A 55368-nucleotide genomic window follows, 5' to 3' on the forward strand; every position below is an offset into this window, starting at 1 on the left:
GCCGAGCGCCTTCAGATGGCCCATCGCGTAGTCATAGGTGTTCTCGCCCTGCTCGCGGCTGGTGATGTAGAACACCTCGACGCCGTTCTCGGCGCAGAAGTCGAGGAATTCGCGGGCGCCTGGGGCGGCGACGATCCCGTTGGTCGGGATCCACGAATCCCAGATCGGATCGTCGAAGAAATCGATCCCCTGCGCGACCAGATGGCCCCAGTATTCGAGCGGCTGCAGGATGGTGTCGTCCATGTCGGTGACCACGGCGAGCGGTCGGTCGCCCTCCTTGCGCGCGGCGAGCGCGGCTTCGACATGCATGCGCGCGACGTTGAAGCCCTGATGATAGAGCGCGCGGTACTCGGCGGCGGTCTGCTTCCAGGCGACGGCGTAGAGCAGCGGGTTGGCGAAGGTCGGGTCGGCCTGTTCCTGCGCTGCGGCGGGCAGGGCGAGAGCGGCGGCGAGAAGCGGGGCGGCGAGAATGCGCATGGAGGCCTCCGGCGGCGGTTTGCGGGACGTCCCGGGTAGCCGCAGGGGGCGACGTTATCGCGACCGGACGGCGACGATGGCGTGACGCTTTCGGGTTCCGCAGCGGCGGGCGCGCGCGGGGCGAAACGGAAGGCCGAGCGCCGCGCCTCAGCTCTTCGACGGCTTCGGCGCCGTCTCCGGCCCCGACGCCTCGGCCGCGTCCGACAGCATGTCGAGCGCCTGACCGACGCTCGCCTCGCGGACCCTGGCCCGGCCCAGCGCGCCGAACTCGCGCCGCGTCTCGACCGTGTCGGCGCCGCGGCGCGCGCAGGCGAAATGCACCAACCCCTCGGGCTTGCGGTCCGAGCCGCCGGGGCCGGCGACGCCGGTCACCGCCACCGCCACATCGGCGCGCGAGGCGGCGAGCGCGCCTTCGGCCATCGCGCGGGCCACCGCTTCGGACACCGCGCCGAAGCGCGCGATCAGATCGGGCGGTACGCCGAGCAGGTCGGATTTCGCCTCGTTGGAATAGGTGACGAAGCCGCGCTCGACCACTGCGGAGGAACCGGGAATGTCGGTCAGCGCCGCAGACACCAGCCCGCCGGTGCAGCTTTCGGCCAGCGCGACTTTCAGCCCGCGCGCCTTCAGCGCGGTCAGCGCGGCGCGGGCCTTCGCCTCGTGGAGCCGCGTCACAGCAGCGCCCCATGCGCGACGATGGCGGCGGCGGAGGCTACGAGGGCGGCCATGACGCCGGCGGCGACGTCGTCGAGCATGATCCCCCAGCCGCCGGGCAGGCGCTCGATCCGCCGGATCGGCGGCGGCTTGAGGATGTCGAAGAAGCGGAAGGCGGCGAAGCCCAGAACCCAGCCCGGCCAAGGAAATAGCGAACTCGGCTGGTCCATCAGCCACAGTCCCAGCGACAGCGGCCAGAGCGCGATCAGCATCCCGACCACTTCGTCGATCACGACTTCGCCGGGATCGGCGACGCCCGCCTGCGCCGCATAGGCCGCGCTCGCCCAGACGCCGAGCGCGAAGAGCGCCGCCGTGGCGCCGGCCATCAGCGGGAATCCCCCCGCCGCGTGCAGGCCCCAGGCCAGCGGGATGGCGGCGAGCGAGCCCCATGTGCCCGGCGCTTCGGGCAGGCGGCCGATGCCGAACACCGTCGCGGCGAGCGCGATCCCGTTCATTCGACATGCCCGGCGACTGGCCCCACCAGCGCGGCGGCGGCTTGCGCGGCGATGCCTTCCGCGCGCCCGGTGAAGCCGAGGCGTTCGGTCGTGGTGGCCTTGACGTTGACGCGCTCCGGCGCGCAGCAGGCGATCTCGGCGATGCGGGCGCGCATCGCATCGGCGTGCGGGCCGATCTTCGGGCGCTCGCAGATGACCGTGACGTCGAGATTGCCGACGCGATAGCCGCGCGCCTGCGCCAGATCGAGCGCATGACGCAGGAACTGGTCCGACGCCGCGCCCTTCCATTGCGGGTCCGACGGCGGGAACCAGCGCCCGATGTCGCCGAGCGCGAGCGCCCCGAGCACGGCGTCGGTCAGCGCGTGCAGCGCCACGTCGCCGTCCGAATGGGCGAGAAAGCCCCGGTCGTGCGGCACTTTCACGCCGCAGAGCATCAGATGGTCGCCGGGACCGAAGGCGTGCACGTCGAAGCCCGAGCCGATCCGCGTCTCCATCGCTCTCTCCGCTGCGATCAGCCGCTCGGCGCGGGCGAAGTCGCCGGGCCGGGTGATCTTGAAATTGTCCGCCTCGCTCTCGACCAGCGCGACGCGCAGCCCGGCGCGGCGGGCGATTTCGGCGTCGTCCGGCGCGATGGGGTCGGCGTTGGCGCGGTGGGCGGCGAGGATCGGGGCGAAGCGGAAGCCCTGCGGCGTCTGCGCGCGCCATGCGCCCTCGCGAGGGATCAGATCGCCGCAGGCCCCGTCCTCCTCGCGGCGCAGCGCGTCCACGATGGGGATGGCGGCGCAGGCGCCGGGGGCGTCGGCCAGCGCGTCGATCACCGAGTCGATCACGCGCAGAGAGACGAAGGGGCGGGCGGCGTCGTGGATAAGCACGGCGTCCGGCGGGTCCCCCGCCAGCGCCTCGAGCGCGCGCAGCACGCTGTCGGCGCGCTCGGCGCCGCCTTCGACCACGCGGATCGGCTTGGCGGCGGGCAGGGCGCGGGTGGCGGCGTCGTAGAAGGCGCGGTGCTCGGGGCGGATCGCGACGCAGAGATCGCTCACGCGCGGCGCGTCGAGAAACCGCGCCATGCTGCGGGCGAGGATGGCCGCGCCTCCGACTTCGCGATACTGCTTCGGCGGGCCGTCGCCGGCGCGCACGCCCTTGCCCGCCGCCACGATCACCGCACTCACCCGCATGCGCGTTTTCCGCCCCGCTCTGCCGACTTTCGCGCCGCGACGCTAATCGCGGCGCTTGCCGGGGGCAAGGCGGCGCGGTATTGCCTTAATTGATGCACAAGGATTAGGCGCGATGCCCTTCTCTGTCGGAAACCTCGCCATCCGCTCGCCCGTTCTGCTCGCGCCGATGGCGGGGATCACGGACGCGCCCTTCCGCCGGCTGGTCGCGCGCTTCGGCGCGGGGCTCGTCGTCTCGGAGATGGTGGCGAGTCGCGAGATCGTGGAAGCGCACAAGGGCGCGCGCGCGCGGGCCGAGATCGGCGGGACCGGCGGCGTGCCCACCTCCGTCCAGATCGCCGGGCGGGAGGCGCGCTGGATGGCAGAGGCCGCCCGCATCGCCGAGGCGCGCGGCGCCGATCTCATCGACATCAACATGGGCTGCCCGGCCAAGAAGGTCACTGGCGGCTGGTCGGGCGCGGCGCTGATGCGCGCGCCCGACCACGCGCTATCGCTGATCGAGGCGGTCGTGAAGGCGGTGCGCGTTCCGGTGACGCTGAAGATGCGCCTGGGCTGGGACGCGGACGAGATCACCGCGCCCGACCTCGCGCGGCGCGCGGAGGAGGCGGGCGTCGCGATGATCGCGGTGCATGGGCGCACGCGAGCGCAGTTCTACAAGGGGCGCGCCGACTGGGCTGCGATCGCGCAGGTGCGGCGGGCCGTCTCGGTTCCCCTCGTCGCCAATGGCGACGTGACCGACGCGGCGAGCGCGCAGGCGGCGCTGGCGGCGTCCGGTGCGGATGCGGTGATGGTCGGGCGGGGCGCGCAGGGCGCGCCGTGGGTTCCGGCGCGGATCGCGGCTGCGCTGGAGGGGAGGGCTTTCGCCGAACCCGGTCTCGCGGCGCGGCGCGACCTGATCCTCGAGCATCGCGAGGCGATGCTCGGCTTCTACGGGCGGGAGTTAGGGGTGCGGGTCGCGCGCAAGCATCTGGTCTGGGCGCTGGAGCGCATCCCGGGAATGCAGGCGACGGCGCGCGCCGTCGTGCGGCTCGACGCGCCCGAGGCAGTGGCGGGGGCGCTGCGCGATGGGTTCGCTGCGGCGATGGACGAAAGGGCGGCGGCGTGAACTCGGTCGATTTCGAAGCGGTCTGGAATGCGCTGCCGCAGCCTGCGCTGCTGTTCGGCCTCGACGACGCGGTGATCGCGGCGAACGCCGCCGCCGAGGCGTTTTTCTCGTCCTCGGTCGCGCACCTCATGCGCCGCAGGCTCGGCGACTTCGCCTCCGAAGCGAGCCGGCTGGCCGATCTGGCGGCGCGCGCGCGCTCGGGCGCGGTGTCGCTTGCGGACCGCGGGATCGAGCTGATCGCGCCCGACGGCAAGCCGCGCACGGTGGACGTGCAGCTCGCGGCGCTCGACTCCGAGGGCGGGGGGCTCCTGCTCCTGATCCAGCCGCGCTCGATCGCCGAGCAGATGGACCGCTCGCTGACCCACCGCGCCGCCGCCCGCTCGGTGACCGGCATGGCGGCGATGCTCGCGCACGAGATCAAGAACCCGCTCGCCGGCATCTCGGGGGCGGCGCAGCTGCTGGAGATGTCGCTCGGCGACCCGGAGCGCGAGCTGACGACGCTGATCCGCGAGGAGAGCAAGCGGGTGGAGAAGCTGCTGGAGCGCGTCGAGGCCTTCGGCGACACCCGGCCCCGTCCCAAGGCGCCGCTCAACATTCATGACGTGATCGACCGCGCCCAGCGCGCCGCCGAGGCCGGGTTCGCGCGGCATGTGCGCTTCTTCACCGAATTCGACCCGTCGCTGCCGCCGATCCCCGGCGACCCCGACACGCTGATGCAGGTGTTCCAGAACCTGTTGAAGAACGCCGCCGAGGCGACGCCGCAAGTCGGCGGCGTGATCATGATCCGCACCGCCTACAGCCCTGGCGTCGCCATCGCGGGTCTGGGCGGCGGGCGCGAGAGCGTGCCGTTGCTCGTCAGCATCCAGGACAACGGCTCGGGCGTGCCGCCCGAGATCAAGCCCGACATCTTCGAGCCTTTCGTCACGTCCAAGGCGGCGGGCTCCGGGCTCGGCCTCGCGCTCGTGTCGAAGGTCATGGCCGATCATGGCGGCGTCGTCGAATGCGACAGCGAACCTGGCTGGACCGTGATGCGTCTGCGCTTTCCCGTCTGGCGCGAGGCGCGCAGCAAGGTGAAGGAGACGGCCCGATGACCCTGCCGAGCCTGGGGACGGTCCTGCTGGCCGACGACGACCGCGCGATCCGCACGGTGCTGACGCAGGCGATCACGCGGGCGGGGTGCCGGGTGCGCGCCACCGGCTCGGCCAATACGCTGTGGCGCTGGGTCGAGGACGGGGAGGGCGACCTCATCGTCACCGACGTGGTGATGCCCGACGGCGACGGGCTCGACCTGTTGCCCGCGATCAAGCGCAAGCGGCCCGACTTGCCGGTGATCGTGATGAGCGCGCAGAACACGGTGATGACCGCCATCCGCGCCGCCGAGGCCGGGGCCTACGAATACCTCCCCAAGCCCTTCGACCTGAAGGAAGTCCTCGCCCATATCCGCAAGGCGTTGAGCGCCAAGGGCGCCCGCGGCGCCGGCGAGGCGGCCGAGCCCGCACGCGACGAGGCGATGCCGCTGATCGGCCGCAGCCCCGCCATGCAGGACGTCTACCGCATCATGGCGCGGCTGATGAACACCGACCTCACCGTGATGATCAACGGCGAGAGCGGCACCGGCAAGGAGCTGGTGGCGCGCGCGCTGCACAATTTCGGGCGGCGCAAGACCGGGCCGTTCGTCGCGATCAACATGGCGGCGATCCCGCGCGATCTGGTCGAGTCGGAGCTTTTCGGTCATGAGCGCGGCGCCTTCACCGGCGCGACCGAACGAATGAAGGGCAAGTTCGAGCAGGCGCAGGGCGGGACCCTCTTTCTCGACGAGATCGGCGACATGCCGCCCGAAGCGCAGACGCGGCTGCTGCGGGTGCTGCAGGACGGCGAGTTCACCACGGTCGGCGGACGCACGCCGATCAAGGCCGATCTGCGCATCGTCGCCGCCACCCATCAGGATCTGCGCGAGCTGATCGCCGAAGGGCGCTTCCGCGAGGACCTGTTCTACCGCCTCAACGTCGTGCCGATCCGCCTGCCGCCGCTGCGCGAGCGCGTCGAGGACGTGCCCGACCTCGCGCGCGCTTTCCTGCGCCGGGCGGAGGCCGAAGGCCTGCCGCGCAAGTCGATCTCGCAAGCCGCGCTCGACCTGTTGCGCGGCCAGAGCTGGCCCGGTAACGTCCGCGAGCTTGAGAACCTGATGCGGCGGCTCGCCGCGCTCTGCGCCGACGACATGATCGACGCGGCGATGGTCGAGCAGGAACTCGCCGCGCGGCCCTCCTCGGCGAGCGAGGTGGGGCCGGAGGGCGGCGACACGCTGTCCTCGGCGGTGGAGGTCCATCTTCGGCGCTATTTCGCCCTGCATGGCGACCAGTTGCCGCCGCCGGGCCTCTACGACCGGGTGCTGCGCGAAGTCGAATTGCCGCTGATCGCGCTGACCTTGTCGGCGACCCGGGGCAACCAGCTGAAGGCCGCCGACCTGCTCGGGCTCAACCGCAACACGCTGCGCAAGCGCATCCGCGAACTTGACATCCCAGTCACGCGGGGCAAGAAACTGATGTAGCCGGGCAACACTTCGTCCGGTTGGGCGGGGGCGAATGGCGCGCGCAGGCACAGCAGACGGCGAGTTCGCGTCCTCCGACGCCGGAGCGCCGGCGGGCGAAGCGTTGGGCGACGCGACGCGCGAGCCGCCCCGCCTCGCCACTCGCACGCGGGCGCGGCTGACGCTCGCTCTGGCGCTCCTCGGGCCTGTCTTCGGGCTGGCGACGGCGCTGGTGCTGCGCGACGCGCGCGAAGGGATCGCCGACAGCGCGCTGGTGCGCACCGTGCTGCTCGCCGATCTGGCCTACATCCTCGTGCTGATCGGTTTGATCGCCTGGACGATCTCGCGCGCGGTGGCGGCGCGGCGGCAGCGTTCGGCGGGCGCGAAGCTGCATCTCCGGCTGACGGGGCTGTTCTCGCTGGTCGCGCTCGCGCCGACGATCATGGTGGCCCTGTTCGCGACGCTGACGGTCAATTTCGGCATGGAGAGCTGGTTCTCGGCGCAGGTCGGAAGCGTCGTGCGCAATGCGCTGCAGGTCGCGCAGGCCTATGAGCAGGAGCATCGCGGCTCGATCCGGGGCGACGCGCTGGCGATGGCGAACGATCTCAACCGCGCCGCTGGCCTCGGCATCGACGACGCCGCGCTGGTCGAGCTGGTGCGCCAGCAATCGATCCTGCGCGAGCTGCCCTCGGCCTATGTGCTCGACGGCGACGGCGACATCCTCGCGCGCGGCGAGTTCAGCTATCTGTTCACCCTCACCCGCCCGACGCCGGAGCAGTTCGCGCAGGCGCGCGCGGGCGAGCTGGTGCTGATCGACGACACCGAGAACAACGAGCTGCGGGCGCTCGTGCATCTGACCTCCTTCATCGACAGCTATCTGTTCATCACCCGCCGAATCGAAGGCGACGTGCTGCTGCTGCTCGACGAGACGCGGGAGACCGTGGCGCTCTACGAGCGGCTCGAGCGCGAGCGCGGGCGGGTTCTGTTCGACTTCGCGCTGCTCTATCTGGGGTTCGCGGCGCTGGTGGTGCTGGCCGCGGTGTGGATGGGGATGTGGCTCGCCGAACGGCTTGCGCGCCCGATCGGGCGGCTGGCGGGCGCCGCCGAACGGGTCGGCGCCGGCGATCTCGATTTGCGCGTCAAGGAGGAGAAGGGCGACGACGAGGTGGCGATCCTCAGCCGCGCCTTCAACCGCATGACCGGACAGCTCAAGGGCCAGCGCGACGCGCTGATCGACGCCCACCGCGAGACCGAGCGTCGCCGCCGCTTCACCGAAGCCGTGCTGTCGGGGGTCAGCGCCGGGGTGGTCGGGCTCGACGCGCAGGGCAAGGTCGAGCTGATCAATGGCGCGGCCGCAGCGATGCTCAGCCTCGACTCCGAGGCCGCGCGTGGACGGCGGCTCTGCGAGCTCGCCCCGGCGCTGGGCGAGCTCTTGCGCCGGGCGGCCCGGACGCCGGGCGGGGCGGCGCAGGACCAGACGCATGTGGTGGGGCCGTCCGGCCCGCGCGAGCTGCTCGCCCGCGTCACGCCGCGCCCCGACGAGGAGGGCGGGGCAGTGCTGACCATCGACGACATGACCGAGCTCGTCGCCGCGCAGCGCATGGCGGCGTGGGGCGACGTCGCGCGCCGCGTCGCGCACGAGATCAAGAACCCGCTGACGCCGATCCAGCTCTCCGCCGACCGCCTGCGCAGCAAGTTCCGCAAGCTCGCCCCGGAGGATCGCATGGCGCTCGACCAGTACGCCGAAGTGATCATGCGCCAGGCCGCCGACATCCGCCGCATGGTGGACGAGTTCTCGCGCTTCGCCCGCATGCCGGAGCCCGACCAGAAGCCCGAAGAACTCGGCGCGATCCTGCGCGAGGCTGCGCTTCTGCTGCGCTCCGCCGAGACGGGCGTGCGATACGTCCTCGATCTGCCCGAGGTCGCGCTGACCGCGCCCTGCGACCGCGGGCTGATCGGACAGGCGATCGGCAATCTGCTCAAGAACGCGACGGAAGCCGTGCAGGCGCGACTGGCCGAAGAGGCGGGAGTGGCGGACGCGGCGGTCGGCGAAGTGCGCGTCAGCCTCGCGCGCGTCGGCGGCGGCGCGGTGATCGAGATCGCCGACAACGGGGTGGGCCTGCCCGAGACCGGGGTCGAACGGCTGACCGAACCTTACGTGACGACCCGCGCCAAGGGCACGGGTCTGGGGCTCGCGATCGTCAAGAAGATCGTCGAGCAGCATGGCGGCGCGCTGACGCTGGCGCCGGCGCCGCCTTTCGCCGAGGGGGCCCGGCGTGGCGCTCTCGCGCGCGTCTTTCTGCCGATGGGCGGCGCCGACGCGTCGCCCCAACAACACGGGCATGTGACTGCATGAGCGACATTCTGATCGTCGACGACGAGGCGGACATCCGCGACCTGATCGCGGACATCCTGCAGGACGAAGGCCACGCGACCCGCGAGGCGAGCGACGCCGACGGCGCGCTGGGCCAGGTGACGCGCCGGGCGCCGGCGCTGATCATCCTGGACATCTGGCTGCAGGGCAGCCGGATGGACGGGATCGAGGTGCTGAAATCGGTCAAGCGCGACAATCCCGAGATTCCGGTCGTCATCATCTCCGGACATGGCAACATCGAGATCGCGGTCGCCGCGATCCAGCAAGGGGCCTACGACTTCATAGAAAAACCTTTTACCGCCAATCAGTTGCTGGTCGTCGTGACGCGCGCGCTCGAAGCGCACAGGTTGCGGCGCGACATCGCGGCGCTGCGCGCGCGCGAGAGCGCGGACGCGGTGATGATCGGCGCGTCGCCGGCGATGGCAGGGCTCGCCGCGAAGCTTCAGCGGGTCGCCCGGACCCAGAGCCGGGTGATGCTGTCGGGCCCGCCCGGCTCCGGCAAGGAAGTCGCCGCGCGCAGGCTGCATGCGCTCTCGGATCGCGCGCAGGCGCCCTTCGTCGTGGTCAACGCCGCCTCCATCGAGCCGCAGCGCATGGAGGCGGTGCTGTTCGGGCAGGTCCATGAGGACGGACGTGTCGAGCCGGGGCTGTTCGAGCGCGCCCATCGCGGCCTGCTCTTCATCGACGAAGTCGCCGAGATGCCCGCCGCGACGCAGGCCAAGATCCTGCGCGTGCTGACCGATCAGTCTTTTCAGCGCCTTGGCGGCGGCGACGTCGTGCGGGTCGACGTGCGGGTGATCTCCGCCACCAACCGCGATCTGGAGGCGGAGATCGCGGCGGGGCGGTTCCGCGAGGATCTGTTCCACCGCCTCGCCGTCGTGCCGATCGAAGTGCCGGGGCTCGACGCCCGCCGCGAGGACATTCCCGCGCTGGTGGAGCATTTCAGCGGGCGGCTGACCCAGACCGAGGGTCTGCCGCGGAAGCCCTTCACGCCCGAGGCCCTCGCCTTTCTGCAAACCCGCGGCTGGCCCGGAAATGTACGCCAACTCAAAAACCTCGTCGAACGCCTTCTCATCGTGTGCGAAGGCGACGAGATCGGGATCGAGGACGTCTGCGGCGGCGGCGGCGACGGCGAGGGCGAGGGCGGCGGGGGGCTGAACGGGGTCATCGCCACGCTGCCTCTGCGCGAAGCGCGCGAGCTGTTCGAGCGGGAGTATCTGATCGCGCAGATCAACCGCTTCGGCGGCAACATATCGCGCACGGCGCATTTCATCGGCATGGAGCGCTCGGCGCTGCACCGCAAGCTGAAGTCGCTCGGGGTGACGACGGCGACGCGGGGCAGGGCGCGCATCGCCTGTTTCGAGGAAGACGAACTGTGAGCGCGGCGCAGGTGCGGCGATGAAGGTCATCGTCTGCGGCGCGGGCCGGGTCGGGGCCCAGATCGCGCGGCGGCTCTCCCAGGAGGGCAACGAGGTCACGGTGATCGACCAGGACCCGGCGCTGGTCAAGCGCCTGTCCGACGCCGACGACGTCGCCGGCGTCGTCGGCCACGCCAGCCATCCCGACGTGCTCGAGCGCGCCGGGGCCGCCGACGCCGAGATGCTGATCGCAGCCACCCAGATGGACGAGATCAACATGGTCGCCTGCCAGGTGGCGCATTCGGTGTTCAGCGTGCCGCGCAAGATCGCGCGAGTCCGCGCCCAGGCCTATCGCGAGGACCGCTGGTCGGACCTGTTCCGCCGCGAGCATATGCCGATCGACGTGGTGATCTCGCCCGAGGCGGAGGTGGCGCGGGTGGCGCTCGCGCGGCTCGCCTCGACCGCGGCCTTCGAGTCGCACGGCTTTCTGGAGGGGCGGGCACAGCTGGTCGCGCTCCATCTCGACAGCGCCTGCGCCGTGCTCAACACGCCGCTGCGCCAGCTGACGGAACTGTTCTCGACATTGCAGGCGATCGTCGTGGCGGTGCGGCGCGGCGACAAGCTGATCGTGCCCGAGCCGACCGACCAGCTCTATCTCGGCGACGACATCTACATCGTCGCGGCGAGCCACGACGTGCAGCGCGCGATGGGGATTTTCGGGCGCGAGAGCCCGCCGGCGCGACGGGTGGTGATCGTCGGCGCGGGCAATGTCGGGCTGACGGTGGCGCGGGCGCTGGAGTCCGATCCGCTCGGGGTGCGCGTGAAGATGATCGAGCGCAACCAGTCGCGCGCCGAATTCGCCGCCGAACGGCTGAGCCGCACCGTGGTGCTCAACGGCGACGCGCTCGACCCGGCGCTGCTCGACGAGGCCGGCGTGGGCGAGGCCGACGCCATCCTGTCGCTGACCGACGACGACAAGACCAATCTGCTGGCCTGCGCGCTCGGCAAGCAGTCGGGCTGCGGGCTCGCCATCGCGCTCACCAACGACGCGGTGTTCTCGGGGCTGACCGGGGCGCTGGGGGTCGACGCCTACATCAATCCGCGGGCCACCACCGTCTCGACGATCCTGCGCCATGTGCGGCGCGGGCGCATCCGCTCAGTCTACTCCATCGGCGAGGGCGAGGGCGAGGCGATCGAGGCGCAGGTCCTCGCCACCTCGCCGATCGCGGGGCGGAGGTTGCGCGAGGCGGGGTTCCCAAGCGGCTCCATCGTCGGCGCGGTGCTGTCGGGCGGGGCGCTGCGGATGCCGCGCGGCGATATGCCGATCGCGGAGGGCGACGTGCTGGTCGCGTTCTGCCTGCGCGATCAGGTCCCGAAGGTGGAGCAGCTGTTCCGCGTCAGCGTCGACTATTTCTGAGCGCGCTGATGCGTCAGCGCCATAGCGCGCGGCGGAGTGCCTAATCGGACTGTGCGGCTCTGGCTTTCGCTTCGCAGGCGCATCATATTGACGATCTATGACAAACCTGTCGTTGGCGGCGAGAAACACGTCAGCGGCGAAAAGAAAAAAAGGGCAGGCGAGACAAATGGCCTCCGACAAGCAAAGCCTTCAGGACACATTCCTCAATCACGTTCGCAAGAACAAGGTTCCGGTCACCATCTTTCTGGTGAACGGCGTCAAGCTTCAGGGTGTGATCACCTGGTTTGACAACTTCTGCGTGCTGCTGCGTCGCGACGGCCAGTCGCAGCTTGTCTACAAGCACGCGATTTCGACCGTGATGCCATCGCAGCCGATCAATCTTTATGACGGCGACGAACCTGCGTGAGCGCGTCCGCGCGGATGAACCGCTTGTGACGGCGGCGTCATGATTCGCGCCCATGTGGTCCATCCGCATCGCAAGGGCTCGGCGACGCGCCGCGATCCGCACACCGCGCTTGCGGAGTGCGTCGCGCTGACCACGGCGCTCGACGTCGATGTGGCGGGGGCGGAAGTCGCGCAGCTCGCGGCGTTCCGGGCCGGCGCGCTGTTCGGCGAGGGCAAGATCGCCGAAATCGGCGCGCGCATGAAGGAGGAAGGCGTCGAACTCGCCATCGTCGACGCGCCGGTGACCCCGATCCAGCAGCGGAATCTCGAAAAAGCGTGGAACGTCAAGGTTTTGGACCGCACGGGCCTGATCCTTGAGATTTTCGGCGAGCGCGCCGCGACCCGCGAGGGCGCGCTGCAGGTCGAACTCGCGCATCTGACCTATCAGAAGAGCCGCCTCGTGCGCAGCTGGACCCATCTGGAGCGCCAGCGCGGCGGCGCGGGCTTCATGGGCGGCCCCGGCGAAACCCAGATCGAGGCGGACCGGCGGCTTATCGAGGAGCGCATCCTGTCGCTGCGCCGCCAGCTCGACAAGGTCGTGCGCACGCGCGCGCTGCACCGCAAGGCGCGCGCCCGCACGCCGTGCCCGGTGGTCGCGCTGGTCGGCTACACCAACGCCGGCAAGTCGACGTTGTTCAACCGCATCGCCACGGCGGAAGTGCTGGCCAAGGACATGCTGTTCGCCACGCTCGACCCGACGATGCGGGCGGTTCGGCTGCCGTCGGGGCGCAGGATCATCCTGTCTGACACGGTCGGCTTCGTGTCGGACCTGCCGACGCAGCTTGTCGCTGCGTTCCGCGCGACGCTCGAAGAGGTGCTCGCCGCGGATCTGATCGTGCATGTGCGCGACCTGTCGCATCCGGAGACGACCGAGCAGAAGGCCGACGTGCTGGATGTTCTGGAGGCGCTCGGCGTCGCGCAGGAGAAGCGCGACGCGATGATCGAGGCGCGCAACAAGATCGACCTGATGCCGACGGAGGCGCGCGCAGCCGCGCTGACGGAAGCCGCGCGGACGCCGCGCGCGGTCGCAATCTCGGCGCGCGACGGCGACGGCGTCGACGCGCTGCTCGACGCGGTCGAGGCGGGTCTGAGCGAAGCGCGCGCGCCCGTGCGGGTGATGCTCGCAGCTTCCGATGGACGCGCGGCGGCGTGGCTGCATGCGCGCGGCGTGGTCGCAGCGCGGCGCGACCACGAGACCGGAGTGGAGATAGACGCGCTGATGTCGGAGCGTGAGCGCAGTCAGTTTCTCAAGGAGTTCCCCGGGGTCGAATTGGCGCCGGAGGCGGCGCAGGGGGATGCGCAGGAAGGCGACGACGCGCCTCCGGGGCAGTGGACGCCCTGAACTTGAATTACTCATAATTTCGCTTATGCGCGTTGTTCTGCGTCCGCGACGTTTGAGGCAGCGCGCCGCGCCGGCGAGTCCCCCCCGATGACCGCCGCGCTCCCACAAGCTTTCGCCGAGTGGTTCGCCGCGCGCGGATGGGCGCCCCATGCCCACCAGCTGGAGCTGATCGCGCGCACCGCACCGGGCGCCGCCGATCTGCTCGTCGCGCCGACGGGCGGCGGCAAGACGCTCGCGGGATTCCTGCCGTCGCTGATCGACCTCGCGCGCGCGAAGCGCGACGGTCTGCACACTCTCTACGTCTCGCCGCTGAAGGCGCTCGCCGCCGACATCCGTCGCAACCTCGCGGGCCCCGTCGCCGAGTTGGGCCTTGCGATCCGCATCGAGGACCGCACCGGAGACACCGCGGCGCATGTGAAGGCCCGCCAGCGCCGCGACCCGCCGCACATCCTTCTGACGACGCCGGAATCGCTGGCGCTGCTGCTGGCCTCCGACGCCGCGGCGAAGCTGTTCACGGGCTTGCGGGCCGTGGTCGTGGACGAGGCGCATGCGCTCGCCGAGACGAAGCGCGGCGACCAGCTCGCACTCTGCCTCGCGCGGCTCGAGACGCTTGCGCCCGCGCATCGCCGGATCGGTCTGTCCGCCACCACCGAGGACCCGCAGGCGCTGGCCGACTGGCTCGGGCCCGGCCGCACCCGCGTGCTCCGCGCGCCCGACGGCCCGCAGCCGCAGATCGAAATCCTCGACGACGCCGGCGATCCGCCATGGTCGGGCGGCGGCGGGCGTTATGCGGCGGCGTCGGTCTATGCGCGCGTCAAGGCGGCGCGCACCACGCTGATCTTCGTCAACACCCGCGCGCTCGCCGAACTGTTCTTCCGCGCGCTCTGGGAGATCAACGCCGACGATCTGCCCATCGCCCTGCACCATGGCAGCCTCGCGCGCGAGGCGCGCGCGCAGGTCGAGGCGGCGATGGCCGAGGGGCGGCTGCGGGCGGTGGTCTGCACCTCGTCGCTCGATCTCGGGATCGACTGGGGCGATGTGGACCTCGTCGTCCAGATCGGCGCGCCGAAGGGCGTGAAGCGGCTCGTGCAGCGGATCGGGCGGGCCAATCACCGCTTCGACGCCCCCTCGCGCGCGGTGATCGTCCCGGCCAACCGCATGGAGGCGCTCGAGTGCCGCGCCGCGCTCGAAGCCGCCCGCGACGGCGATCTCGACGGCGCGCCGCGCGAAACCGGGCGGCTCGACGTGCTGTGCCAGCACATCCTGCTCACCGCCTGCGCCGGACCGTTCGAGGCGGACGCGCTGTTCGCGGAGGTCCGCCGCGCCGGCCCCTACGCCGCCCTGCCCCGACCCGACTTCGACCGCTGCCTCGATTTCTGCGCGACCGGCGGCTACGCGCTGCGCGCCTACGACCAGTGGCGCAGGCTGGCGCAGGGCGCGGACGGGCTGTGGCGGCTGCGCGATCCGCGCGCCGCCCAACGCATCCGCATGAATGTCGGGACCATCGTCGAGGCCGAGACGCTGAAAGTGCGCGCAGGCGGCGCGCGCGGCGGCGGACGGCTGCTCGGCGAAGTCGAAGAAGCCTTCGCCTCCACGCTGCGCAAGGGCGACACCTTCCTGATCGGCGGCGAGGTGGTGCGCTTCGAGGGGATGCGCGAGCTGAGCCTCCAGGTCAGCAAGGCGGGCGGGTCGGAGCCGAAGATCCCCGTCTTCGCGGGCGGCAAGCTGCCGATCTCCACGCTGCTGGCCGATCGGGTGATGGCGCTGCTGAACGCGCCGGAGGGCTGGGCCGCCCTGCCCCGCCCGGTCGCCGACTGGCTGGCGCTGCAGGCGCGCGTCAGCGCGATGCCGCAACGCGACGCGTTGCTGGTCGAGACGTTTCCGCGCGCAGGGCGCTGGCACCTCGCCGCCTGGGGCTTCGCCGGGCGCAACGCGCATCAGACGCTGGGGCTTCTGGCGACGCAGCGGATGGAGCGGCTCGGGCTGGGGCCGCTGGGCTTTCTGGCCAACGACTACGCCGTGCTGATCTGGAGCCTCGACCCGGTGGACGACCCCGCCCCGCTCTTCGCCGCCGAGGGCTTGCGCGAGGGGCTCGACGAATGGCTCGGGGAGAGCAGCCTGATGAAGCGCGCCTTCCGACAGGTGGCCATCGTCGCGGGGCTGATCGAGCGGCGCCTGCCAGGGCTCGCCAAGTCCGGGCGGCAGGCGACGTTTTCTTCCGACATCCTGCACGACACGCTGCGCCGATACGACCCCGGCCATCTCATGCTCGAGGTCACGCGGCGCGAGGCGATGGGCGGGCTGGTCGATTTCGGGCGGATCGAGGCGCTTCTGGCGCGCATCGACGGGCGCATCCGCCATGTCCGCGCCGGGCGCGTCACGCCGCTGGCCGCGCCGCTTGTGATGGAGATGGGGCGTGAGCGCGTTGGCGGATCGGCGGAGGCGCGGCTGATCGAGGAAGAGATCGCGGCGATGTGGATCTGACGGCGGCGACTGCGCCCGCGCCGACGGAAACGACCCGCCGCCGCGCGCCGGGGACGTCCGCTCGGGCCTTGCGGCGGCGGCGCGCGTGGAGTATCAGGCGCGTCTCGCGCGACGGGCAGGAGTCGGGCGCGGACTGTCGTCCGCGCCCCCGGCGGCGCGCAGCGCGCGGAACCCGCGCATGTCGGAGGTTGAAACATGGCTGTTCCGCAGAACAGGAAGACGTCGTCCAAGCGCGACATGCGCCGCTCGCACGACGCGCTGGTCGCCGCGAACCCCAACGAGTGCCCCAATTGCGGGGAACTCAAGCGCCCGCATCATGTCTGCGGGGCCTGCGGCTGGTATGACGGGCGCGAAGTCGCCCCGGCGATCGCCGAGGCCGATCTCGAAGACGACGCCGCCTGATCCGCCGCGCCGCACTCCCCGTCTCCCCTCCGGGACCGACTCCGAGCCCATGACAGCGCAGGACGCGACCGACCCCCTTGCGATCTCGGTGGACGCGATGGGCGGCGACCGGGGGCCGGCGGTCGTCGTGGCTGCGCTGTCGAAGCTTCTCCGGCGCGAACCGGAACTGCGCATCGTCCTGCATGGCGACGAGGCGCAGCTGCGGCCGCTGATCCGGCGCTGGCGGCTCGACGCGCGGGTCGAGCCGCGCCACGCGCCCAACGTCGTCGGGATGGCCGACAAACCGAGCGCCGCGTTGCGCGCAGCCGACGGCACCAGCATGGCCGCGGCCCTCGACAGCGTCGCCCGGGGCGAGACGCAGGCCGCCGTCTCCTGCGGCAACACCGGCGCGCTGATGGCGATGTCGATGCTGCGGCTGCGCAAGGCGCCCGGCGTCGACCGCCCCGCCATAGCGGTGATGTGGCCCTCCGACAACGCCTCCGGCCATTCCATCATGCTCGACGCCGGCGCCGACATCCGCGCCGAGCCCGAGACGCTGGCGCAGTTCGCCGTGATGGGCGCGGAATACGCCCGCGTCGGGCTCGAGCTCGACCGCCCGCGCGTCGGCCTGCTCAATGTCGGCGCCGAGGAGACCAAGGGCCGCCCCGAATTGCGCGCCGCGCGCGAACTGATCGCCGCCGCCGCGAACGCCGGCGCCTTCGACTGGCGCGGCTTCGTCGAAGGCGGCGACCTGTTCGGCGACCGGGTGGACGTGATCGTGACCGACGGCTTCACCGGAAACATCGCGCTCAAGACCGCCGAAGGAACCGCAGCCTTCATCGGATCGCATCTGCGCGCGTCGTTCCAGCATGGGATCCTGTCGCGACTCGCCGCCCTCATGGCGCTCGGCACGCTGAAGCGGCTCAAGCGGAGGATCGACCCGCGACGCGTCAATGGCGGGGTCTTCCTTGGTCTGCGCGGCGCTGTCGTGAAGAGCCATGGCGGCGCCGATGCGACCGGCGTCGCCGCGGCGCTCGGCCTCGCCGTGCGGATGGCGCGCACCGGCTTCACCGCCCATGTCGCCGAGCGCATCGCCGCGATGCACGCGCCCGGGCCTGCGAAAGAGGCGATGGCATGAGCTGCTCCGCATTGCGCAGCGTCGCGCTCGGCGCCGGCGCCTATCTGCCGGAGCGCGTCGTGCCGAACGCCTGGTTCGAAGGCTTCCTCGACACCTCCGACGAGTGGATCGTCGCGCGCACCGGCATCCGCTCGCGCCGCTTCGCCGCCGAAGGCGAACTGACCTCCGACCTCGCCGTCGCCGCCGCGCGCCGCGCGCTGGCCGCGGCCGGGCGCGAGGCGGATTGCGTCGATGCGATCATCCTCGCCACCTCGACGCCCGACCACACCTTCCCTTCGACCGCGACCAAGGTGCAGGCCGCTCTCGGGGTGCGCCGCGGCTTCGCCTTCGACATGCAGGCGGTTTGCGCGGGCTTCGTCTTCGCGCTCGCCACGGCGGACGCGCTGCTGCGCACCGGTCAGGCGCGCTGCGCGTTGGTGATCGGCGCCGAGACCTTCTCGCGCATCCTCGACTTCGAGGACCGCACCACCTGCGTGCTGTTCGGCGACGGCGCCGGCGCGGTGCTGCTGGAAGCGGCGGAGGGAACCGGCGCGCCGACCGATCGCGGCATCCTGGCGGCGAAGCTGCATTCAGACGGCGCCTATCGCGACATCCTGCATGTCGATGGCGGCCCCTCCTCCACCGGCACGGCGGGCAAGCTGCGGATGGCGGGGCGCGAAGTCTTCAAGCACGCCGTGAACAAGCTCGCCGATGTCGCGCATGAGGCGATGGGGGCAGCCGGCGTGACGCCCGCCGAGATCGACTGGGTGGTGCCGCATCAGGCCAATGTCCGCATCATCGAGGCGACTGCGAAGAAGGCCGAAATCCCGGCCGAGCGCGTGATCGTGACCGTTGAGCATCACGGCAACACGTCGGCGGCGTCGATCCCGCTGGCGCTGGCGGCGGCGGTGGAGGACGGGCGGATCCGGCCCGGCGACCTCTTGCTGATGGAGGCGATCGGCGGCGGGCTGAGCTGGGGCTCGGCGGTGCTGCGCTGGTGAGGGCGCCGCGCCAAGACCCGCCGACAAGTCTCTGATATTGACATCCTTTCCGAAGCTTCCCAAACTCGGTGTCTGAAATCGGCGCGCGGAGGGGCGGATGACGGGAAGAACGGTGACGCGGTCCGACCTAGCCGAAGCGGTCTATCGGGAAGTCGGCCTTTCGCGCAACGACAGCGCAGAGATGGTCGAGAGCATCCTGCGCCATGTCTCGGACGCGCTGGTCGACGGCCAGACCGTCAAGATCTCGTCCTTCGGCGCTTTCGCCGTGCGCGACAAGGGCGCCAGGATCGGGCGCAACCCCAAGACCGGCGAGGAAGTGCCGATCGAGCCGCGCCGCGTTCTGGTCTTCCGGCCCTCGCACATCCTCAAGGACCGCATGAACGAGGCCGCGCAATGAGCGGAACTCCCCTGCCCTTCGACCCCGCCGACATGCCCGAAGACGCGACCGGGGCGGCGGGCGATCTGGCGCGGGTCAAGTCGGCCCAAGCCTTCCGCACGATCTCGGAAGTCTCCGAGGAACTCGACATCCCCGCCCATGTGCTGCGCTTCTGGGAGACCAAGTTTCCCGCGCTGACGCCCATGAAGCGCGGCGGCGGGCGGCGCTATTACCGCCCCGCGGACCTCGCGCTGCTGCGCGGCATCCGTGCGCTGCTCTACGATGAAGGGCTCACGATCAAGGGGCTTCAGAAGATGCTCCGCGAGCGCGGCGCGAAGCATGTTGTCGCGATCGGCGAAGGGCTCGAGAGCCCTATGATCGCCGAAGACGCGCCCGAGACCGACGCCGCGCGCCCGGTTGCGGCGCCGGTCGCCGCCCCGATGGGCGCAAGCGCCGGACCGGCCATTGAGGATGCGATCGCCCGGCTGGAGCGCCTGCGCGACCGGCTGCGCGCCGCCGTCTGACGGGGGCCGCGCCGCACGGGGCTTTACAGCGGCCTCTGCGCGGCGGATCATCGCAGGGCCCGGAACGGAGCCTGCGATTGCCCAAGGACGACGCGCCGCTCGAACTGACGCCGACCCTGATCCTGCGCGCCTATGCCGCCGGGGTGTTTCCGATGGCCGACGGGGCCGAGGCGCAGGGCGTCTTCTGGGTCGATCCCAAGCGGCGCGGCATCTTCCCGCTCGACGGCTTCCATGTGCCGACAAAGCTCGCCAAGCGGATGCGCAAGGGCGGCTACGAGGCGACGGTCGACCAGGACTACGCCGCCGTGCTCGACGCCTGCGCCGACCGCGACGAGACCTGGATCAACGGCGACATCCGCGCGCTCTATCTCGGGCTGCATCGGATGGGCCGGGCGCATTCGGTCGAGATATGGATGGACGGCCAGCTCGCCGGCGGGCTCTACGGAGTGCGGATGGGCGCGGCGTTCTTCGGCGAGAGCATGTTCCACCGCCGCACCGACGCCTCCAAGATCGCGCTGGTGCATCTGGTCGCGCGGCTGAAGGCGGGGGGCTTCACCCTGCTCGACAGCCAGTTCGTCACTGACCATCTCGCCCGTTTCGGGGCCTGCGTCGTGTCGCGGGCGCGCTATCACGCGATGCTGGACGACGCGCTGTCGCGGCAGGCGGATTTTTTCGCGCTCGACCGCGAGGGGCCTCAGGGCGCTTCGGCGGCGCGGGTGCTGCAGCTCGCGAGCCAGACGTCGTAACGGGGATGGTCGAGCGCCGAGAGCGCGGGGCTGTCGGCGAACATCCACCCTGAAAAAACCGGCGCGTCCGGGGTCTTGTCGTCGGCGATCACGATGAAGGCGACGTCGCCGCCCGGGCGGCGTTCGCAGATTCGGACCGTGATCGTCAGCCGCTCGTAGCGCGTAGGATCGCCGAGCTGCGCCCCGAATTGCGTCGTGAGCCCGGAGAACTTGTCGAGCGCGCGCACCTGCACGCCGGCGGAGGGCGGCGGCGCGCGTGGGGCGTCCGGGGCGACCGGGGCCCCGGGCGCAGTGAGAGCGGCGGAACGGGGCGCTTCGCTCGGGCGGGGGCGCGGTCGCGCCGCGCGCTCCACGGCCCCGGTTTCGGAGACCACCGGCGCGGGTTCGGCCTCCCGCCCCGCCTCCTGCGCCGCTACCGGCCCGGCGGCCAGCAGCAGGACGGCGCCGAGCCTCGCGGCGCGCGCCGACGCGGTCAATCGGACCCTGTCGTCGCGCTGATCGCCCGACCGATCAGGTCGAGCAGGCTGACCGAGCCTTGCGTGTAGCCGAACTCGTCGCCCGGCTCGAGCATGAACTCCGCCCCGCCGGGCTGGATCGCGATATGCGCGCCGCCGAGAAGACCTTCGGAGGCGATGGTCGCGGCGCTGTCCTCGGGCAGGCGGACGTCCTCGCGGATCGCCATCACGACGCGCGCCTGATAGGTCTCCGGGTCGAGCGCGACCGAGCGCACCGAGCCGACTTTCACGCCCGACACCCGGACGTCGCCGCCGACCCCGACGCCTTCGGCCTTGCGGAACTGCGCGGACAGCTCGTAGGCCCCGCCCATCCGCACGTCGGCGGTCTGCGCCGCATAGACCATGAAGCCGGCGGCTGCGGCGATCACGACCGCGCCGACGGCGATCTCGGCTGCGTTTGAGGCCATCCTAGCGCTCTTATTCCGGGGTCCAGGGCTGATAGTCGCCGCCCGCCGCGGGACGCCGCGCCGGCGTCAGCACCGAGCCGGGCGGGCGATAGGCGAGGTCCGTGCCGGTGCGGTTGGGCAGGTGCCCCTTCTCCCACGGCTTGCGCGGCAGCGGCTGGTCGGTCGGGGGCGTGTCGAAAGTATGGTGCATCCAGCCGTGCCAGTCGGGCGAGATGCGGCTCGCCTCGGCCTCGCCATTGTAGATCACCCAGCGACGCCCCCCGTCGGCGGTCTGGTAGAACCGGTTGCCCTCGGAATCCTCGCCGACGAAGCGCCCATTGCGCCGCGTGAACAGCATGGTGCCGACCGTATGGCCGTTCCACCATGTGAAGAAGCGGTCGATGACGCCCATCTGCGATCCCCTCCGGCGAGCCCCGGCGCTGCGCCGCGGACTATGGCGCGGCGGATCGCGCGCGTCCAGACCGTGCGCGGCGGCGGATCGTCCGACCGGCGCGACGCGGCCGCCCCGCCCTCTGGCGCAGCCGGCCCCGGGCGCCATATCTCTGCGCGGTCGACCCCCTGCCGCGAAGCGCACATGTCCTCCGACTCCCCCACCGTTCCGGACGCCGTCCGGGTCCGCACTGCCCTCCTCTGGGGCGGGCTCTGCCATGGCGCCTTCGCGCTGGGGGGCGGCGCGATGGCGCTCGCGATGTGGTTCGGGCTGAGCCGCTCCCTCGGGCCGTTCGAGACCCCATGGTCGTGGGTTGCCAACGCCGCGCTGATCGCGCAGTTTCCCCTCGCCCATTCGCTGCTGCTGACGCCGCGCGGCCAGCGCCTGCTCGCCCGCCTCGCCCCCCGCCCCTACGGGCGCGACCTAGCCACCACCACCTATGCGCTCATCGCCTCGCTGCAATTGCTGGCGCTGTTCGCGCTGTGGAGCCCGTCCGGCGTGGTGTGGTGGCGCGCCGAGGGCTGGGCGCTGTGGCTCATGGGCGGGCTCTATGCGGGCGCCTGGGCGCTGCTCGGCAAGGCCACCTGGGACGCGGGCCCCGAATTGCAGAGCGGGTTTCTCGGCTGGTGGGCGGTGCTGCGCGGGCGCAGGCCGGTCTTTCCCGACATGCCGGAGCGGGGCCTGTTCCGCCACACGCGCCAGCCGATCTACGTCGCCTTCGCGCTGACGCTCTGGACCACGCCGACATGGACGCCCGACCAACTGGCGCTCGCGATCTTCTGGACGGCCTATTGCGTGCTCGGGCCGCTGCACAAGGAGGCGCGCTTCGCCCGCATCTTCGGCGCCCGCTTCGCCGCCTATCGCGCGCGCGTGCCTTACTGGCTGCCAACGCTGAAGGGGCGCCGCCATGGCTGAGACGATCCGCAACGACCTCGCGATCTACGATCAGGTCGCCGCGCGCTGGTGGGACGAGAGCATCCCCTGGGTGCGCACGCTGCGGTCGATGGTTCCGGGGCGGTTCCGGCTGTTCGACCCGATCATGGCAGCGGAAGGCGGCTGGACGGGGCGCGACGTGCTCGACCTCGGCTGCGCCGGCGGCTTCATGACCGAGGCGCTGGCCGAGCGGGGCGCGCGCGCGACCGGGATCGACCCGGCCGCCCACGCGATCGACGCAGCCCGCGCGCATGCGCAATCGTCCGGCCTGTCGATCCGCTACGACGTCGGCGTCGGCGAGGCGCTGCCCTATGCCGACGCCAGCTTCGACGCCGTGGTGTGCGTCGATGTGCTGGAGCATGTCGCCGACCTCGCGGCGGTGCTCGCAGAGGCGGCGCGGGTTCTGCGCCCCGGCGGGATGTTCCTTTTCGACACGATCAACCGCAACCCGCTCGCCGCCTTCGCCGTGGTGACGATGGCCGAGAACGTGCTCGGCCTGCTGCCGAAAGGCGCGCACGACCCCGCGCTGTTCATCCGCCCGTCGGAGTTGCGTGTGAGACTGGCGGCCGCGGGCTTTGCGCCGGGACGGATCACGGGCTTCGGACCGCAATGGATCGACCTGAAAGGCCGGTTGCGGTTCGGGGCGCTGCCGCTCACCGCGATCATCTATCTCGGCTCGGCGCGCAAGACGGGCTGATCCGGCGCTCAGAAGGCCTTGAAGGTCAGCGTCGTCGTGGTGCGTTCCACGCCGGGAATGTCGTGCAGGTTCTCGGCGACGAAGCGCCCGATGTCCTTGCCCGCATCGAGATAGAATTTCGCGAGCAGATCGTAGTCGCCGCTCACCGAATAGACCTCCGAGGCGATCTCGCGGTCGGCGATGGCGGCGGCCACCTCGTAGGTGCGGCCGAGCGCGCAGGTGATGTGGACGAAGAAGCACTGCATCGCGAACCCTCCGAAGGCGGCGCGAGCCTAGGAGACGTCCAGCGCCGCCGCAAGCGCGCTGTCGGGGTCGGCGAGGTCGTCCACCACGTCGAAATGATGGCGGCCCGGCGCTTCCACGCAGGCGGTTGCGGCGCCGAGCCCGCGCCAGACGTTCGCGATCAGCGCGGATTGGCGGCGGAACTCCGGCAGCTCGTCCTCGCCCACCCACGCGACGAGGCGCGCGCCGTCGCGCGGGGCGAGCAGCGCGGGGCTCTCGGCGGCGCATTGGGCGGGGTCGAGCCGCAGGTCGGCGTTCATCGCGGTGCGCAGGAGGGGGCGGAGATCGTAGACGCCGCTGATACCCACGCAGAGGGCGACGCGGTCGGCGACGGGCGCGGCGAGCGGGGCGCCTTCGCAGACGAGCCGCGCGGCGAGATGGCCGCCGGCGGAATGGCCGCTGAGGACGATCGGCCCGGCGACGCGCGCCGCCACGGCCTCGACCGCGCGCGCGACCGAGGCCGCGATGTCGGCGATGCGGACTTCCGGGCAGAGCGGATAGCTGGGGATCGCGACCGCCCAGCCGCGCGCGAGCGGGCCCGCGGCGAGGTGGCTGGAGCCGGACTTGTCGAAGGCGCGCCAATAGCCTCCATGGATGTAGATCAGCAGCCCCTTCGCGGCGCCTGCGGGCGAGAACAGGTCGAGCCGTTCGCGCGGATGGGGGCCGTAGGGCAGGTCGAGCGCGCCCGGCGCCTGCGCGCGGAAGCCCGCCGCCAACTCGGTCCAGCGGGCGAAGATCGCCGGGGCTTCGGGCACGGCGCCGCTGTTGGAGTAGGCGGCGTCCCAGTCCGCAATCGCGGGTTCAGGCGCCGCGCAGCGGCTCGACATATTGCAGCGCCATGTCCCAGGGGAAGTAGATCCAGGTGTCCTGGCTGACTTCGGTGATGAAGGTGTCCACCAGCGGCCGCCCCTTGGGTTTCGCGTAGACCGTGGCGAAATGGGCGCGCGGATAGGCGGCGCGGACCACCTCCAGCGTGCGGCCGGTGTCGACCAGATCGTCCACAACCAGCACGCCCTCGCCGTCGCCGATCAGCCCCGCGTCGGGCGCCTTGAGCACCTGCGCCGAAGTCTGGCTCTGATGCGAATAGGATTTCACGCATATCGTGTCGATCACGCGGATGTTGAGTTCGCGCGCCACGATCGCCGCCGGCACCAGCCCGCCGCGTGTGATTGCGACGATCGCCTTCCAGGCGCCCTCGGCCCCCGGCCCCTGATGGTCGAGCCGCCAGGCCAGCGCCTTGCTGTCGCGGTGCACCTGATCCCAGGAGATGTGGAAGCCCTTCTCGTAGGGCGGGCGGTCGGGCGACGTGCTCACTCGGAGATCTCCTTGACCACCGAGATGTCGGGGGCGTGGACCGATTTCATGCCGACGACGTGATAGCCGCAATCGACGTGATGCGTCTCGCCGGTGACGGCGGAAGACAGGTCGGACAGCAGGTAGAGCCCCGCCCCGCCGACTTCCTCGAGCCCGACATTGCGGCGCAGCGGCGAGTTCAGCTCGTTCCACTTCAGGATGTAGCGGAAGTCGCCGATGCCCGCCGCCGCCAGCGTCTTGATCGGGCCGGCCGATAGCGCGTTGACGCGGATGTTCTTCGGTCCGAGGTCGACCGCGAGATAGCGCACGGAGCATTCGAGCGCGGCTTTCGCGACGCCCATCACGTTGTAATGCGGCATGACGCGCTCGCCGCCGAGATAGGTCAGCGTCAGGATCGCGCCGCCCTCGGTCATCAGTGGCTCGGCGCGGCGGGCGAGCGCGGTGAGCGAGTAGCACGACACCGCCATCGTGTTCTCGAAGTTCTGGAACGAGGTGTCGATGTAGCGGCCCTTCAGCTCGTTCTTGTCGGAGAAGGCGATGGCGTGGACGAGGAAGTCGAGCTTGCCCCATTTCTCGGCGAGAACCCGGAACAGCTCGTCCATCGAGGCGGGCGAGGTCACGTCGCAGGGCAGCACGATCTCGGCGCCCTGGCTGTGGGCGAGCGGCAGGATGCGCTTGCGCAGCGCGTCGCCCTGATAGGTGAAGGCCAGCTCGGCCCCCGCGGCATGGGCGGCCTGCGCGATGGCCCAGGCGATCGAGCGGTCGTTGGCGACCCCCATCACAAGCCCGCGCTTGCCCTGCATCAGACCGCTCATGCGTGAACCCCGCCTGTTGACCGTGCGCGCGGGCATAGGTGAAAAGCCCTGCGCCTTCAAGTCCGCCCGCGCCCGCTCGCCATGCCGCGCGGGTCGTCTATGTTCCCGCGACCACCTATGGAGAACGCCCAGATGACCGACGCGCCGACCGGCCTTTTCGCGGGACAGGATCCGTTCGACATCGCGCGGGCCTGGCTCGCCGAGGCCGGGAAATCCGAACCGAACGACCCCAACGCCATCTCGCTTGCGACGGCGGGGGCGGACGGGCTGCCGAATGTGCGCGTGGTGCTGATGAAGGAGATCGAAGGCGCCACCCCCGCGGGTGGATTTGTGTTCTACACGAATTACGAGAGCGCCAAGGGGGAGGAGCTTGCGCAGAACCCGCAGGCGGCCTTCGTAATGCACTGGAAGAGCCTGCTGCGGCAGGTGCGCGCGCGGGGGCCGGTGGAGAAGGTGTCGGCGGAGATGTCGGACGCCTATTTCGCCACGCGCGCCTATCAGAGCCGGGTGGGGGCGTGGGCGTCGAAGCAGTCGCGGCCCTTGTCGGGCAAGGCGGCGTTGCTGGCCGAGGCCGCGAAGGCCGCGGCCTCGCACCCGTTCCACGTTCCGCGCCCGCCGCATTGGGGCGGCTACCGCATCCGGCCGCTGGAAATCGAGTTCTGGTCGGACGGCGAGTTCCGGATGCACGACCGCTTCCGCTGGACACGGCCAGCTGTGGACAGCGCGGAGTGGACGGTGACGCGGCTCAATCCCTGAGACTCGGAAGCGGATGGCGGGTCAGCGCGGCTTTCCGTCGTTCGACATGGGCGCTGAGGATCGCGCCCCCCCTGGGGGGAGGGAGGGCGCGGTCCGTGCTGGTCGCACGGACCAAGAGGCGAGCGGGGAGCGCTCGCCATTGGCCGGCATCCGCGCCTTCCCGCCCCGCCTCACCGCCCTTCCCGCTCGCGCTCCATAGCGTCGAGCCGCGTCGAAATCTCGCGCAGGCGCGCCAGCACTTCGTCGCGATAGGCGTCGGTGGCGGCGACGTCCTCCTCGTGATGCGCTTCCTGCATCGAGTTGACCACGAGGCCCACCAGCAGGTTGAGCACGGCGAAGCTCGTGCCGAGAATGAACGGCACGAAGAACAGCCACGCCCAGGGGTGGGTCTCCATCACCGGGCGCACGATGCCCATCGACCAGCTCTCCAGCGTCATCACCTGGAACAGCGTGTAGGCGGCGGCGCCGATGGTCCCGAACCACTCCGGATAAGCGTCGCCGAACAGCTTCACCGCCATCACGGCGGCGATGTAGAAGATCATCGCGAGCAGCAGCACGACCGAGCCCATCCCCGGCAGCGCCCGCACGAAGCCCTCGACCACGCGGCGCAAGCTCGGCGCGACCGAGATCACCCGCAGCACGCGCAGCACGCGCAGCGCGCGCAGGGCGGTCAGGCTCTCGGTCGCCGGCGCGAGCGACACGCCGACCACGAAGGCGTCGAACAGGTTCCAGCCGCGGGTGAAGAACCGCCAGCCATGCGCGTAGAGCTTGGCGAGAAGCTCGACGACGAACACGGCGAGGCAGGCCATGTCGACGGCGAGGATCAGCCCGCCCGCTTGCGCCATCGCCGTCGGCGACGTCTCCAGACCCAGCGCCACGGCGTTGACGAGGATCACGGCGAGGATCGCGTTCTGCACGCGGGCGGTGGCGAGGAACTCGCGGAGGCGGGCGCGCATGACGGAACTCCGTGGGGCGGCGGCGGACTTCGGCGAGATAGGCGGGCGCGCGGCGCGGCGCAACGCCCGCCTTCGCGCCCGCAGCGCCCGCATGCTATGCAGGTCGCGGAGGTGCGGTCATGGATGAGTCGTCCGTCCGGAGAACGCTGCTGCTGACAGGCGCGAGCCGGGGCATCGGTCACGCGACCGTGAAGCGCTTTTCCTCGGCGGGCTGGCGCGTGATCGCCTGCTCGCGGCACCCCTTCCCCGAGGATTGCCCCTGGGAGGCCGGCGAGCAGGACCACATCCAGGTCGATCTCTCCTCGCCCGACGACACGATGCGCGCCGTCGACGAGATCAAGCGCCGCCTGCCGCTCGGCAAGCTCGACGCGCTGGTCAACAACGCCGGCATCTCGCCAAAAGGTCCGGGGGGCGAGCGCTTGAACACTCTCAACACCAGTCTGCGCGACTGGGGCCGGGTGTTCCACGTCAACTTCTTCTCCTCGGTGGTGCTGGCGCGGGGCCTGTTCAACGAGCTTCAGGCGGCGCAGGGGGCGATCGTGAACGTGACCTCGATCGCCGGAGCGCGCGTGCATCCCTTCGCGGGCGCCGCCTATGCGACGTCCAAGGCCGCGCTGGCGGCGCTGACGCGGGAGATGGCGGCGGATTTCGGGCCGCACGGCATCCGCGTCAACGCCATCGCGCCCGGCGAGATCGAGACGGCGATCCTGTCGCCCGGCACCGAGAAGCTGGCCGAGTCGATCCCGATGCGCCGGCTCGGCAAACCCGAGGAAGTGGCGCGCACGATCTACTATCTCTGCACGGCGGAGAGCAGCTATGTGACCGGGGTGGAGATCGAGATCAACGGCGGCCAACACGTCTGAGACGGGCGGGCGCTGGCGGCTATGCGCGGGTTTCCGCCGCACGAGCCCGCCTAAAACGCCTCGTCCGCCCGCGCGCCCCAGAAATCCGCCTTCTCGGCCCATCCGCGCGCGCCCTCGACCGACAGCTCGCACCACTCGGCGCGGCAGCCGCGGATCTGGGCGACGACGCCGGTCTGGACCCGCGCCACCAGAGCGGCGCCGGCTCGCGGCTCCGCGCGCAGCGGCGCTTCGGGCCGCGCGGTGATCACCGCAGCCCGTCCGCCGCGCAGCAGGCCGTGATGCACCCACCCCCCTGCCCCGTCGGAATCGACGACCTTGCGCCAGTGGCCGTGCTCGGCGAGCACTTCGAGCGGCAGGCCGCGGCGCAGGAACACCCAGTCGATGCGATGCGACAGCCCCGGCCCGCGGCGCGCATTGGCCTTGTCGGAGTTGAGCGTCACGAAGCGCGGCAGCGGCAGGTTGGTTTCGGGGCCGAGGCGCGGCTCGCCGGCTGGGGCCGCATGGCCCGTCGCCAGCGCCAGCGCGATCCCCGCGATCAGGAGGCCGCGCGCCGCGCGGCTTGGTCGTCTGCGCATCTCTCGCCTGTTTCCTGTGGTCTTCCGCCGGCCGGGATTCTATCACGGAGCGCACGCACAGGGGAGCCGTCCATGCCGTATCGCAAGCTCAAGGTCGTCGTCACCCGCAAGCTGCCCGAGCCGGTCGAGACGCGGCTGCGCGAACTCTTCGACGTCGAGCTCAACGCCGACGACCGCCCCCTCTCGCCAGATGAGCTCGCCGAAGCGGCGGGGCGGGCCGAAGTGCTGGTGCCGACCGTCACCGACCGGATCGACCAGAAAGTGCTCGCCCATGCCGGCGACACGCCCCTGAGGCTGATCGCCAATTACGGGGCAGGCGTCGACCATATCGACGTGCACACCGCGCGCGAGCGCGGCATGCTGGTGACCAACACCCCCGGCGTGCTGGCCGAGGACACCGCCGACATGACCATGGCGCTGATCCTCGCCGTGCCTCGCCGCATCCCCGAAGGCCTCGCGCTGATGCAGTCGGGCAAATGGGGCGGCTGGGCGCCGACGGCGATGACCGGCAAGCGCGTCTTCGGCAAGCGGCTCGGGATCGTCGGCATGGGTCATGTCGGACAGGCGGTGGCGCGGCGCGCCGGCGCCTTCGGGCTGCAGCTGCACTATCACGACCGCCAGCGCCTGCGCGAGGAGACCGAGGAGGCGCTGGGCCTGACCTGGTGGGAGAGCCTCGACCAGATGCTCGCGCGCATCGACATCCTGACGATCCACGTGCCGCACACCCCGGCGACCTTCCATCTGATCTCGGCGCGGCGTCTGAAGCTGATGAAGCCCTCCGCCTACATCGTCAACACCGCCCGCGGCGAGATCGTGGACGAGAACGCGCTGACGCGGATGCTGCTGAAGGGCGAGATCGCCGGCGCCGGGCTCGACGTCTTCGAGAAGGAGCCGGCGGTCAATCCGCGCCTGCTGGGGCTGCCGAACGTGGTGCTGCTGCCGCATATGGGCTCGGCGACCGAAGAAGGCCGGATCGACATGGGCGAGAAGGTCATCCTCAACATCAAGACCTACGCCGACGGCCACCGCCCGCCCGATCAGGTCCTCCCAGCGATGCTCTGAGCGGCGCCAAGCCGATCTCGACGCGCTCGCGGCTCATCGCGGCAACTCCGCCGCGTCGATCAGGGCGCGGGCGATGGTCTCGCGCTCGGCCGGCGCCTCTCCCGGTCGGGGAAGGCCGCGAGCGGAGCCGCATCGCTCTCCGCTGTAGCTCGCCTCCGACACGATCAAGAGAAAGTGGCGGGAGGCGCCGCGTCGCGATCGGCGAGATCGGGCGGCGCTGCTTCCGCGCGGAGCAGAGCCGCCGCCGCATCGACGTCGAGCGTCGTGGAGCCCTGCGCGCCAAGGCGGCGCAGCGAGACGGTCCCGCTCTCGACCTCTTGGCGACCGACCGCGAGGATCGCCGGGACATGCGCGTCGGAATGCTCGCGCACCTTGTAGCCGATCTTCTCGTTGCGCAGATCGGCCTCGGCGCGCAGGCCCGCGGCGCGGAGCTTCGCGACGATCTCCCGCGCGTAAGGGTCGGCGTCCGAGACGATGGTGGCGACCACGACCTGACGCGGCGCGAGCCAGAGCGGGAAGCGCCCGGCGGTGTTCTCGATGAGAATCCCGATGAAGCGCTCGAAGCTGCCGAGGATCGCGCGGTGAAGCATCACCGGGCGCTTCTTCGTGCCGTCCTCGGCGACGTAGTCGGCCCCCAGCCGCTCGGGCAGCACGAAATCCGCCTGCAGCGTGCCGCACTGCCATTCGCGCCCGATCGCGTCGGTCAGCTTGAAGTCGAGCTTGGGGCCGTAGAAGGCGCCCTCGCCGGGGTCGACCACGTAATCGTTGGTCACCTTGCGCACCGCCGATTCGAGCGCGGCCTCGGCGCGGTCCCACGTCTCGTCGGAGCCGGCGCGCACCTCCGGCCGCGTCGAGAACTTGATGTCGAAGCGGGGGAAGCCGAGGTCGCTATAGACGGTGGAGAGCAGGTCGATGAAGCGCGCCGTCTCGTCGGCGATCTGGTCCTCGGTGCAGAAGATGTGCGCGTCGTCCTGCGTGAAGCCGCGCACGCGCATCAGCCCGTGCATCGAGCCTGAAGATTCATAGCGGTGGCAGGAGCCGAACTCCCACAGGCGCAGCGGCAGGTCGCGGTAGCTTTTGAGGTCGCGGTTGTAGATCTGGACGTGGCCGGGGCAGTTCATCGGCTTGAGCGCGTTGATGCGCTTCTCCTTCGCGCCTTCCTCGTCCACTTCCGCGATGAACATGTTCTCGCGGTATTTCTCCCAGTGGCCCGACGCCTCCCACAGCTTGCGGTCGATTAGCTGGGGGGTTTTCACCTCGCGATAGCCGGCGGCGTCGAGGCGGCGGCGCATGTAGTCCTCCACCGCGCGGTAGATCGCCCAGCCGTCGGGGTGCCAGAACACCATGCCCGGCGCTTCCTCCTGGAGATGAAACAGCTTCATCTCGCGCCCGAGCCGACGGTGGTCGCGCTTCGCGGCCTCCTCCAGCATCTTCAGATGCGCGTCGAGCTCGGCCTTCGAGCGGAAGGCGACGCCGTAGATGCGCTGGAGTTGCTTGTTGCGGCTGTCGCCGCGCCAGTAGGCGCCGGCGACGCGCATCAGCTTGAAGCCGTCGGGCGGGACCTGCCCGGTATGGGCGAGGTGCGGGCCGCGGCAGAGGTCCTGCCAGTGGCCGTGCCAGTACATGCGGATCGGCTCGCCCTCGGGGATGGCGTGGACCAGCTCGACCTTGAAGGGCTCGTTCGTGGCCAGATAATGGTTGATGGCGCGGGCGCGGTCCCAGATTTCGGTGCGCACGGGCTCGCGCGCGGCGACGATCTGGCGCATCCGCTGCTCGATCTGCGCGAAATCGGCTTCGGAGAAGGGCTCCTCGCGGTCGAAATCGTAATACCAGCCGTTCTCGACCACCGGGCCGATGGTGACTTTCGTCTCCGGCCATATCTCCTGCACGGCGCGGGCCATGATGTGGGCGAGGTCGTGGCGGATCAGCTCGAGCGCCTCATGGTCCTTGGCGGTGACGATGGCGAGGCTTGCGTCGGCGGTGAGCGGGCGCGACAGGTCGCACAGCGCGCCGTCGACCTTCGCCGCCAGCGCCGCCTTGCCGAGCGACGGCGCGATGGCGGCGGCGATTTCGCCGGGCGTGACGCCTGCGGGGAAGGCGCGGGTCGCGCCGTCGGGCAGGGTCACGGTGATTTCGCGGGCCGTCGCTTCCGCTTCGCTCATCGCTGTCGCGCCTTTCAGGTCGGTGTGTCGCTGCGGTCCGGGGCAGGCATTGGACAGGCGGATGGCGGTGTCAAGCCGCGGCGGGGCCCGCCCCGGGGCGCGCAGCCCCACTCGGATCGCCCGGCGGCGTCAGCAGCGGGCGCAGCAGCGCCACGGGGTGGGCGCGCAGCGTGAGACGCAGGCTGAGATAATCCGCCACCACCTGCTCGCCCTCGGTCATCTGCGGCAAGGCGACAGCGGGCTCGGCGACGCCCTCGCCCTCCAGCAGCCGCGCGAACAGCGGCAGGGGCGCGGCGCCCGTCACAGCCTTCGCCTGCCACAGCGCCTCGCGCCGCGACAGGCCGAGCCCCGCGAAGGCGTCGGCCTCGGCGAGCGCGGTCAGCGCCCGCCCGTCGGCGCCGGCGCGGCGCCAGACGTCCTCGACCGAGACGTAGCCGTTGCCGCGCGCCGCCGCGACCCAGCGCGCATCCTCCTCCGCCAGCCCCTTGACCTGCCGGAACCCCAGCCGCAACGCCGGGCGCCCTGCCCCGTCGCGCTCGATCGAGCAATCGTGGAACGACTGATTGACGTCGACCGGACGGACCTCGACGCCATGGGCGCGGGCGTCGCGCACGATCTGGGCAGGGGCGTAGAAGCCCATCGGCTGGGAGTTCAGCAGCGCGCAGGCGAAGATCGCAGGGTGATGCTTCTTCACCCAGGCCGAGGCGTAGACCAGCAGCGCGAAGCTCGCCGCATGGCTCTCGGGGAAACCGTATTCGCCGAATCCCTCGATCTGGGCGAAGCAGCGCGCGGCGAAATCGGCGTCGTGGCCGTTGGCGAGCATCCCCGCCACGAAGCGCTCGCGGAAGGTGTGGATCGTGCCGGTCTTGCGGAAGGTGGCCAGCGCCCGGCGCAGCCGGTCGGCCTCGGACGGGTCGAAGCCCGCGCCGACGATGGCGATCTGCATCGCCTGCTCCTGAAACAGCGGCACGCCCAAAGTCTTGCCGAGCACTTCTCCGAGCGCGTCGGAGGGGAACTCCACCTTCTCCTCGCCGCGGCGGCGGCGCAGATAGGGGTGGACCATGTCGCCCTGGATCGGCCCCGGGCGCACGATCGCGACCTGGATGACGAGGTCGTAGAAGCGGCGCGGGCGCATGCGCGGCAGGAAGTTCATCTGCGCGCGGCTCTCGACCTGGAAGACGCCGAGGCTGTCGGCGGCGCAGAGCATGTCGTAGACGGCGGGGTCCTCGGGCGGGATGCTGGCGAGGGTCAGCCGCTCTCCGTGCTCCTGCGCGATCAGGTCGAGCGCCTTGCGCAGGCAGGTCAGCATCCCCAGCGCGAGGATGTCGACTTTCAGGATCCCCAGCGCGTCGATGTCGTCCTTGTCCCATTCGATGATCGTGCGGTCCTCCATCGCCGCGTTCTCGATGGGGACGAGTTCGTCGAGCCGCCCGCGCGTGATCACGAAGCCGCCGACATGCTGCGACAGGTGGCGCGGGACGCCTATGATTTCGTTGACCAATTCGAGCGTGCGGGCCAGCCGCGGCTCGGCGGGGTCGAGGCCGAGCTCGCGGATGCGCGCCTCCGGCACGCCCTCGGAGGACCAGCCCCAGATCTGGGAGGCGAGCGCGGCGACGGCGTCGGCGCTCAGCCCCATCGCGCGGCCCACTTCGCGGATGGCGCGGCGGGCGCGGAAATGGATGACGGTGGCGCACAAGCCCGCGCGGTGGCGGCCGTAGCGCTGGTAGAGGTGCTGGATGACTTCCTCGCGGCGCTCGTGCTCGAAATCGACGTCGATGTCGGGGGGCTCGTCGCGGGCTTCGGAGACGAAGCGCTCGAAGACCATGCTCGCGACTTCGGGGCCGATGGCGGTGACGCCGAGGGCGTAGCAGACAACGGAATTGGCGGCGGAGCCCCGGCCCTGGCAGAGGATGCCGCGGCTCTCGGCGAAGGCGACGACGTCGCGGACCGTCAGGAAATAGCGGGCGTAGCCGAGTTTCTCGATGAGTTTCAGCTCCTTGTCGGCCATTGCGCGGACGCGCGGCGGCGGGCCGTCGGGGTAGCGTCGGGCGAGGCCCTCCTCGGTGAGGCGGGCGAGGCGGGGCTGGGGTTCCTCGCCCTCGGCGACCTCGTCGGGATATTCGTAGCGCAGCTGGTCGAGCGAGAAGCCGATGCGGGCGGAGATTTCAGACGTTATGTCAATGGCTTGCGGGTATTTCTTGAAAAGGCGGCGCATCTCGGCCTCGGCGCGGAGGCGGCGCTCGGCGTTCGTCTGGGCGGCGCGGCCGAGCTGGTCGATGGTCGTGCGCAGGCGGATGCAGGAGAGGATGTCGGCCAGCATGCGGCGGCGGGCGGCGTGCATCATCGCGCCGGAGGTGGCGGCCATCGGGGCGCCGGAGCGTTCGGAAAGGGCGGCTATCGCCTTGAAACGACTGGCGTCCTCGCCGTCATGGAAGGGGGCGGCGGCGAGGAAGGCGGAGCCGGGGGCGCGGGCGGTCCAGCGGGCGGCGTCCGGGGGGGCGGAGGGGTCGTCGCCGCCGTGCAGGAGCAGGATCAGACCGTCCGCCCAGGCGTCGAGATCGTCGGCGCGCAGAAGGCATTTTCCCTTTTGCGCCCGGCGCTTGCCCAGCGTCAGCAGGCGGCAGAGGCGGCCATAGGCGGCGCGGTCGGTGGGGAGGGCGGTGATGTCAGGATGGTCCTCGAAAGACAGCCGCGCGGCGACCAGGAGGCGGGGGGCGGAGCGGGCGGAAAGTTGGGTAAGTGCTTGTTTTGGTGCGGGAATGTTGCCGCCGGAATCGGGCTTGGGGCGGGCGCCGCGGGCGGCGATTTCGGCATGGGTGACGGCCTTGCGGTCGCGCGGGGCGGCGGCGCGCTCGCGGGCGATCTCGCGCGCGGCGACATGGGCGCGCACGACGCCGGACAAGGTGTTGCGGTCGGCGATGGCGATGGCCTCGAGACCTAGCTCGGCGGCGCGGGCGACGAGTTCCTCGGGGTGCGAGGCGCCGGTGAGGAAGGTGAAGTTGGAGGTCGCGGACAGCTCGGCGAAGGGCATCAGGCGGCCCTCGGCGCGGGGCCCCGTTCGGGAAGATGAACGGGGCGGCGGGGCGTATGATTTGCGTCGGACATGCGTCGGACATGCGTCGGACATGCGTCGGACATCTGTCGGACAAATGTCGGACGGGGGCTGGGACGGGGGTTTCGGCAAGGAAGGTTGCGGGGCATGGCGGTCACGGAGCGGGACGGCCGGTGCGGCGGCGCGGGTTGGCCTCGGAGCAGAGCCAGCCCGCTTCGCGGGCACCCTCCTCGGTGATGTCATGGCGCGTCAGCAGGCGGTCGATGGCCGGTGTCAGCGTCTCCCAGCAGGACCAGATGACGAGCTGCTCGCCGGTCTGTGCGTCGCGGGGCAGGATGGTATCGTCGTCACCGATCAGCGGCCCGCCGGGACCGTCGTCGAGTTGACTTTGGGTCAGATCGACGGCGTCGGAAAAATCGGCCACATAGGCGAGCGAGGGGCCAAATGTCGCCCTCGACCATCGGGCCGATTTGAACGACGCAAGGCTGAGATCAGCCCCCTCCAGCCGCGCCCAACTGAGGTCCACCCCCTCCAGTCGCGCTCTGGTGAAGTCCGATCTCTCCATCCGCGCCGAGCTGAGGATCGCCTCCTCCATCCGCGCCGAGCTGAGGATCGCCTCCTCCAGCCGGGCCTCGCCCAGGTCCGCCCTCTCCAGCTGCGCCTCGAAGAGGTTCGCCCCCTCCAGCCGCGCTCTGGTAAAGTCCGTTCTCTCCATCCGCGCTCTGCGGAGGTCCGTCCTCTCCATCCGCGCCAGGCTGAGGATCGCCTCCTCCATCCGCACCTCGAAGAGGTTCGCCCCCTCCAGTCGCGCCAGGGTGAGGTTCGCTCTCTCCAGCCTCGCCTCGCTCAGGTCTGTCCTCTCCATCCGCGCCTCGAAGAGGTTCGCCCTCTCCAGTCGCGCCAGGCTGAGGTTCGCCCCCTCCAGCCGCGCCTCGCTTAGGTCCGCCGCCTCCAGCCGCGCCTCGTTGAGGTTGAGGCCGGCGAGGAAGGCGCCATGTGCCTGTGCAAGGCGCAGGTCGCGCCCGCGCATGTCGGGTTTGCGCAGGCGGCCAAGTTCGTCCGCGCGCCGGGCGGTCCATTCGGTTTCAGCCATCCGGTCGAGCGCGGCGAAGCGCGCGGCGCAGGCGGCGCCGGCGAGGGCGCGGCCGGCCCCCTCCTTCTCGCACCACAAGGCGCGCGCTGCGGCGAAGTCGTTCTGCGCCTGCACGAAGGCGGCTTCGCCAGTTTCGCCAGTTTCGACAATATCGCCGAACTCGTCTCCATAGCCGTCTTCGACCGGCGCATGGCAAGCTTCTGGCGGAATGGCGTGGTCGCGGCACCAGCCGACGCGGAAGCGGCGCTTTGCGATGTCATGGTCGGCCCAGTCGGCGGGGCGGCCGGCGAGATCGGCGTTGACGAGGTCGATGGGGGCGAAGGGGGACCATGTGGCGACGTCGCCCTCGATCTCCACCACGCCGATCAGTCCGAGCCAGCGCAGAAACATACCCGGGTTCTCGACCTGCCCCGACAGATCGTCGAGCGTCAGGAACCGCGACCGCACCCAGTCGTCCTGAACCTCCTGCGCGGTGCGCAGGAGGTAGCCCTCATCATCCAGCTCCTCTTCGAACTCCGGCCCCATCGCCTGCTCCCAGGCGTCGATGGCTCGGTTGGCGTAATGGTCGAAGCCGCCTTCGGTGCGCGCCCAGCTGACCGCGAGCAACAGGGCGCCCAGCAGGCCCAACCAGAGGCGGCCGCGGAAGCGGAGACGGTCTTTCTCGGGCTCGACGGCTGCGCGCAGCGGCGCGCGGTCCAGCGCGGCCCGCGCGCGTCGCCAGTTGCGGCGGCTGGCGTAGACGGCGAGCAACAGCGCGGCGGCGATGGCGATGGTCATCCCCTCGTCATGGGCGGGCATGGAGCGCCACCAGAAGGCGGCGATCACCGCCGGCCCGGCGAGCCAGACCGCCGTCAGCGCCACGGCGTCTGCGAGGCCGGCGAGGGGGCGGTGGACAGTGGCGGCCTCGGCGTCGGGGCGGCGGCGCAGGCCCCAGTCGATGACGATCCAGGGGTGGAGCGCCTCGGCGACGGGGCGGCCCTTCCATGTCGCGGGGAGGGCCGCGAGCGGGTCCCAGAGCTTGAGGAGGTGGATCTGGAGAAAGGCGTGGAAGGCGGCGGCGAGCCAGGCGGCGCTCCAGAAGAACACCGACGTGGGGATGGCGATGTTGACCAGCGGCAGGTCGACAGTGGATTCGAGCGAGAAGAAGTCGATGTCGCGCACGCTGAGCAGAGTGAGGGTGACGAAGGCGAGATAGCCGAGCAGGCCGAACCAGATCGCGCGGCCGGTCTGCGCGACCTGATTGGCGCGGGCGAGCGCGGTTTCGGCGTCGGTCGGGGCGCGGGCTGCGACCTTCGGGCGGGGGGCGAAGCGGCTTTCAAAGGGCTGGCGCATCGCGCGGTCCGTCCAATGCATCGACACATGGCGGGAGCGTGCCACAGGGCGGGGGGCGGCTCACGCGAATTCCCCTTCGGCGAACCATGTCGCCAGCCGTTGCGAGGCGGGGCGGTGGTGGAGCCAGAGGCGGCTCCCCTCCTCCGTCTCGACGCGCCAGTAGTCGCGCGGGCCGTCGCGCCAGTCGGGGTCGTCGAGCCACCATTCGGGCGCGATGCGCTCGGGGCCGGCCGCGCTCGCGACGCGGTGGGCGCGGCCGCGCCAGCGGAAACCCCGCAAGGGGCGGCCCGGGCCTGCGTCGGGCGGGTCGGGGGCGACGGGCTCGGGGGGGAACAACACGATCGGGCGCAGCGGGCGGTCGGCGGGCCAGCGCGCCACAGGGTCGGAGAAGGCGGCGGACGCGGCGACGAAGGCGCGGGTGGGGATGTGGCTTTCGGCGGGGAGCAGGCGGCGCACGCGGTCGGGGCCCAGCCGCCCGCCGAGCCGCGACAGAAGAAGCGCCAGCGCGTCAGGCTCGGCGCCGGCGGCGGCTTGCGCCTGTTCCGCCGCGTCGAGCGGGCCGCGGTGCTGGCGGGGCGCGGTGGGCTCGACCGTCACGGCTTCGAGCCGCAGCGCCTCGATCCCGAAGCCCGCGTCGAGCTCGGCGAGCGGGCGGGCGAAGAGCTCGGCCATGAGCGCGGCGTCGCGCGAGGGGCGGGCGAGGCCGATCTCCAGCGCCAGATCGCTGCGGTCCACCCGGCGCAGCGTCAGCGCGAGGCGGCGGGCGCCGGCGCCGTGGGCGGCGAGCGTCTCGGTCAGCCGGGCGAGCAGGCGGTCGAGCGCGGCTGCGACGTCGTCCACCCGGCCGATGGGCTCGGGCAGCGAGAGGCGGACGGCGAAGACGGGCGCGGGGCGGGCGGCGCCGACCGGCTCGGGGGCGGCGCCGAGCGCCTGGTCGAGGCGCATCAGCGTCGCGGGGCCGAAGCGGCGGGCGAGCGGCGCGCGGGGGGCGGCGGCGAGGTCGCCGATGCGGCGCAGGCCCAGACGGGCGAGCCCCTCGACCGTCTCGGGGGCGAGGCGCAGCGCGGCGACGGGGAGCGGGGCCAGCGCCGCGCGGGCCTCGCCGGGGGGGACGACGACGGGGACGACGACGGGGGCGGCGACGGGGGCGGAGACGGGATCGGGGCTGCGGGGGGCGAAGCGCGCCAGCGCCCAGGCGGCGCCGCGGGCGTCGGCGCAGGCGGCGCGGGCGGTCAGGCCGGCGACGGCGAGGCGGTCGCGCATGTCGGCGAGCATCGCCGCCTCGCCGCCGAACAGATGCGCGCAGCCGGAGATGTCGAGCGCCAGCCCGTCGGGCCCGTCCAAGCCGACCCAGGGCGTGTAGCGCAGCGCCCAGCGGGCGAGCGCGGTCAGGAAGGCGGCCTCGGCGGGCGGGTCGGCGGGGCGGGTGCGCAGGGCGGGGCAGAGCGCGCGGGCGTCGGCCAGCGCCATGTCGCGGGCGAGGCCGGCGGCCTCCGCCTCCGCCGAGAGCGCGGCGAGGACCAGCGCGCCGCGCCGCTCGGCGACGATGGCGAAGGGCGCGTCGAGCCCGCCGATGCGGCGCAGCGCCCGCTCGGCGGCGAGGCGGGGAAACCACAGGCTGACCACGCGGCGGGACATGGACGGGGCGACTCGCTGGCTTTTGTTCCGGTTATGTTCCAAGATACGCCGGCGCGGCGGAGAGTCGAGTCCGTCGGGAGGGTCAGCGCATGGGCGGCAGGTCGATCATCCGCGCGGGGCAGTCGCGGGCGGCGTCGGGGGCGCAGGGGCGCGGGGCGAGGTCGCGCGTGAGGCAGATGCGGACTTCGCGGAACAGGCCTTCGGCGCAGGTGACGGTGACGCCGTCGGGCGTCATGCCGGGATTGGCTTCGAGAAACGCCGCCTCGATCACCTCAGGGGCGATCTCGACGGGGCGGGTCAGCGCGCGCAGGGCCGGCGGGCGGGCGACGCTGTCGAAGGCGCGGCGCGACAGGGCGAAATAGGCGCGCGGCGACAGGCCCGAGCAGCGCCCGTGCTTCTTCCATTGATGCCAGGCGAGCCCGCCCGAGCCCATCACATCGGCCATCGCGGCGGTCTCGCGGCGCGCGGGGTCGGGATGCGCGCTGCGGCACCATTCCGGCCAGCCGCGTTCATGCTGCGGCCAGAGCCCGTGCAGCACGAAGCCGAACTCCTCGCGCGGGTCGCATTGCGGGGCGTCGCGCGCGTCGCCCTCGGCGGCGCACCAGCTGGCGTTCCAGGACAGCGACAGGACGTAATAGTCGAAATCGCCGGGCGCGTCGGCGAAGCTGGCGCCGCTCCAGAGGGCGAGAGACAGCGCCGCCGCCGCCGCAAATCGACATGCCATCCCCGGCGCCCTCTTTCATCGCTGTCGCATTCCCTTTATATCCCCCCCATCCCCGAGAGCGGAAGTCGCGCAGCGCGCCCGCCGGCGATCCTGAAAGGGGTCGCTCGGGGCGCGCGAAGCGTTCTGGAGGAGAGACCCGTCATGGCCGACCTGCCGCTGATGCCCAAGGCGACCGCCGTCTGGCTCGTGGACAACACCACGCTGACCTTCGAGCAGATCTCGGCCTTCACCGGCATGCACATCCTCGAGATCGAGGGCGTCGCCGACGGCGAGGTGGCGCAGGGCATCAAGGGGATCGACCCGGTGCTGACCGGCCAGCTGACGCGCGAGGAGCTCAAGCGCTGCGAGGAGAACCCGCAGGCGCGGCTGCGGCTGGTGCGCAAGGCCTCGATCCTCGCGCCCGAGCCCAAGCGCAAGGGGCCGCGCTACACGCCGTTGTCGAAGCGGCAGGACCGGCCCTCGGCGATCGCCTGGCTCGTGCGCTATCACCCGGAACTGCCCGACAGCGCGATCTCCAAGCTCGTCGGCACGACCAAGACCACCATCCAGTCGGTGCGCGACAAGTCGCACTGGAACACCGCCAACATCCGTCCGGTCGATCCGGTGGCGCTGGGGCTGTGCAAGCAGGTCGAACTCGACGCGGCCGTGGCCCGCGCCGCCGAGAAGAAGGCGCGCGAGGAAGGCGGATCGGTGCTCAGCGCCGAGGAGAAGATGCGGCTGATGACCACCGAGCAGTCGCTCGCCTCCGGCGGCTCGGAGACGCGGTTGCCAAGCTCGATGGCGGGGCTTGAGAACTTCACCCTCGGCGAGGGCGGCGGCGGGACGCAGGAGCGGGACGACGACGCGCGGCGCGATCCGCTCGACCCCGACGCGTTGTTCAACCTGCCCGAGCGGAACGCCGACGAGGAAGAAGACGAGGACACGTTCGATCCGCGCCGCTGAAGCGGGGGGCCGGCTGTCGCCGAGGCCCCTGCCCGCTCAGCAGATGCGCGGCAACTGCTCGCCGAGCAGCATGTCGACGATGCGCCCGCCGCCGAACAGCGTCGTCATCACCACGGTTCCGGGATGCGCCGCCACGGCGCGCCCGACGATCACCGAGTCGCGCCCCTCGGGGACCGAGCGCATCGCCGCGAGCGCCGCCTCGGCCTGATCGGGCGGGACGAAGAGGACCAGCTTGCCCTCATTGGCGAGGTAGAGCGGGTCGAGCCCGAGGATTTCGCAGAAGCCGCGGACTTCGGGGCGCAGCGGCAGGGCCGTCTCGTCGATCTCGACGCCGCAGCCCGCGCCCGCCGCGATCTCGTTGAGCGCCGAGGCGAGCCCGCCGCGCGTCGCGTCGCGGGCGCAGCGCAAGGAGGGGGCCGCGGCCATCGCCGCCTGCATCAGCGCGGCCAAGGGGGCGGTGTCGCTCTCGATGGGGCTGTCGAGTTCGAGGTCGCCGCGCGCGTCGAGGATGCAGGCGCCGTGGTCGCCGAGCCAGCCGTTGACGATGGCGACGTCGCCGGGCCGGACATGGCGGGCCGAGAGGTCCACGCCCGCCGGGATGACGCCGACGCCGGAGGTGGTCACGAACAGCTTGTCCGCCGAGCCGCGCCCGACGACCTTGGTGTCGCCGGTGACGATCCGCACCCCCGCCGCATCCGCCGCCCGCCGCATCGAGGCGGCGACGCGGCGCAGGGTCTCGACCGGGAGCCCCTCCTCCACGATCACCGCGCAGGAGAGCCACAGGGGCCGCGCGCCGCCGACCGCCAGATCGTTGACCGTGCCGTTGACCGCCAGTTCTCCGATGTCGCCGCCGGGGAATTCGAGCGGGTCGACCACATAGCCGTCGGTGGTGAAGGCGAGCCGGCCGCCGGCGAGGTCGGCGGGAAGCGCGAGCCGCGCCTGATCTTCCAGCTCGCCCATGTCGGGATTGTCGAAGGCGCGCACGAAGACGTCGTCGATCAGGTCGCGCATCGCCTTGCCGCCGCCGCCATGGGCGAGCGTGACGGTGTCGACGCGCAGGCGCCCGCCGCGGCGGCGGGGTTCGAAAGGCTGGTTCACTCGATCACTCCGCCGCGGTGGCCCGCACGCCCGCATAGAGGTGATAGGCGGCGCAGGCGCCTTCCGAACTCACCATCAGCGCGCCGAGCGGGGTTTCCGGCGTGCAGTCGAGGCCGAATTTCGGGCAGGCCCAAGGCTTGATCATCCCCTTGACCACGTCGCCGCAGCGCGCGCCCTCCATCTCCGGCAGCGCGCCCTCGCGCCCCGAAGACTTGCCGGCGCCGTAGCCCACGCCGAATTTCGCCTCCGCGTCGAAGGCCGCATATGTGTCGCGGATGCGCACGCCCGACTTGTCGATCTCGCCCAAGCCCCGCCAGTCGAAGGCGTCGCGGACCTGATAGACGTCGTCGATGGCGGCCATGGCGACGGGATTGCCGTGCTCGGGCACGATGCGGCCATACTGGTTCTCGATCTCGGCGCGGCCTTCGGCGATCTGGCGCAGCAGCATCAGGAGCGATTGCAGCAGGTCGAGCGGCTCGAAGCCCGCCACCACCACCGGCTTGCCGTAGTCGCGCGCGATGAAGTCGTAAGGGCGGATCCCGATCACCATCGAGACATGGCCGGGGCCGATGAAGCCGTCGAGCGTCATGTGCGGGTCGTCGAGCAGCGCCTTGATCGGGGGCGGCACGAGGATGTGGTTGCAGAACAGCGAGAAGTTGGTCAGCCCTTCCTTCGCCGCCTGCTGGATGGTGAGGGCGGTGGAGGGCATGGTGGTCTCGAAGCCCAGCCCGAAGAACACCACGTCGCGCTCGGGGAAGCGGCGGGCGAGCGCCAGCGCGTCGAGCGGCGAATAGACCATCCGCACATCCGCGCCGCGCGCCTTGGCCTGGGCGAGGCTGCCGCGCGTGCCGGGAACCCGCATCGCGTCGCCGAAGGTCGCGAAGATCACGCCGGGGCGCTCGGCGATGTCGAGGCAGTCGTCCACCCGGCTCATCGGCAGCACGCAGACCGGGCAGCCGGGGCCGTGGATGAACTCGATGCCGGGAGGGGTCAGCTTGTCCAGCCCGTAGCGGAAGATCGCATGGGTGTGGCCGCCGCAGATCTCCATGACGTGGACCGGTTTCTCCTCGGTCGCGCCGATGCGGGCGACTTCGGCCTCGATGGCGGCGAGCAGCGACTTCGCCTTGACCGGATCGCGGAACTCGTCGGCGTATTTCATCGCGCGCCCTCCGCTTCCAGCATGGCGTTGGCGCGCTGGATGGAGTCGATCTCCTCCATCGCCTCGCCGAGATCGTGCAGGGCCTGAAGGGTGGCGGCGGCCTCGTCAGGGTCGATGCGGCTCATCGCGAAACCGACATGCACCAGAACCCATTCGCCGATCAGCGCGTGCGGGCCGTCGGGGCCGCAGGCGCAGGCGAGGTTGACCTTGCGGCGCACGCCCGAGACGTCGACCACGCCGAGCATGTCGTCGGCGTCGGCGATCTCGACCACCTGGCCGGGGATTCCGAGACACATCGGCCTGTCCTCCTTGCGCGCCGCGTGGGCGCCGGGTCGCTGGGAGCCGGTCAGATCGCGCCGATGGCCGCGCGCAGGGCGACCAGACGCGCCTCGGCGTCGGCGGCCGCCGCGCCCAGCCGGGCCTTGCGGCGGGCGGCGATCCAGTCGAGCCACGCCGCCATCCCCTCGCCGGTGCGGGCGGACAGGCGGATCACCTGCGCGTCGGGGTTCACGCGGGCGACGTTTCTCTCCATCGCGTCGAGATCGACGTCGCAATGCGGCGCGAGGTCGGTCTTGTTGACGATCACGAGCGCCGAGGCCGCGAACATGTCGGGATATTTCAGCGGCTTGTCCTCGCCCTCGGTCACCGAGAAGATCGCCACCTTGCAGTCCTCGCCGAGGTCGAAGGCGGCGGGGCAGACGAGATTGCCGACATTCTCGATGAAAAGGGCGGCGTAGGGGGCGGGGTCGAGCCGGTCGATGGCGTGGCCGACCATGTGGGCGTCGAGATGGCAGCCCTTGCCGGTGTTGATCTGGACGGCCTTGGCGCCGGTCGCGCGGATGCGGTCGGCGTCGTTGGCGGTCTGCTGGTCGCCCTCGATCACGGCGACGGGCAGACGGTCGCCGAGCATCTCGATGGTGCGGCACAGGAGCGTGGTTTTCCCCGAGCCCGGCGAGGACACCAAGTTGAGCGCCAGCACGCCGAGGCCCGCGAGCCGCGCCCGGTTGGCCTGCGCATAGGCGTTGTTCTTGGCGAGGATGTCGGTCTCGACCGCGATCATCCGCGCCTGGCTCATGCCGGGGACGGAGGCGCCTGCGGGGCCAGTCCCGTAATGCAGGTCGCCATGGTCGTGGTCATGGGCGGCGGCGTGGTCGTGCGCGGTGTCCGGGGCGTGCGCATGCGCGTGGCTGTGCGTGACGACAGTTCCGTCCGGCGCAACGTGGGAATGGCTATGCGCATGCTCATGGGCGTGGTCGTGCGCGTGGGCGTCGTGCGGATGGGCGTGGCTGTGGGCGTAGGGCTCGCCGTCGGGGCCGACATGGGTGCGCCGATGCGCGCGGCCGCCCTCGATGGTCGCCCCGTTCTCGCCGCAGCCGCACACCGTGCACATCCGTCAGGTCTCCCCGCGCAATCGCATCCGCCGCATCCGCGCGGAAGCAGCCTTGCGCAGTCGAATTTCGTCGGTCAATCGCAACTGTCGTCGCAGCGGGGCCGACATCAAGAAGAGCTTGCGGCCTCGGGCCCCCGCCGAATTTTCCGCGACGACGCCTCGCCGCAACCCGATCGCGGCTTAGAACCTCGTCAGCGCCCGCGCCTCTTGCGCCGGCCCGCGACGAGGAGAGCCCGCGACATGAACATCCACGCGCATCCGATGAGCGCCGAGCGCGCCCTCGACCGCCCGAGCCGCGACGAGGCCGAAGCCGCCGTGCGCACGCTGCTGCGCTGGGCCGGCGACGACCCCGAGCGCGAGGGCCTGCGCGACACGCCGGGCCGCGTCGCCCGCGCCTATGGCGAGTGGTTCCGCGGCTACGCCGAAGACCCCCACGCCGACCTGCAGCGCGTCTTCGAGGAAGTCGAAGGCTATGACGAGATGGTCGTCCTGCGCGACATCCGCTTCGAGAGCTATTGCGAGCACCACCTCGCGCCGATCATCGGGCGGGCCCATGTCGGCTACATGCCGACCAACCGGGTGGTGGGCATCTCCAAGCTCGCCCGCGTCGTGGACAGCTTCGCCAAGCGGTTGCAGGTGCAGGAGAAGATGACCGCCCAGATCGCCAACGCCATCCAGGACGTGCTGCAGCCGCTCGGCGTCGCAGTGGTGCTCGAGGCCGAGCATCAGTGCATGAGCACGCGCGGCGTCCACAAGCACGGGGTGTCGATGGTGACCTCCACCATGCTCGGCGTGTTCCGCGAGGACCCCGCCACAAGGCGCGAATTCCTCGCGATGATCGGCAATCCGGTCAATCGCGGGGCGTGAGAGCGGCCTCGCCCCGCCCCGCGTCGGCGACGGCGCCGGCGCGCGACAGGCCGATGGCGATGGGGCGGGTCGCGGGGAACTGCGCGAAGACGATCATCAGGATCACCATGATCGGGATCGCGAGGAACATCCCCACCGGTCCCCAGAGCGCCCCCCACACCACCAGCGACAGCAGGATGACGAAGCCGCTCATGTTGAGACGGTCGCCCATTACGCGCGGCAGCACGATCTCGCCGGCGAGGAACTGCACCCCCGCCAGCATGGCGATCATCGCGAGGACGGGCGCGGCCGAGTCGACCTGCAACAGCGCGTAAATCACGGGGAACGTCACGGCGAGGATCGAGCCGATGGTGGGGATGAAATTAAGACCGAAGGCGAGGAAACCCCAGAAACCCGCTCCGCTCACGCCGAAAAGCAGACAGATCGCCCAGGTCGCGACGCCCACGCCCGCGCTGATCAGCGTCATCAGCCAGAGATAGGCGCGCACCTCCTCGGCGACGTGGCGCAAGGTGGCGCGCAGCGCCGCGCGGCGGGCGGGGTCGGGGACGAGGGCGTTGAGCTTGGCGACGTAGAAGCGCTGATCGACCAGCAGGAACATCACGTAGAGAAACACCAGAACGACGTCGCCGACCAGCGCGCGCGCCGCGTCGAAGGCGTCGCGGGCGAGCGCCTCGAGCCGCAGGCCCGACAGCAGCATTTCGAAATCCACCCGATGCTCCAGTCCGAACCGCGCGAGCACCGCGTCGACCGTCGCCAGCAGCTTCGCCTCGACCCCGTCGAGCCCCGCGCTCAGCGCGCCGGCGTTCTCGGCGATGATGCGGGCGACGAACAGCATCAGCCCGAACAGCGTCGCGACCGCCGCGAGCGTCGCCGCCCAGCCGGGAACGCGCGGCGCCCGGGCGCGCAGCGCGTCGGCCAGAGCGTTGATCAGGAACCAGATCAGCACCGCGACCGCGATCGGCGCCAGATAGGGCCGCCCGTAATAGAGCGCGACGGCCAGCAGCACGGCCAGCGCCAGCAGGTGAACCAGATCGCGCAGATGAGAGGGGGCGGTTTGCATCGGGGCGGACCTGCTGCAAGGGACGACAGCCACGCCTACACCAGCCTCGCGGCGATTCGGAGACGCAGATGACCACGACGACAGGGCGGCGCGCGATCCTGATCACCGGCTGCTCCTCGGGCATCGGGCTCGACGCGGCGCGGACGCTGGCCGCGCGCGGCTGGCGCGTCTTCGCGACCTGCCGCAAGCAGGAGGATTGCGACCGGTTGAGCGCCGAGGGGCTGGAGAGCTTCCGCCTCGATTACGAGGACGAGGGAAGCGCGACCGCCGCCGCCGCCGAGGCGCTGGCGCGCAACGGGGGGCGGCTCGACGCGCTGTTCAACAACGGCGCCTATGCGATCCCCGGTTTCATCGAGGATTTGCCGACCGACGCGCTGCGGGCGATCTTCGAGGCGAATTTCTTCGGCTGGCACGCGCTGACCCGCGCGGTTCTGCCCGCGATGCGGACGCAGGGGCATGGGCGGATCGTCCAGTGCTCCTCGGTGCTGGGGTTCTCGGCGGTGCGCTGGCGCGGGGCCTATGTGGCCACGAAATTCGCGCTGGAGGGCTATTCGGACGCGCTGCGGCTGGAGCTGCGGGGCCTGCCGATCCATGTCAGCCTGATCGAGCCGGGGCCGATCGCCACCCGCTTCAACCCCAACGCGCTGGCGCAGTTCGAGCGCTGGATCGACCCGGACGCTTCGGCGCGGCGGGGCGAACTCGCGCAGATCGCCGCGCGCTATCGCCGGGGGGAGGCCGCGCCCAACCGCTTCGAATTGCCGCCCGCCGCGGTGACCCGCAAGCTGATCCACGCGGTCGAGAGCCCAAGGCCAAAGGCGCGCTACTATGTGACGACGCCGACTTACGTCGTCGCCGCGCTGAAGCGGCTGGCGCCGCGCGCGGCGCTCGACTGGCTGATGGCGCGCAACTGAGGCGCGCGCGCCTCTTGCGCAGCTGCGCCGCCGGCGCAGGATCGCCCCATGACGCAGCCTGAACCCCTCCCGACCGCCGAGACGATCCGCGTGCGCGGGCAGGTGCAGGGCGTGGGTTTCCGGCCCTTCGCGTGGCGCCTCGCGGCGCGGCTCGGCGTGGCGGGCGAAGTGCGCAACGACGCCGAGGGGGTGCTGATCCATGCGCAGGGCGCGCGCCTCGACGCCTTCGCGCGGGCGCTGCGCGAGGAGGCGCCGAAACTGGCGCGGGTCGATGCGGTCGAGCGCGCCCCCTGCCCCGCCCGCCCCGGCCTGACGGGCTTTTCCATCGCCGCGAGCGCCGGCGGCGCCGCTCGGACCCAGGCGACGCCTGACGCGGCGCTCTGCCCCGCCTGCCGCGCCGAGATCGCCGATCCCGCCGACCGCCGCTTCCGCTACGCTTTCGCCAACTGCACCGAATGCGGCCCGCGCTTCTCGATCATGCGCGCCGTGCCCTATGACCGCGCGACGACGACCATGGCGGGCTTCGCGCTATGCCTCGCATGCCGCGCGGAATATGACGACCCCGCCGACCGCCGCTTCCACGCCCAGCCGGTCGCCTGCCCGGTCTGCGGTCCGCGGCTGTGGCTGGAGCGGGACGGCGCCGAGGTCTCGGGCGACGCCGTCGCGGCGGCGGCGGCGATGCTGCGCGACGGCGCGATCCTCGCGATCAAGGGCCTCGGCGGCTGGCAGCTGGCGTGCGACGCGCGCGACGAGGCCGCCGTGGCGCGGCTGCGCGCGCGCAAGCGCCGCCCCGCCAAACCCTTCGCGCTGATGGCCGCCGACGCGGCGACGGTCGCGCGCTTCGCCGCCGTCTCTGAGGCCGAGCGCGCGCTGCTGGAAAGCCCCGCCGCGCCCATCGTCCTGCTGGCGGCGCAGGGCGCGGCGCTCGCGCCCTCGGTCGCGCCGGGGCAGTGGGCGCTGGGCTGGATGCTGGCGGCGACGCCCTTGCACGCGTTGCTGCTCGACGCGGTCGGCCGGCCCTTGGTGATGACCTCGGGCAACCTGTCGGGCGAGCCGCAGGTGATCGGCGACGACGAGGCGCGGGCCAAGCTCGGCGCCTTCTGCGACGGGTTTCTGGCCCATGACCGCCCCATCGCGCGCCGGCTCGACGATCCGGTGGCGCGCGTGGCGGCGGGGGCGGTGCGGGTGCTGCGGCGCGGCCGGGGGATGGCGCCGCAGACGCTGCCTCTGCCGTCCGATCTGGCGGGCGCCCCGCCGGTCGCAGCGCTCGGCGGGCAGCTCAAGGCGGCGCTGTGCCTGACGCGGGACGGCGCCGCTTTGCTCTCGCACCACATCGGCGATCTCGACGAGCCGTCGACCTGCGCCGAGTTCGACGCGGCGCTGGCCGATTACGCCGCGCTGTTCGACCATGCGCCGGCGGCGCTCGCCTGCGACCTCCACCCCGACCACCGCACGACCCGCATCGCCGAAAGCTGGGCGGAGCGGGCGAACCTGCCGCTCGTCCGCGTTCAGCACCATCACGCGCACATCGCCGCCGCGATGGCCGAGGCCGGCTGGACGCGCGCCGACGGCCCGGTGCTGGGCGTCGCGTTCGACGGGCTGGGCTGGGGGCCGGACGGGACGGTCTGGGGCGGCGAATGGCTGCTGGCCGGGTATTCCGAGTTTCGACGGCTCGCGCATCTGAAGCCGGTTCCCCTGCCCGGCGGCGACGCGGCGCAGCGCGAGCCCTGGCGCAATCTGCTCGCGCAGCTGGACGCGGCGGGCTTGGGGACGGAGGCGGAGGCGCTGGCGCCGGGCAAGCCGCTGCGGGCGCTGCGGGCGGCGGCGGCGCGCGGGGTGAACGCGCCGCGCAGCTCCTCGGCGGGGCGGCTGTTCGACGCGGTCGCCGCCGCCTGCGGGCTCGCGCCGGAGCGGCTGAGCTTCGAGGGCGAGGCGGCGATGGCGCTGGAGGCGGCGGCCCGCCGCGCGCCCGACCTCGCCCCCTATCCCTTCGGGCGCGACGGCGCGGCGCTCGACCCCGCGCCGATGTGGCGCGCGCTGCTGGCGGATCGCGCGGCGGGGGCGGCGCCCGAGGCGATGGCGGCGCGGTTTCACGCAGGGCTCGCGCAGGCGACGGCGACGCTCGCGCGCGATCTGGCGCGGGCGCATGACGCGCGGGCGATCGCGCTGTCGGGGGGCGTGTTCCAGAACGCGACGCTGCTCGAGGCGACCGTCGCGGCGCTGGCGGGCGAGGCGCTGCTGATCCCGGCGCAGGCGCCGATGAACGACGGCGGCCTGGCGCTCGGCCAGGCGGCGGTTGCGGCGGCGCGGGCGCTGGAGGGCCGGCTCTAGCTTCCCGGGACCACGGTCAGCCCGAGCGCCCGCCAGACCTGCATGCCGCCGCGATAGTAGAAGATCTTCTCCGCCGGGTAGCCCGCTTCGATCATCCGCCGCGCGGCGGTCGGCGACTGTCCGCACCACGGGCCGTTGCAGAACAGCGCGACGGCGGGCACGTCCTCGCCGCATTCGAAGCCTTCGAAATCGGCGACGCAGCCGAGTTCGCCCAGCCGGTCGGCGGCCTCGGTGTAGGGGACCGAGATCGCGCCGGGGATCGTGCCCGCCTCGAATTCGGGGCGGATGCGGCCGTCGATCACCTTGGCGGCGGGGTCCTGAAGGAAGGCGATCAGCTCGAGTTCGCCGACGGTCGTCACGCCCTCGGCGGGGGTCATCGGCTGGATGCAGAATTCGGGGCATGGGCGGGAGGTCAGCGCCCATTCGCCGGTCACGGCGTTGGCGGGGTCCTGAATGCGGGAGATCTCGACGGGCCCGTCCGGCGTCTGAACCGTGGCCGACATCATCTCCTTGGTGATGCCGACCGGATCGGCGGAGGCCGCGCCCGCCGTCAGGAGAAGGATCGCGCACAGTTTCCGCATGGTCGTCGCCTCCGTTATGGTTTTGCATGAGGCTTCAGTCTTCGGGGGAGCATGTCAACAGCGATGCGCGGCCGAGGCGCCGCAGCGGACGACGGCGAACGCGGCGGCTCCTGCGCCGCAAGATGAGCGGCGCCGCCTCTCGCAAATCCGCCCCAATCGCGGCATAGGAGCGTGGAATGTCGTCGCGGAGTTTCCGACCATGCGCCTCTCGCCCCTTCTCGCAGCCCTGAGCGTCGCCGCCATGCCAGCCCTCGCCGCCGACATCGCCGTCACCGGCATCTATCTCGAGCGCATCGCGACGCCGCCCGGCTCGACCTTCAGCGTCGCGCTGCAGGACGTCTCGCGCGCCGACGCGCCCGCCGTCGCCCGCGCCCGCGCCGAGGCGACGGTGGCCGGCGGCCCGCCCTTCCGCGTCGTGCTGACCGACGATCCGCAGACCCGCGATCCGCAAGGCCGCTACGCCCTGCGCGCCGAACTGCGCCTGCCCGACGGCGCGCTGTTCTTCACCACCGACAGCTTCGTCGAAGCCCCCGGAGAGAACGCCGAGGTCGAGATCCGCATGATCCGGACGGGCGGCGCGCCCGCCGAACCGGTCAGCCTGAAGCCGTGGGACCTGATCGGGCCGCGCTGGGCGCTGGCGCAGATCGGCCACCTCCCCGCCCCCGCCGACAGCAAGGCGCATCTGCTGTTCGACGACGCTGGGCGCATCGCCGGGGACGCCGGCTGCAACCGCCTCGGCGCCAGCTACCTCGCGCGGCCCGACGGCGCGTTTCTCGCCGGCCCCGGCATGTCGACCATGATGGCCTGCCCCGAGCCCGCGATGTCGACCGAACGCGCCGTCTTCGACGCGCTCGACCGCGCGCGCGGATGGCGGCTCGGCGACGACCGGATGACGCTGCTCGACGGCGACGGCGCGGTGCTGCTGGTCTTCGCGCGCGCCGAGCCCTGAGACCGAGATATGGCGCCGCCCCGGCGCGCGGACGCCAGAGATTGATCTTGGGCGCGATTTCCGGCTTACTCGTCGCGCCGCAAGGCCAATGACGAGCAGTCAGATCAAGGAGGCCGCATGGCCGCCATCTCGCGCCCCGACGATTTGTTCGCCGGCGCCCCGGACGCCTCCGCGGGCTACGACGCCGCGCAGATCGAGGTGCTGGAGGGGCTGGAGCCCGTCCGCAAGCGCCCCGGCATGTATATCGGCGGCACCGACGAACGCGCGCTGCACCATCTCGCCGCCGAAGTGCTCGACAATGCGATGGACGAGGCGGTGGCGGGCCACGCAAGCCGCATCGACGTCGAGCTGCGCGGCGACGGCTCGCTCCTGATCCGCGACAACGGGCGCGGCGTGCCGGTCGATCCGCATCCGAAATTTCCGGGCAAGTCGGCGCTCGAAGTGATCTTCACAACCCTCCATTCCGGCGGGAAATTCTCCGGGAAGGCCTATCAGACGTCGGGGGGCCTGCACGGCGTCGGGGCGTCGGTGGTCAACGCGCTGTCGGTTTCGCTCGAAGTGGAAGTCGCGCGCGGCAAGGTGCTGCACCGCCAGCTTTTCTCGCGCGGCCTGCCGCTCGGCCCGCTGGAGGTGGCGGGCCCCGCACCGAACCGGCGCGGCACCTCGGTCGCCTTCCTGCCCGACCCGGAGATCTTCGGCGCGTCGGCGCGCTTCCGCCCGGCGCGGCTGCACCGCATGGCGCGCTCCAAGGCCTATCTGTTCGCCGGCGTCGAAATCCGCTGGCGCTGCGACCCCGCGTTGCTGCGCGAGGGCGACGCGACGCCGCCCGAGGACGTGTTCCACTTCCCCGGCGGGCTGCGCGACCACCTCGCCGAGACGCTGGCCGGGGCGGAATGCTGCAACGCCGAGCCCTTCGCGGGCCGCGTCGCCTTCGCCGAGAAGTTCGGCGCCGACACCGCCGGCTCGGTCGAATGGGCGGTCAGCTGGACGCCGGCGCGCGACCCGTTCCTGTCCTCCTACTGCAACACGGTCCCCACCCCCGAAGGCGGCACGCATGAGCAGGGCCTGCGCGCGGCGCTGACCAAGGGGCTGCGCGCCCATGCCGAGCTGACCGGAAACGGCAAGCGCGCCGCGAGCCTGACCGGCGAGGACGTGTTCTCCGGGGCCTGCGGGATGATCTCGGCCTTCATCCGCGAGCCCGAATTCGTCGGACAGACGAAGGATCGCCTCGCCTCCGCCGAGGCGGCGCGCTTGGTGGAAGGCGCGGTGCGCGACCATTTCGACCACTGGCTCGCCGCCGACCCCAAGCGGGCGGGCGCGATCCTCGACTTCGCGCTCGAGCGCGCCGAGGAGCGGCTGCGGCGGCGGCGCGAGAAGGAGACGCAGCGCAAGACCGCCACCCGCAAGCTGCGCCTGCCCGGCAAGCTCGCCGACTGTTCGGAGGCCACGCGCGAGGGTTCGGAGATCTTCCTCGTCGAAGGCGACAGCGCCGGCGGCTCGGCCAAGCAGGCGCGCGACCGGAAGTTTCAGGCGGTGCTGCCGCTCAGGGGCAAGATCCTCAACGTGCTCGGCGCGGCGTCGGCCAAGATGGGGCAGAATCAGGAGCTGAACGACCTGTTGCAGGCGCTGGGCGTCAGCCCGGGGGCGAAATACCGCGAGGAGGATTTGCGCTACGACCGCGTCGTCATCATGACCGACGCGGATGTGGACGGCGCGCACATCGCGGCGCTTCTGATGACCTTCTTCTTCACCCAGCTGCGTCCGCTGGTCGAGCATGGCCATCTGTTCCTCGCCCAGCCGCCCCTGTTCCGGCTGAAGCAGGGCGCCGTCTCCACCTATGCGCGCGACGAGGCGGAGCGGGCGCGGCTCGAGGCGAAAGGGCTCGGGGGCAAGGGCAAGATCGAGGTGTCGCGCTTCAAGGGCCTCGGCGAGATGATGCCGAAGCAGCTGCGCGAGACCACGATGGACCCCGCCAGCCGCCGCCTGATCCGCGTGGCGATCGACGACGAAATCCCCGGCGAGACCGGGGCGCTGGTCGAGCGGCTGATGGGCCGCAAGCCGGAACTGCGCTTCGCCTTCATTCAGGAGAATGCGCGCTACGCGGAGGACCTCGACATATGAGACCCGCCCTCGCCCTCGCCGCGCTTGCGCTCGCCGGCTGCGCCGACAGCGTGCGAGTGTTCAACGCCTCGCCGATCCCGCAGCACCGCGCCGACATCTCGCGCGCGGCGACCGGGGGGATTCAGGCGCTCGAAGTGCATGGGGCGCCGCCGGACGGCGCCGCGCCGGAGGCGGTGGCGGCGGCGACGACCGGCCCCGCCGGCTTTCGCCCGACCCGCTACGCGCTGGCCGCTCCCGGTGAGGGCGGCCTGCGCACCGTGTTCGAGTTCGGCGGGGCGGCGGGCGGCCAGGCCAGTTGCCGCGCGCCGCGGGGGAGCGCGCAGGCGCCCGGCGCCGACATGCAGATCGCCGCGACCCTGTGTCAGGGGAGCGGCGACGTCTCGACCGCCACGCTGCGCGCGCCGGGGGTGGCGGGGCCGTCCTCTCCGGGCTATGAGGCCGCGGTTCGCGCGTTGCTGCGCGAGTTGCTGACGCCGGAGCGGCCGCAGATGTTCCCCCGGTTCCTGAGGTAGGAGAGCGGGATGCTTCGCAGGATCAGCGCCGCCGTCGCCGCCCTCGCCGCCGCCCTGCTCGGCGGGTGCGATCAGGCGCCGTTCGTCATCTCCCGCGTCGACGTGATCCATCAGGGCCTGTCCTCGACGATCCGCAGCGCCGGTCAGGCCTTCGTCGAGAGCCATGGCCGCCCCTTCGCCGGCGTCGCGCCCGAGGAGATCGCCGCGCGCCTGAGTCTGCCGGCCTCCTATCCGACCGGCTTCCGCTTCGTCGCGCGCGAGCCCGGACCTGCGCGAGACGGGCTGCGGCTGGTGCTGCATTTCAATCCCGAAGGCCCCCCGAACGGCATCGCCGATTGCGACCGCGTAGCCGAAGCGCGGACGCTGGCGCCCGCGCTCACAGGGTTCCGCGTGACCGCGACCTGGTGTCAGGGATCGCGCCCGCTCGTCACCGGCTTCCTGGAGGCCCCGCGGACCGAGGCCGACGATCCGGCGGGCTTCGCCCATGTCATGGCGCAGCTGATCCGCGCGATCACCGCCTGATCCGCATGGCGGCGCCGAAGAGGCGCCGCAACATCTTGCGAAAGGAAGCGGCTCCACCGCAAGATGCGCGCCGGGGCCGACTCGGCCCGAGGCGAGAGCGCGCGATGAAGTTCGTCCGGCTCAGATTGCAGGGCTTCAAGAGCTTCGTGGACCCCACGGAGCTCTCCATCGCGGCCGGGCTGACCGGCGTGGTGGGCCCGAACGGCTGCGGCAAGTCGAACCTGCTCGAGGCGATCCGCTGGGCGATGGGCGAGAGCTCGGCCAAGGCGATGCGCGGCGGCGAGATGGAGGACGTGATCTTCGCCGGCGCCGCGGGCCGCCCGGCGCGCGCCTTCGCCGAAGTCGCCCTCACCCTCGACAATTCCGCCCGGCGCGCCCCGCTCGCCTTCAACGACGCCGAGCGCATCGAGGTGACGCGGCGGATCGCGCGCGACGCCGGCTCGGCCTATCGCGTCAACGGGCGCGAGGCGCGGGCGCGCGACGTGCGGATGCTGTTCGCCGACGCCGCCACCGGGGCGCATTCCCCGGCGCTGGTGCGGCAGGGGCGCATCGCCGAGCTGATCGCCGCCAAGCCCACGGCGCGGCGGGCGATCCTGGAAGAGGCGGCGGGCGTGTCGGGGCTGCATCAGCGCCGCCACGAGGCGCTGCTCAAGCTCGACGCCGCCGCGCGCAACCTCGAGCGGGTGGACGAGGTGCTGGAGGGGCTCGACCAGCGCGCCGCCCAGCTCGCCCGGCAGGCCAAGCAGGCGGAGCGCTACCGCAAGCTGTCGCAGGCGCTGCGCCGGGCGGAGCTGGCGCTTCTGCTGCTGCGCTGGCGCGAGGCGGAGGCGGGGCGCGCGGAGGCCGAGCGCGCGCTCGGACAGGCGCGCGCCGACGAGGCCCGCGCGACCGCCGCCGCGCTCGCCGCCGCCCGCGCCCGCGACGCCGCCGACGCCGCCGCCCCGCCCGCGCGCGAGGAGGCGATGATCGCAGGCGCGGTGGCGCAGCGGCTGATCGTGGAGCGCGACCAGCTCGCCGCAAGGCTCGACGCGGCGAAGGCGGGGGCGCGCGACGCCGCCGCCCGGCTCGCCCAATTGCGCGCGGACGCCGAACGCGAGGACCAGCTGAACCGCGACGCCGCCGACAGCCTCGCCCGGCTCGACGCCGAACTCGCCGAACTCGACCGGGCCGATCAGGGCCACGACGCGCGCCTCGCCGAGGCAGAGCGCGCCGCCGCCGAAACCGCCGCGGCGCTCGGCGAGGCGGAGGCCGCGCGCGAGCGTGCCGGGGCCGAGGCGGCGCAGGCCGCCGCCGCCTTCGACGCCGCCG

53 protein-coding genes (1 of these 53 only partly in view) are annotated in these 55368 nt (G+C 71.8%); 29 read left to right on the forward strand and 24 right to left on the reverse strand.

Features of this window, described 5'->3' with window-relative positions:
* From V7Q31_RS04055 to V7Q31_RS04070, 4 genes are all read right to left on the reverse strand, one after another.
* On the reverse strand, positions 1-477 hold a 477-nt coding region (locus V7Q31_RS04055), incomplete at its 3' end, for an HAD family acid phosphatase (RefSeq protein ID WP_333832394.1).
* Positions 478-624: 147 nt separating this feature from the next.
* Entirely contained in the window at positions 625-1149 is a 525-nt protein-coding gene (locus V7Q31_RS04060) for a CinA family protein (protein ID WP_333832395.1), read from the reverse strand.
* On the reverse strand, positions 1146-1643 hold the full coding sequence (locus V7Q31_RS04065; protein ID WP_333832396.1) for a phosphatidylglycerophosphatase A family protein: 498 nt from the start codon (positions 1641-1643) through the stop codon (positions 1146-1148). Before V7Q31_RS04065 ends, V7Q31_RS04060 begins: the two co-directional genes overlap by 4 nt.
* Positions 1640-2818: a bifunctional 2-C-methyl-D-erythritol 4-phosphate cytidylyltransferase/2-C-methyl-D-erythritol 2,4-cyclodiphosphate synthase gene (locus V7Q31_RS04070; RefSeq protein WP_333832397.1), complete on the reverse strand. Its 1179-nt coding sequence runs from the start codon at positions 2816-2818 to the stop codon at positions 1640-1642. The genes V7Q31_RS04065 and V7Q31_RS04070 overlap by 4 nt, the downstream gene beginning before the upstream one ends.
* Before the next feature lie 112 nt (positions 2819-2930).
* Between V7Q31_RS04070 and dusB the strand changes: the two genes are divergently transcribed.
* From dusB to aat, 15 genes are all read left to right on the forward strand, one after another.
* Positions 2931-3920 carry a tRNA dihydrouridine synthase DusB gene (dusB, locus tag V7Q31_RS04075; RefSeq protein ID WP_333832398.1) on the forward strand — a complete coding sequence of 330 codons (990 nt, stop codon included), beginning with the start codon at positions 2931-2933 and terminating at the stop codon, positions 3918-3920.
* Entirely contained in the window at positions 3917-5011 is a 1095-nt protein-coding gene (locus V7Q31_RS04080; RefSeq protein WP_333832399.1) for a two-component system sensor histidine kinase NtrB, read from the forward strand. Before dusB ends, V7Q31_RS04080 begins: the two co-directional genes overlap by 4 nt.
* Entirely contained in the window at positions 5008-6468 is a 1461-nt protein-coding gene (ntrC, locus tag V7Q31_RS04085) for a nitrogen regulation protein NR(I) (RefSeq protein WP_442976335.1), read from the forward strand. The genes V7Q31_RS04080 and ntrC overlap by 4 nt, the downstream gene beginning before the upstream one ends.
* 34 nt (positions 6469-6502) lie before the next feature.
* The gene (locus V7Q31_RS04090; RefSeq protein ID WP_333832400.1) at positions 6503-8803 is read left to right on the forward strand and encodes a sensor histidine kinase NtrY-like; all 2301 of its coding nucleotides are present in this window, start codon (positions 6503-6505) and stop codon (positions 8801-8803) included.
* On the forward strand, positions 8800-10200 hold the full coding sequence (gene ntrX / locus V7Q31_RS04095) for a nitrogen assimilation response regulator NtrX (protein WP_333832401.1): 1401 nt from the start codon (positions 8800-8802) through the stop codon (positions 10198-10200). The genes V7Q31_RS04090 and ntrX overlap by 4 nt, the downstream gene beginning before the upstream one ends.
* A 19-nt stretch (positions 10201-10219) precedes the next feature.
* The gene (gene trkA, locus V7Q31_RS04100; protein ID WP_333832402.1) at positions 10220-11596 is read left to right on the forward strand and encodes a Trk system potassium transporter TrkA; all 1377 of its coding nucleotides are present in this window, start codon (positions 10220-10222) and stop codon (positions 11594-11596) included.
* Positions 11597-11762: 166 nt separating this feature from the next.
* Positions 11763-12002 carry an RNA chaperone Hfq gene (hfq, locus tag V7Q31_RS04105; protein WP_333832403.1) on the forward strand — a complete coding sequence of 80 codons (240 nt, stop codon included), beginning with the start codon at positions 11763-11765 and terminating at the stop codon, positions 12000-12002.
* A gap of 39 nt (positions 12003-12041) precedes the next feature.
* Positions 12042-13382, forward strand: coding sequence for a GTPase HflX (hflX, locus tag V7Q31_RS04110; protein ID WP_333832404.1), 1341 nt, complete (start codon positions 12042-12044; stop codon positions 13380-13382).
* An 87-nt stretch (positions 13383-13469) separates the two neighbouring features.
* Positions 13470-15866, forward strand: a complete 2397-nt coding sequence (locus tag V7Q31_RS04115) for a ligase-associated DNA damage response DEXH box helicase (protein WP_333832405.1) — start codon at positions 13470-13472, stop codon at positions 15864-15866.
* Between the two features lie 195 nt (positions 15867-16061).
* The gene (rpmF, locus tag V7Q31_RS04120) at positions 16062-16268 is read left to right on the forward strand and encodes a 50S ribosomal protein L32 (protein WP_333832406.1); all 207 of its coding nucleotides are present in this window, start codon (positions 16062-16064) and stop codon (positions 16266-16268) included.
* A gap of 49 nt (positions 16269-16317) precedes the next feature.
* Positions 16318-17385, forward strand: coding sequence for a phosphate acyltransferase PlsX (gene plsX, locus V7Q31_RS04125; RefSeq protein ID WP_333832407.1), 1068 nt, complete (start codon positions 16318-16320; stop codon positions 17383-17385).
* Entirely contained in the window at positions 17382-18365 is a 984-nt protein-coding gene (locus V7Q31_RS04130) for a beta-ketoacyl-ACP synthase III (protein WP_333832408.1), read from the forward strand. Before plsX ends, V7Q31_RS04130 begins: the two co-directional genes overlap by 4 nt.
* A 97-nt stretch (positions 18366-18462) precedes the next feature.
* Positions 18463-18762 (forward strand): integration host factor subunit alpha, encoded by a 300-nt coding sequence (gene ihfA, locus V7Q31_RS04135; protein WP_333832409.1) that lies wholly within the window; start codon positions 18463-18465, stop codon positions 18760-18762.
* Positions 18759-19265, forward strand: a complete 507-nt coding sequence (locus tag V7Q31_RS04140) for a MerR family transcriptional regulator (protein WP_333832410.1) — start codon at positions 18759-18761, stop codon at positions 19263-19265. The genes ihfA and V7Q31_RS04140 overlap by 4 nt, the downstream gene beginning before the upstream one ends.
* Before the next feature lie 77 nt (positions 19266-19342).
* Positions 19343-20011, forward strand: coding sequence for a leucyl/phenylalanyl-tRNA--protein transferase (gene aat, locus V7Q31_RS04145; RefSeq protein WP_333832411.1), 669 nt, complete (start codon positions 19343-19345; stop codon positions 20009-20011).
* Here aat and V7Q31_RS04150 read toward each other — a convergent pair.
* The 3 genes from V7Q31_RS04150 to V7Q31_RS04160 are packed head-to-tail and all read right to left on the reverse strand — an operon-like array spanning position 19960 to position 21324.
* On the reverse strand, positions 19960-20487 hold the full coding sequence (locus tag V7Q31_RS04150) for a DUF2155 domain-containing protein (protein WP_333832412.1): 528 nt from the start codon (positions 20485-20487) through the stop codon (positions 19960-19962). The genes aat and V7Q31_RS04150 overlap by 52 nt on opposite strands.
* On the reverse strand, positions 20484-20933 hold the full coding sequence (gene mlaD / locus V7Q31_RS04155; RefSeq protein WP_333832413.1) for an outer membrane lipid asymmetry maintenance protein MlaD: 450 nt from the start codon (positions 20931-20933) through the stop codon (positions 20484-20486). Before mlaD ends, V7Q31_RS04150 begins: the two co-directional genes overlap by 4 nt.
* A gap of 10 nt (positions 20934-20943) precedes the next feature.
* Complete coding sequence (locus V7Q31_RS04160; RefSeq protein WP_333832414.1) at positions 20944-21324, reverse strand: NADH:ubiquinone oxidoreductase subunit NDUFA12; 381 nt, start codon at positions 21322-21324, stop codon at positions 20944-20946.
* A 183-nt stretch (positions 21325-21507) separates the two neighbouring features.
* Between V7Q31_RS04160 and V7Q31_RS04165 the strand changes: the two genes are divergently transcribed.
* Both V7Q31_RS04165 and ubiG read left to right on the forward strand, forming a co-directional pair.
* A complete protein-coding gene (locus V7Q31_RS04165; RefSeq protein ID WP_333832415.1) occupies positions 21508-22278 on the forward strand; it encodes a methyltransferase family protein in 771 nt (256 codons plus the stop codon).
* Positions 22271-22993 (forward strand): bifunctional 2-polyprenyl-6-hydroxyphenol methylase/3-demethylubiquinol 3-O-methyltransferase UbiG, encoded by a 723-nt coding sequence (ubiG, locus tag V7Q31_RS04170; RefSeq protein ID WP_333832416.1) that lies wholly within the window; start codon positions 22271-22273, stop codon positions 22991-22993. The genes V7Q31_RS04165 and ubiG overlap by 8 nt, the downstream gene beginning before the upstream one ends.
* Before the next feature lie 8 nt (positions 22994-23001).
* Here ubiG and V7Q31_RS04175 read toward each other — a convergent pair whose 3' ends face one another.
* From V7Q31_RS04175 to fabI, 4 genes are read right to left on the reverse strand one after another with little or no spacing between them, the layout of a single operon-like run.
* Positions 23002-23238 (reverse strand): Lrp/AsnC ligand binding domain-containing protein, encoded by a 237-nt coding sequence (locus V7Q31_RS04175; protein ID WP_333832417.1) that lies wholly within the window; start codon positions 23236-23238, stop codon positions 23002-23004.
* Between the two features lie 27 nt (positions 23239-23265).
* Complete coding sequence (locus V7Q31_RS04180; protein ID WP_333832418.1) at positions 23266-24102, reverse strand: alpha/beta hydrolase; 837 nt, start codon at positions 24100-24102, stop codon at positions 23266-23268.
* Complete coding sequence (gene gpt, locus V7Q31_RS04185; protein ID WP_333832419.1) at positions 24077-24589, reverse strand: xanthine phosphoribosyltransferase; 513 nt, start codon at positions 24587-24589, stop codon at positions 24077-24079. The genes V7Q31_RS04180 and gpt overlap by 26 nt, the downstream gene beginning before the upstream one ends.
* Complete coding sequence (gene fabI, locus V7Q31_RS04190) at positions 24586-25404, reverse strand: enoyl-ACP reductase FabI (RefSeq protein ID WP_333832420.1); 819 nt, start codon at positions 25402-25404, stop codon at positions 24586-24588. The genes gpt and fabI overlap by 4 nt, the downstream gene beginning before the upstream one ends.
* A 132-nt stretch (positions 25405-25536) precedes the next feature.
* On the opposite strand from fabI, the gene pdxH reads away from it, so the two are divergent.
* Positions 25537-26160, forward strand: a complete 624-nt coding sequence (pdxH, locus tag V7Q31_RS04195) for a pyridoxamine 5'-phosphate oxidase (RefSeq protein ID WP_333832421.1) — start codon at positions 25537-25539, stop codon at positions 26158-26160.
* A gap of 170 nt (positions 26161-26330) precedes the next feature.
* Here the strand turns inward: pdxH and V7Q31_RS04200 are convergent, their stop codons facing one another.
* Positions 26331-27116: an ion transporter gene (locus V7Q31_RS04200; protein WP_333832422.1), complete on the reverse strand. Its 786-nt coding sequence runs from the start codon at positions 27114-27116 to the stop codon at positions 26331-26333.
* Positions 27117-27235: 119 nt separating this feature from the next.
* Between V7Q31_RS04200 and V7Q31_RS04205 the strand changes: the two genes are divergently transcribed.
* Positions 27236-27979, forward strand: coding sequence for an SDR family NAD(P)-dependent oxidoreductase (locus V7Q31_RS04205; RefSeq protein ID WP_333832423.1), 744 nt, complete (start codon positions 27236-27238; stop codon positions 27977-27979).
* 50 nt (positions 27980-28029) lie between these two features.
* Here V7Q31_RS04205 and V7Q31_RS04210 read toward each other — a convergent pair whose 3' ends face one another.
* The gene (locus V7Q31_RS04210; RefSeq protein WP_333832424.1) at positions 28030-28554 is read right to left on the reverse strand and encodes an SH3 domain-containing protein; all 525 of its coding nucleotides are present in this window, start codon (positions 28552-28554) and stop codon (positions 28030-28032) included.
* Between the two features lie 72 nt (positions 28555-28626).
* Here V7Q31_RS04210 and V7Q31_RS04215 point away from each other — a divergent pair, with 72 nt between their 5' ends.
* Positions 28627-29616 (forward strand): 2-hydroxyacid dehydrogenase, encoded by a 990-nt coding sequence (locus V7Q31_RS04215; protein ID WP_333832425.1) that lies wholly within the window; start codon positions 28627-28629, stop codon positions 29614-29616.
* A 164-nt stretch (positions 29617-29780) separates the two neighbouring features.
* Here V7Q31_RS04215 and thrS read toward each other — a convergent pair whose 3' ends face one another.
* The 5 genes from thrS to V7Q31_RS04240 all read right to left on the reverse strand — a co-directional run bounded on the left by thrS (position 29781) and on the right by V7Q31_RS04240 (position 39617).
* Positions 29781-31778, reverse strand: a complete 1998-nt coding sequence (thrS, locus tag V7Q31_RS04220) for a threonine--tRNA ligase (RefSeq protein ID WP_333832426.1) — start codon at positions 31776-31778, stop codon at positions 29781-29783.
* 70 nt (positions 31779-31848) lie between these two features.
* Positions 31849-34809 (reverse strand): error-prone DNA polymerase, encoded by a 2961-nt coding sequence (locus tag V7Q31_RS04225; RefSeq protein ID WP_333832427.1) that lies wholly within the window; start codon positions 34807-34809, stop codon positions 31849-31851.
* A 175-nt stretch (positions 34810-34984) separates the two neighbouring features.
* A complete protein-coding gene (locus V7Q31_RS04230) occupies positions 34985-37255 on the reverse strand; it encodes a pentapeptide repeat-containing protein (protein ID WP_333832428.1) in 2271 nt (756 codons plus the stop codon).
* Between the two features lie 60 nt (positions 37256-37315).
* The gene (locus V7Q31_RS04235; RefSeq protein ID WP_333832429.1) at positions 37316-38893 is read right to left on the reverse strand and encodes a Y-family DNA polymerase; all 1578 of its coding nucleotides are present in this window, start codon (positions 38891-38893) and stop codon (positions 37316-37318) included.
* 82 nt (positions 38894-38975) lie between these two features.
* Positions 38976-39617 (reverse strand): ribonuclease T2, encoded by a 642-nt coding sequence (locus V7Q31_RS04240; protein WP_333832430.1) that lies wholly within the window; start codon positions 39615-39617, stop codon positions 38976-38978.
* 141 nt (positions 39618-39758) lie between these two features.
* Here V7Q31_RS04240 and V7Q31_RS04245 point away from each other — a divergent pair, with 141 nt between their 5' ends.
* The gene (locus V7Q31_RS04245) at positions 39759-40559 is read left to right on the forward strand and encodes a DUF1013 domain-containing protein (RefSeq protein ID WP_333832431.1); all 801 of its coding nucleotides are present in this window, start codon (positions 39759-39761) and stop codon (positions 40557-40559) included.
* Between the two features lie 36 nt (positions 40560-40595).
* Here the strand turns inward: V7Q31_RS04245 and hypE are convergent, their stop codons facing one another.
* The 4 genes from hypE to hypB are packed head-to-tail and all read right to left on the reverse strand — an operon-like array spanning position 40596 to position 44206.
* The gene (gene hypE, locus V7Q31_RS04250; RefSeq protein WP_333832432.1) at positions 40596-41657 is read right to left on the reverse strand and encodes a hydrogenase expression/formation protein HypE; all 1062 of its coding nucleotides are present in this window, start codon (positions 41655-41657) and stop codon (positions 40596-40598) included.
* A 4-nt stretch (positions 41658-41661) separates the two neighbouring features.
* Entirely contained in the window at positions 41662-42816 is a 1155-nt protein-coding gene (gene hypD / locus V7Q31_RS04255; RefSeq protein WP_333832433.1) for a hydrogenase formation protein HypD, read from the reverse strand.
* A complete protein-coding gene (locus tag V7Q31_RS04260; protein ID WP_333832434.1) occupies positions 42813-43112 on the reverse strand; it encodes a HypC/HybG/HupF family hydrogenase formation chaperone in 300 nt (99 codons plus the stop codon). Before V7Q31_RS04260 ends, hypD begins: the two co-directional genes overlap by 4 nt.
* A 50-nt stretch (positions 43113-43162) precedes the next feature.
* Entirely contained in the window at positions 43163-44206 is a 1044-nt protein-coding gene (gene hypB, locus V7Q31_RS04265) for a hydrogenase nickel incorporation protein HypB (RefSeq protein ID WP_333832435.1), read from the reverse strand.
* 240 nt (positions 44207-44446) lie between these two features.
* Here hypB and folE point away from each other — a divergent pair, with 240 nt between their 5' ends.
* Complete coding sequence (gene folE, locus V7Q31_RS04270; protein ID WP_333832436.1) at positions 44447-45073, forward strand: GTP cyclohydrolase I FolE; 627 nt, start codon at positions 44447-44449, stop codon at positions 45071-45073.
* On the opposite strand, the gene V7Q31_RS04275 is transcribed toward folE, so the two are convergent.
* Positions 45057-46133 (reverse strand): AI-2E family transporter, encoded by a 1077-nt coding sequence (locus V7Q31_RS04275; protein ID WP_333832437.1) that lies wholly within the window; start codon positions 46131-46133, stop codon positions 45057-45059. The two genes, folE and V7Q31_RS04275, sit on opposite strands and share 17 nt — an antisense overlap.
* Positions 46134-46201: 68 nt before the next feature.
* Here V7Q31_RS04275 and V7Q31_RS04280 point away from each other — a divergent pair, with 68 nt between their 5' ends.
* Together V7Q31_RS04280 and hypF are read left to right on the forward strand one after the other, a co-directional pair.
* A complete protein-coding gene (locus V7Q31_RS04280; protein ID WP_333832438.1) occupies positions 46202-47044 on the forward strand; it encodes an SDR family NAD(P)-dependent oxidoreductase in 843 nt (280 codons plus the stop codon).
* Positions 47045-47092: 48 nt separating this feature from the next.
* Entirely contained in the window at positions 47093-49375 is a 2283-nt protein-coding gene (hypF, locus tag V7Q31_RS04285) for a carbamoyltransferase HypF (protein WP_333832439.1), read from the forward strand.
* Here the strand turns inward: hypF and V7Q31_RS04290 are convergent.
* On the reverse strand, positions 49372-49956 hold the full coding sequence (locus V7Q31_RS04290) for a rhodanese-like domain-containing protein (protein WP_333832440.1): 585 nt from the start codon (positions 49954-49956) through the stop codon (positions 49372-49374). The two genes, hypF and V7Q31_RS04290, sit on opposite strands and share 4 nt — an antisense overlap.
* A gap of 199 nt (positions 49957-50155) precedes the next feature.
* On the opposite strand from V7Q31_RS04290, the gene V7Q31_RS04295 reads away from it, so the two are divergent.
* The 5 genes from V7Q31_RS04295 to smc all read left to right on the forward strand — a co-directional run.
* Entirely contained in the window at positions 50156-50905 is a 750-nt protein-coding gene (locus V7Q31_RS04295; RefSeq protein ID WP_333832441.1) for an META domain-containing protein, read from the forward strand.
* A 117-nt stretch (positions 50906-51022) separates the two neighbouring features.
* Positions 51023-53026, forward strand: coding sequence for a DNA topoisomerase IV subunit B (gene parE, locus V7Q31_RS04300; protein ID WP_333832442.1), 2004 nt, complete (start codon positions 51023-51025; stop codon positions 53024-53026).
* On the forward strand, positions 53023-53538 hold the full coding sequence (locus V7Q31_RS04305) for a hypothetical protein (RefSeq protein WP_333832443.1): 516 nt from the start codon (positions 53023-53025) through the stop codon (positions 53536-53538). Before parE ends, V7Q31_RS04305 begins: the two co-directional genes overlap by 4 nt.
* A gap of 9 nt (positions 53539-53547) precedes the next feature.
* Positions 53548-54060 carry a hypothetical protein gene (locus V7Q31_RS04310; protein WP_333832444.1) on the forward strand — a complete coding sequence of 171 codons (513 nt, stop codon included), beginning with the start codon at positions 53548-53550 and terminating at the stop codon, positions 54058-54060.
* Positions 54061-54164: 104 nt separating this feature from the next.
* Positions 54165-55368 carry the start of a chromosome segregation protein SMC gene (gene smc, locus V7Q31_RS04315; protein ID WP_333832445.1) on the forward strand. Its footprint extends 2243 nt past the window's final position, so 1204 of the gene's 3447 nt are visible here — the first part of the coding sequence; it begins with the start codon at positions 54165-54167; the stop codon falls past the right edge of the window.

The sequence above is a fragment of the Rubrimonas sp. genome (assembly GCF_036788415.1).
Classification (GTDB): domain Bacteria; phylum Pseudomonadota; class Alphaproteobacteria; order Rhodobacterales; family Rhodobacteraceae; genus Rubrimonas.

Coding starts and splice junctions, on each gene's coding strand:
- ntrX (WP_333832401.1), top strand. CDS start 8,800: ATGAGCGACATTCTGATCGTCGACGACGAGGCGGACATCCGCGACCTG.
- V7Q31_RS04245 (WP_333832431.1), top strand. CDS start 39,759: ATGGCCGACCTGCCGCTGATGCCCAAGGCGACCGCCGTCTGGCTCGTG.
- V7Q31_RS04235 (WP_333832429.1), bottom strand. CDS start 38,893: ATGTCCCGCCGCGTGGTCAGCCTGTGGTTTCCCCGCCTCGCCGCCGAG.
- hfq (WP_333832403.1), top strand. CDS start 11,763: ATGGCCTCCGACAAGCAAAGCCTTCAGGACACATTCCTCAATCACGTT.
- V7Q31_RS04260 (WP_333832434.1), bottom strand. CDS start 43,112: ATGTGTCTCGGAATCCCCGGCCAGGTGGTCGAGATCGCCGACGCCGAC.
- V7Q31_RS04290 (WP_333832440.1), bottom strand. CDS start 49,956: ATGCGGAAACTGTGCGCGATCCTTCTCCTGACGGCGGGCGCGGCCTCC.
- trkA (WP_333832402.1), top strand. CDS start 10,220: ATGAAGGTCATCGTCTGCGGCGCGGGCCGGGTCGGGGCCCAGATCGCG.
- V7Q31_RS04205 (WP_333832423.1), top strand. CDS start 27,236: ATGGATGAGTCGTCCGTCCGGAGAACGCTGCTGCTGACAGGCGCGAGC.
- V7Q31_RS04305 (WP_333832443.1), top strand. CDS start 53,023: ATGAGACCCGCCCTCGCCCTCGCCGCGCTTGCGCTCGCCGGCTGCGCC.
- V7Q31_RS04115 (WP_333832405.1), top strand. CDS start 13,470: ATGACCGCCGCGCTCCCACAAGCTTTCGCCGAGTGGTTCGCCGCGCGC.
- V7Q31_RS04140 (WP_333832410.1), top strand. CDS start 18,759: ATGAGCGGAACTCCCCTGCCCTTCGACCCCGCCGACATGCCCGAAGAC.
- V7Q31_RS04175 (WP_333832417.1), bottom strand. CDS start 23,238: ATGCAGTGCTTCTTCGTCCACATCACCTGCGCGCTCGGCCGCACCTAC.
- hypD (WP_333832433.1), bottom strand. CDS start 42,816: ATGAAATACGCCGACGAGTTCCGCGATCCGGTCAAGGCGAAGTCGCTG.
- dusB (WP_333832398.1), top strand. CDS start 2,931: ATGCCCTTCTCTGTCGGAAACCTCGCCATCCGCTCGCCCGTTCTGCTC.
- V7Q31_RS04240 (WP_333832430.1), bottom strand. CDS start 39,617: ATGGCATGTCGATTTGCGGCGGCGGCGGCGCTGTCTCTCGCCCTCTGG.
- hflX (WP_333832404.1), top strand. CDS start 12,042: ATGATTCGCGCCCATGTGGTCCATCCGCATCGCAAGGGCTCGGCGACG.
- V7Q31_RS04230 (WP_333832428.1), bottom strand. CDS start 37,255: ATGCGCCAGCCCTTTGAAAGCCGCTTCGCCCCCCGCCCGAAGGTCGCA.
- folE (WP_333832436.1), top strand. CDS start 44,447: ATGAACATCCACGCGCATCCGATGAGCGCCGAGCGCGCCCTCGACCGC.
- hypB (WP_333832435.1), bottom strand. CDS start 44,206: ATGTGCACGGTGTGCGGCTGCGGCGAGAACGGGGCGACCATCGAGGGC.
- ubiG (WP_333832416.1), top strand. CDS start 22,271: ATGGCTGAGACGATCCGCAACGACCTCGCGATCTACGATCAGGTCGCC.
- V7Q31_RS04180 (WP_333832418.1), bottom strand. CDS start 24,102: ATGTCGAGCCGCTGCGCGGCGCCTGAACCCGCGATTGCGGACTGGGAC.
- plsX (WP_333832407.1), top strand. CDS start 16,318: ATGACAGCGCAGGACGCGACCGACCCCCTTGCGATCTCGGTGGACGCG.
- V7Q31_RS04310 (WP_333832444.1), top strand. CDS start 53,548: ATGCTTCGCAGGATCAGCGCCGCCGTCGCCGCCCTCGCCGCCGCCCTG.
- V7Q31_RS04070 (WP_333832397.1), bottom strand. CDS start 2,818: ATGCGGGTGAGTGCGGTGATCGTGGCGGCGGGCAAGGGCGTGCGCGCC.
- V7Q31_RS04165 (WP_333832415.1), top strand. CDS start 21,508: ATGTCCTCCGACTCCCCCACCGTTCCGGACGCCGTCCGGGTCCGCACT.
- V7Q31_RS04280 (WP_333832438.1), top strand. CDS start 46,202: ATGACCACGACGACAGGGCGGCGCGCGATCCTGATCACCGGCTGCTCC.
- V7Q31_RS04130 (WP_333832408.1), top strand. CDS start 17,382: ATGAGCTGCTCCGCATTGCGCAGCGTCGCGCTCGGCGCCGGCGCCTAT.
- V7Q31_RS04225 (WP_333832427.1), bottom strand. CDS start 34,809: ATGCCCTTCGCCGAGCTGTCCGCGACCTCCAACTTCACCTTCCTCACC.
- thrS (WP_333832426.1), bottom strand. CDS start 31,778: ATGAGCGAAGCGGAAGCGACGGCCCGCGAAATCACCGTGACCCTGCCC.
- V7Q31_RS04215 (WP_333832425.1), top strand. CDS start 28,627: ATGCCGTATCGCAAGCTCAAGGTCGTCGTCACCCGCAAGCTGCCCGAG.
- V7Q31_RS04090 (WP_333832400.1), top strand. CDS start 6,503: ATGGCGCGCGCAGGCACAGCAGACGGCGAGTTCGCGTCCTCCGACGCC.
- V7Q31_RS04200 (WP_333832422.1), bottom strand. CDS start 27,116: ATGCGCGCCCGCCTCCGCGAGTTCCTCGCCACCGCCCGCGTGCAGAAC.
- V7Q31_RS04295 (WP_333832441.1), top strand. CDS start 50,156: ATGCGCCTCTCGCCCCTTCTCGCAGCCCTGAGCGTCGCCGCCATGCCA.
- fabI (WP_333832420.1), bottom strand. CDS start 25,404: ATGAGCGGTCTGATGCAGGGCAAGCGCGGGCTTGTGATGGGGGTCGCC.
- rpmF (WP_333832406.1), top strand. CDS start 16,062: ATGGCTGTTCCGCAGAACAGGAAGACGTCGTCCAAGCGCGACATGCGC.
- V7Q31_RS04210 (WP_333832424.1), bottom strand. CDS start 28,554: ATGCGCAGACGACCAAGCCGCGCGGCGCGCGGCCTCCTGATCGCGGGG.
- ntrC (WP_442976335.1), top strand. CDS start 5,008: ATGACCCTGCCGAGCCTGGGGACGGTCCTGCTGGCCGACGACGACCGC.
- ihfA (WP_333832409.1), top strand. CDS start 18,463: ATGACGGGAAGAACGGTGACGCGGTCCGACCTAGCCGAAGCGGTCTAT.
- pdxH (WP_333832421.1), top strand. CDS start 25,537: ATGACCGACGCGCCGACCGGCCTTTTCGCGGGACAGGATCCGTTCGAC.
- mlaD (WP_333832413.1), bottom strand. CDS start 20,933: ATGGCCTCAAACGCAGCCGAGATCGCCGTCGGCGCGGTCGTGATCGCC.
- V7Q31_RS04160 (WP_333832414.1), bottom strand. CDS start 21,324: ATGGGCGTCATCGACCGCTTCTTCACATGGTGGAACGGCCATACGGTC.
- V7Q31_RS04275 (WP_333832437.1), bottom strand. CDS start 46,133: ATGCAAACCGCCCCCTCTCATCTGCGCGATCTGGTTCACCTGCTGGCG.
- parE (WP_333832442.1), top strand. CDS start 51,023: ATGGCCGCCATCTCGCGCCCCGACGATTTGTTCGCCGGCGCCCCGGAC.
- hypF (WP_333832439.1), top strand. CDS start 47,093: ATGACGCAGCCTGAACCCCTCCCGACCGCCGAGACGATCCGCGTGCGC.
- V7Q31_RS04065 (WP_333832396.1), bottom strand. CDS start 1,643: ATGAACGGGATCGCGCTCGCCGCGACGGTGTTCGGCATCGGCCGCCTG.